Genomic DNA, 55,202 nt, shown 5'->3' with positions numbered 1-55,202 from the left:
GGCGTCAAATCCAGCCGAAGCCATTAAAACAAACGGACGGTCGTTGGCCAGACCATAGTGCAGCGGTTTGGTGCGCTTGTTCAGGATCATCCGGGCAATCGCTTTGGCGCCTTTCGGCAGGCCAAGCTCGAGTGCCAGAACGTTCGCGGTCCCGAAGGGGATGATCGCCAGGTTGGGGACGCGTTTTTTGTGCTGCAATCCCGTGAGGGCTTCGTTGACCGATCCGTCGCCACCGGCAATGATCAGGGTCTCCGCAGCCAATCCCGGGGCTGCACACACCTCGCCGATCTCACCGGCATGGGTTGTCAAACGCAGATCAACCCGGCAGCCGGCAGCTTCGAGATGGACTTTGACATCCTGCAATTTTTGGCTGTTGTAGCCGCCCGATGTCGGGTTGGCCATGATAAGCACGAGGCCAGCCGTCTCCGGGGCCTCAACTCCGGATAAAACCGGAGTGGTCTGCAGCGAATCGATCACCCGAAATCCTTGCTCTTTGGCGGCGACGCTGTGTGCTTAACTGTTTTTCTTAAACGGTTCCATACCGCCGCGCGCCAATTCGTCCGCGCGCTCGTTGTCCGGGTGGCCCGCATGGCCTTTGACCCAGTGCCAGGTGACATCATGGCGTTCGCGGGCTGCGTCCAAAGCCTGCCATAAATCCGCGTTCTTGACGGGCTTGTTCGCGGCAGTCTTCCAGTTCTTCCGCTTCCAGCCGTACATCCATTCGCTGATACCGCTGCGCACATATGTGCTGTCGGTATAGAGATCGACGACGCACGGGCGCTTCAGGGCGTTCAGCGCTTCGATCGCAGCCGTCAGCTCCATGCGGTTGTTGGTGGTCTCCACCTCGCCGCCCTTGAGTTCGCGCTCATGTTCGCCGAAGCGCATGATGACACCCCAACCGCCCGGGCCTGGATTTCCCGAACAGGCGCCGTCTGTATAGATCGTAACGCGGTTTTCCTGGCTCATCCTTCAAGCCCGTAAGCGTTGGCGCTGTCGACTGTTTGGTGGAACCGCAGTTTTTTGAGGTATTCCATCGGGTCCTTCGGGGTGACAAGCGCGCCTTCAGGAACACTCAGCCAATCATAAAGGCGTGTCAGCAGGAAGCGAAGCGCAGCCCCGCGGCAGAGAACCGGCAAGGCGTCGAATTCGGCCGCGGTCAGCGGACGCACGGATGTGTATCCTTTGAGCATGGCCTTGGCTTTGGTGACATTGAATGCCAGATCCTGCTCAAAACACCAAGCGTTGAGGCAGATGGCGATGTCATAGGCGAGGGCGTCATTGCAGGCGAAATAAAAGTCGATAAGGCCGGACAGGCGGTCGTTCAAGAAGAACACATTGTCCGTGAAGAGATCAGCATGGATAACGCCGCTTGGGAGATCCTTCGGCCAGTTTTTCTCAAGGTAGTCCAGCTCAGCGGTAATCTCTGCGCCCAGTCCCGGGTGGACGGTGTCACATCGGTCTTGGCTTTGTTCAAACAGCGGCCGCCAGCCATTTAGGTCCAGTGCGTTCTTGCGGGTCAGTTCATAATCGGCCCCTGCCAGGTGCATGGCGGCCATGGCCTTGCCGAGTTCCTCGCAATGTTCAGGACGTGGCCGTTTCACCGACATGCCTTGAAGAAACGTGACGAGGGCTGCAGGCCGCCCGGCGAGCGTGCCAAGCAACTCTCCATCTCGTGAGGCGACTGGAGTGGGGCAGGAGAGGCCCTTGCCGGCCAGGTGTTCCTTGAGCTTCAGGAAGAAGGGCAGGTCGTCGGGGTTCACCCGCTTCTCGTAAAGGGTGAGGATAAAATAGGCCGTGTCTGTCTGAACGAGATAGTTGCTGTTCTCAACGCCTTCAGCGATGCCCTTGTAGGACAGAAGCTGCCCGACATCGTACTGTGCGATGAAGGCGTTCAGCTCTTCATCGCTGACTTCCGTATAAACGGCCATTCTTGTTATCCGGTGGCTTTTTCTGTTTGGGCGGGCATGTCCCGCAGTTCGCGCGGCAGATTGAAGGCGATGGTTTCTTCGGCCGTCCGCACGATCTCGACAGTGACGTCGAACCGCTCGTCAAACGCGCTGATAATCTCTTCAACGAGTGTTTCGGGCGCAGAGGCCCCGGCTGTCAGCCCAAGGCTGGTAACGCCTTCAAAATCTGCCCAGTTGATCTCATCAGCCCGTTGCAGGAGGACTGCAACCCGGCAGCCTTCCCGTTCGGCGACTTCCCGCAGTCTTTGCGAATTTGATGAATTGGGCGCGCCAACCACAATCATGGCCTCAACGCCCGGGGCTACATGCTTGACCGCCTCCTGGCGGTTGGTGGTCGCGTAGCAGATGTCTTCCTTATGCGGGGCGACGATATCTGGAAACCGGTCCTGAAGGACGGAGACGATCCCGGCGGTATCATCAACGGACAAGGTGGTCTGCGTGATGTAGGCAAGGGGACGGTCGCTGCGCTCGCGTTCAAACCGGCGTGCGTCGTCTTCGGTCTCGATCAGGGTGACCGTGCCTTGCGGGAGCTGCCCCATCGTGCCGATCACCTCCGGGTGTCCCGCGTGGCCGATCAGAAGAATGTCGCGCTCGCGCCGGAAATGGATCTCGGCTTCCTTGTGTACCTTGGAGACCAGAGGGCAGGTCGCATCGAGGTAAAACATGTTGCGCTGCTGGGCGTCCGCGGGCACGGATTTCGGCACGCCATGAGCAGAAAAGATCACTGGTCGCTCGGCGTGCTCAGCCGGGATTTCGTCCAGTTCTTCAACGAAGATCGCGCCTTTGGCTTTCAGTCCGTCTACGACATATTTGTTGTGCACGATCTCATGGCGGACATAAACGGGCTGGCCGTACTTCTGAAGGGCCAGTTCAACAATCTGAATTGCCCGGTCAACACCTGCGCAAAATCCCCGTGGGGCGCACAGCTTGATCTCCAGAGATGGTTTGTTTGTCGCGGTCTGTGTCATGGTGCTCATTGAAAAGCCTGCTTTGGCGCAATAAGGGCTTGTGATGCTATTCTGTCAACCCGGTTAAAGTGCTTTCTGATATAGGTGCAGAGCCAACAAATACCCACCGCCATCTCGCCAAGCGGGCGGTCAACTGCTATGAAGCTGCGCCAAATACATAGTTTTCAACAGGTCCACGATGTTCAAGGCGTTCCAAGCACTGTCTCATGTCAACAGCAAGACCCCGGTTTCGGTCGCATTATGCGCCGCTTTTCTGACAGGATGCGGCGCAACCGGAGATATCGCGGAGAACGTGATTTCGGGCGGTGCGGAACCGGTTCAGGTGTCCCGCGAGACATTTGCGCCGCCAGTGCCGTGCCCGCCGCTGCAGATGAAAACGAATTCACACCTTATCCGTGAGTTTGTAAGAGGCAAGGACGGCGAGCGCGACGGCCTGATCTACCAGGCGCTGGTGGAGGATTCAGCCGTCAGCTGTTCCCAAGAAGCGGACGGCCAGCGCCGTTTGAAGCTCGGGTTTACGGGTGACGTGACACCCGGACCGGCGTGGAGAGGCGGCGATGTTGTACTGCCGCTGCGTGTCACGATCCCGGCGTCTTCCGATGCGGATCAAAAGCCGCTGGTTTCTGAAGTAATCCAGATCCCGGTATCCATTGAAACCGGCGGCGGCGGGCAACAATGGACCTACGTGGATGAGAAGTTCGTCATTCCGATGAACCAGGGCAGCAAAATCCAGTTTGGTTTTGAAGAAGGGCGTCGGCGCTAAGGCTGGGGTCTGAAAGCCAACCCTTTTCGCATCCGGCTTTCGCAATCGAACAGTTTCATTGCCGCATATTGACAAGGTGGTGTCGGCCACTCACAATCGCGGCGAAATTGGGGTCGTTCCCCGATGCTCGTGCCTTTGGCACGAAATGCCACTGCGGGAGAGGCCAGGTGAAAAGATCCTGGCGCCGAAGGAGCAACCGCCCCGGAAACTCTCAGGCAAAAGGACCGCAGGGGCTTCAACGCTCTGGAAAGCAGTGATCTGCGCCAACACATGCGCGGACTGCTCACCGAAGGAGTAACCACCAAGCCGGTTTGGTTTGGCTGGGAAATCTCTCAGGTACTCGGACAGAGGGGGTGCAGACGAATCGAAACCGTTCGCGGCGAGGTTCGGGATTGCGCAACCCCTAACGCGAGGACCGTTCATGGCGGAAACCGTTGCAGACGAAGATCTGAAACAAACGCCTCTTCACGACCTTCATATCGAGCTGGGCGGCAAGATGGTGCCGTTCGCGGGCTACTCCATGCCCGTTCAATACAAGCTCGGTATCATGGGCGAACACCAGCACACACGCGCGAAAGCGGGTTTGTTTGATGTGTCCCACATGGGCCAGGCTGTTCTGATCGGCCCGGATCACGAAACCACTGCCAAAGCACTGGAAGCTCTGACACCGTCCAATTTCGTGGAACTTGGTCATGGCCGGCAGCGCTACACCGTCCTGTTGAACGAAGATGGCGGCATCATCGACGATCTGATGGTCACCCGTCCGCTGGATAAGAATGACGACGGCCGTCTCTTGCTGGTGGTGAACGCAGCACGCAAAGACATTGACTACGCGCATCTGCGCGCCAATCTGCCGGACACCGTTAAATTGGAAGTGGCCGATGACCGCGCTTTGATCGCGGTGCAGGGCCCGGAAGCCGTTGCGGCGGTCGCAGCCCATGCACCGGCTGCTGCCGAACTCGGCTTCATGGCTGCAGCTCCCATGGAATTCGATGGCATTGCGTGCCACATCGCGCGCGCCGGATACACCGGTGAAGACGGTGTTGAAATGTCCGTGCCTGCAGGGGCTGCCGAGGCGATTGCCCGCGCGCTTTTGGCAGATGACCGGGTGGAAGCGATCGGCCTTGGCGCCCGCGACAGCCTGCGGCTGGAAGCAGGGCTTTGTCTTTATGGGCACGATATCGACGAAACCACGTCGCCGGTTGAAGGCAACATCACCTTTTGCATGCAAAAACGCCGCCGCGATGAAGGCGGTTTCCTGGGCGCGGAGCGAATCCAGAAGGAATTGGCCGATGGAACAGACCGCATTCGCGTCGGTCTGCGCCTGGACGGCAAAGCCCCGGCACGCGAAGGCGCGGAAATCGCTCTGCCCGATGGGGATGTCATCGGCAGTCTGACTTCCGGCGGGTTTGCCCCGACGGTCGGTGCGCCGATTGCCATGGGCTACGTCCCCGCCGAACACGCAAGCGAGGGGACGCAGCTGGAGCTGATCGTCCGCAACCGCCGTTTGCCGGCCACGGTCTCAGCCATGCCCTTCGTACCCAACCGCTATTTCCGAAAACCAAAAGCCTGACTTTTCCAGAGAATGGACGCAAAACATGACGACTTATTACTCAAAAGATCACGAGTGGATCTCCGTCGAGGGCGGCACCGCCACCATCGGCATCACGGCCTATGCGCAGGAACAGCTCGGCGATGTGGTTTTCGTGGAATTGCCTGAAACCGGTAAAGCCTTGTCCCAAGGCGATGAAGCTGCGGTTGTGGAATCTGTGAAGGCGGCCAGTGAAGTTTACGCGCCAATCGACGGCGAGGTCACTGCAGCCAATGACGTGCTGGCGGACGAGCCTGCCAAGGTCAACGAAGATCCGGAAGGCGCAGCCTGGTTCATCAAGATGACCGTCGGCAATGAAGGTCAGCTCGCCGACCTGATGGATGAAGCGGCCTACAAGGCCTACATCGAGACCCTTTGATCCATGGCGGGGCACTACTACACGGCGGTGGTCGAATGGGCGTGTGATGGGGATTACGCGGCCAACAAGTATTCGCGCGGCCACATCTGGCAGTTTGACGGCGGTCTGAAGATCCCGGCTAGCGCCTCGCCGACGGTTGTGCCTCAGCCTTATTCGATTGAAGCAGCCGTTGACCCGGAAGAGGCGCTCGTTGCAGCGATCTCGTCGTGTCACATGATGTCGTTTCTGGATCTTGCCCGGCGCGCCGGTTACGTCGTTGCCAGCTACCGCGACAGCGCAAAAGGCGAGATGAGCCGGATTGCCCGCGGCAAGATGGCCATCACAAAGGTGGTCCTCAAGCCCGAAATCGTGTTGGTCGCCGACAGCGATCCCGATCCCAGCTGGATCACGGATCTGCACGAAAAGGCCCATGACGTCTGCTTCATCGCAAACTCGGTCAAATGTGAGATCGTGGTGGACCCGGAACCGGTCCGCACGGTCGCACCGTAAATCTGGAGCCGCAGACAATGCGCTATTTACCACTTACCGACACCGATCGCGGCGATATGCTCGCGCGCATCGGCGTCAATTCGATTGACGACCTGTTTACTGACATTCCAGAGGATGTCCGTTTCAATGGTCTTCTGGATCTGCCGAAACGCGCCAGCGAAATGGAAGTCGAGCGCAAGCTCTCATCCATGGCCACGAAAAACACCTCGGCTGGATCCGTGCCGTTTTTTGTCGGCGCAGGCGCCTACAAGCACCACGTCCCGGCGACTGTCGATCATCTGATCCAGCGCTCGGAATTCCTGACGTCCTACACGCCGTATCAGCCGGAAATCACGCAAGGCACGCTGCAGTATCTGTTTGAGTTCCAAACCCAGGTGGCCAAGCTGACTGCCATGGATGTTGCCAATGCCTCCATGTATGACGGTTCCACGGGCACCGGCGAGGCTGTCCTGATGGCCCACCGGGTCACCAAGAAGAACAAGGCAGTTCTGTCCGGCGGTCTGCATCCGCAATACCGGGAAGTGGTCGAAGGCTTGTCGAACATGGCGGGCGATCAGGTCGTCAGCCTGCCAGCCGACCCAATGGGAACTGAAGACATTCTGTCCCAGATTGACGACGAGACCTCCTGTGTGGTGGTTCAGTCACCGTCTTTCTATGGCCAGCTGATCGACCTGAAGCCGATTGCCGAAAAGGCGCACCAGCACAAGGCACTGTTGATCGCCGTCTTTACTGAAGTGGTGTCGCTCGGCCTCATTGAGCCTCCTGGAACGCAGGGCGCGGACATCGTGGTTGGCGAAGGCCAGTCCATCGGCAACGGCCTGAACTACGGCGGTCCATATGTCGGTCTTTTTGCCACCCGCCAGAAATACGTCCGGCAAATGCCGGGACGCCTCTGTGGTGAAACCGTTGACGCGGAAGGCAAGCGAGGCTTCGTGCTGACGCTCTCCACCCGCGAGCAGCATATCCGCCGTGACAAGGCCACGTCGAACATCTGCACCAACTCCGGTCTGTGCTGTCTCGCCTTTACGATCCACATGTCGCTGCTCGGCCAAAAGGGCCTGACCCAATTGGCGCGGATCAACCACGGCAACGCGGTGAAGCTGAAGCAACAGCTTGGTGCCGTATCTGGCGTGGACGTGCTGAATTCGGCTTACTTCAATGAATTCACCCTCCGCCTGCCAAAGGCCGCAGACGGTGTTGTAGAAGCGCTTGCTGAAAAAGGCATTCTCGCCGGCCTGCCGGTCTCCCGCCTGGAGCCGGGCAAGAAAGATCTTGAAAACCTCTTGGTGGTGGCCTCCACCGAAGTCAACACGGATGAAGACCGCGCGGCGTTTGCCGATGCGCTGAAGGAGGTGCTGGCATGAGCATGAACACGCAAGGACGCCCGACGGCGGCAGGAGATGCGGGCGAGACGTTCCGTCCGAAAACCTTCACCGGAAACCGCGGCCTCGACATGGAAGAGCCGTTGATCTTTGAAGTCGGCTCTTTGGAAAACTGCGGTGTTGATCTCGACGAAGGCGATCTGCCTGAGTTTGAGCTTGGCGGGCACGCCCGCCGGGCCGAGATCGGTCTGCCGGGTCTCGCAGAACCTGAGGCCATGCGCCACTACGTGCGCCTGTCGCGCAACAACTATGCGATCGATGCCGGGCTGTATCCGCTTGGCTCGTGCACTATGAAGCACAACCCGCGCCTCAACGAGAAGATGGCCCGCCTGCCGGGCTTTGCCGATGTGCACCCGCTGCAGCCGGTGTCATCCGTCCCGGGCGCGATTGAGCTGATTGACGAGCTGGCCCACTGGCTGATGGTATCCACCGGCACGCATGCGGTCGCCATGAGCCCGAAAGCCGGTGCCCATGGTGAGCTTTGCGGCATGATGGCGATTAAGGCGGCGCACACCGCTGCCGGCCGGACCCCGGAAATTGTTCTGGTTCCTGAAAGTGCTCACGGCACCAACCCGGCAACCGCCGCGCTGCTCGGCTACAAGGTTGTCTCCATTGATGCCAAGGACGACGGTACGGTCGACCTTGAAGCGCTCAAGACCACGATCGCGGAGCACACCGGCAACATTGCCGGCATCATGCTGACCAACCCGAACACCTGCGGGCTGTTCGAGCGGGACATCAAGGAAATCGCCGACCGCATCCACGAGGCCGGCGGGTTCTTCTATTGTGACGGTGCGAACTTCAACGCCATCGTCGGCAAGGCCCGTCCGGGGGACCTCGGCGTTGATGCCATGCACATCAACCTGCACAAGACCTTCTCAACGCCCCACGGCGGCGGTGGTCCGGGCTCCGGCCCGGTGGTCCTGTCGGACAAGCTGGCTCCGTATGCCCCGCTGCCGTTCATCCGCAAGACGGACGATGGCTTGGAGCTGGTTGAAACGGAAGCTGCCACGAAAGACGGCGAACAGCCTTTCGGCCGTATGACTGCGTTCCAGGGCCAGATGGGCATGTATGTGCGCGCGCTCAGCTACATGATGAGCCACGGCTCGGACGGCCTGCGTCAGGCCTCTGAAGATGCGGTCCTCAACGCGAACTATGTCCGTGTCGGTCTGCAGGATCTGATGAGCCTGCCGTTTGGCGAGCGTCCTTGCATGCACGAGGTTCTGTTCGACGACAGCTTTCTGAAGGACACCGGCGTCACCACGCTCGATTTCGCCAAGGCGATGATCGACGAGGGGTACCACCCGATGACCATGTACTTCCCGCTTGTGGTGCATGGCGCGATGTTGATCGAGCCGACGGAATCGGAAAGCCGCGCCTCGCTTGACCTGTTCGTTGCCACCATGCGGGACCTGGTCATGAGCGCCAAACGCGGAGAGACACAGCGCTTCTCCGGAGCGCCCTATCTCGCCCCGCGCCGCCGCCTGGACGAAACGGGCGCAGCCCGCAAGCCGGTCCTGAAATGGACCGAGCCGGAACCAGCACAGGTGACACCGGAAGCTGCGGAATAAAATGCAAAATGACAAAAGGCCCGGTTCTGCCGGGCCTTTTCATTTCGCGGAACTACGGGCCAGGCCTTCAATTTGACTGAGGTTCTGCCGCAGCTGGAGTGCTGTTCTCGGGTGTGTCTTCGGGGGCAAACCACATGCTGTCGTTTTCAAAAGGGGTCGCTGCGCTCAGTTCGGGATTTGCAATCCTGAAGATCTTCCGTTGGTGAAGATTGGCCCGCTGGATGTCGTCCTCGAAGAACTCCCAGAAAAGTGTGTCAAAGGAGCCATCGGCGATCATAGCTTTCAGCCCGGTCTCGAACCGCGCTGCCAGATCCGGTCGTTTGGGGGTCACAAATATGTACGTCGGGTGCGGGATGTACAGGGCAATTGAATTCTCAATGGCCAAGTCCGGATAATCGGCCTTCGCATTGTGGTATTCATGATAGATTTCATCGATCCCCCGGCCGAAGGTCTTGAACCGGTCTGCGGCGAGCATCTTCATAAGCCCGGCTTTGTTGTCACCTTCAACCACATTGAAACCGGCTGCTTGCAGTTGAGGTGTTGTCGACCATTGTGCCCCGGATCCGGTTGAGAACTTTTTGAAGTCCTCCAAAGTCTCGGCTTCATCCAGTTCAGCCTGGCTGCTTTCATTGATGAAAAAAAGCCGGTATCCCTGCAAGCCCTTGCGAAGTGGTATCCGGATAGTCAGCAGGTTTTCTTCCCAAGAAGGCTTCGTGCCAATGGCGTCGTATTCAATGATTTCCCCAGAGATGAGCTCCAGAAGACGGCGGTCTCTGGATAAGGCTGGTCTTTTGGAGATTTTCAGTTTCGCCGCATCAGGAGCATCTGTGCGGTGCAGGATTTCGGCGAGGAGCTTATCAACATAACCATTGTTGTTTTTGGGTGCCGCTTCAGATGCAGCTTCTGCCGGGAAAGAATGGATTATCGTTAGGCCGCTCAAGGCGAGGCCAATTATCCCCCATTTTGACAAGTTCCGAAGCATTGTGTTTCCAGCGTCATCCATTCAGATATCGGGGCGAGATCGTAGGTCTAAGAACCTGTAGTTTCTGTTAATTTTCCATCTTTCCAGATGAGGTGTAAGAAACTCCCAAAGTCCTCCACGCAAGCTGTCTGCAACGGGTCCACGTTTGCAGTCCAAAAGTGGTACGGTCAATCTCCTACAAATCGCGCCAGCTACTAAACGGCAACGCGTGGCCGGCCGCTGGCTTCTACGACAATCTCCGCCTCGATGAACATCGGCCGCGATTCGATTTCGACCGAGCGCACGTCCCGTTTTGCTGAGACCTGGATGCCGACGGCGCCGGCGTCCTTGGCAGCCTTTTCGGCCTCTTCGCGAAGAACGGTTTCAAGCCGGTCCAGAGCGGCTCCGGTTTCCGAAAAATCTTCCGGTCCTGTCTCCAGATGCACCCGGTAGCGCCCATCGGCCGGTGATGTGACTGTGCCGCTGCGGCGCAGGGTTATGCGTCCAACGACAGCGCCGATGGCATTGGCCACCCCGGCATGCTCGGACAAAAGCATCGGGCACCGCAAGCGCCTGCCAACTTCCGGATAGTAAGTCGGAGCCGAAGCGCCGAGGCCGACCACCTCCGCGTTCAGCCGTGCTTGCAGATCGATAAAACCGGCATGGCCGGAAAGTCCAGCCTGCAACAATTCATGGCGCGCAAGGGTGCGCGGGTTGTCCTGAAACCGGCCGCCTTCCTCTCTAAAGGCCACCTCCAACAGCGCATCCACGGTTTGCTGCGTCAGCTGATCAATGATCATTTGCGCCATTGCGTCCGCGCTGGGCGCAAGCACCCTGCCATCGCCGCGCCTCCGCCGCGCAAGCTTCTTAAGCGCAAGTCGCGCGGCCCCCTCATCCCAGGCATCGAGCCGTCCGAGGACATGGGCAGCGTCAGAGGGGGTTACCCCTGACACTTGCACCATGCTGCGATCGATCAGGCGTCCAAGCGTGGCATTTTCCATGCGGTTTCGAATGATGGTAGAGACAGGATGAATGTCATCCCCGATCCGTTCCATCAACTCGCTCTCACGGTCGTTCAGGTCCTGTCCGGCCATTACAACGCCGACACACCGGACAAACCGGCCGTCATCTTCGCCCGGGAAGTCAGAACGTTCCTGTTGTTCCAGAACCGGCACCACCTTCTCTGGAGCAACGTGGGCTATCAGGGAGACTGGCAGCACCCGCTTCGGGCCAAGGTGGAGGCCGCCGGTCAGACCAGTGTCCAGAAAATGGACCCGGCTGTCGCCGCCAAGGCCGATCGTGCGCATGGCGACGGCTTCGACCATTGTGCGGAAGGATCCCACCTGCGCGCCATCTGGATCAATCGCCGGGCGCCCATTGCGGATAAGGGCAATGTCCGTCGTGGTCCCGCCGATATCGGACACCAATGCTGTATCAACTCTTGTCAGCCAGTGTGCTCCAACCACGGAGGCCGCGGGTCCGCTGAGGATTGTTTCGATCGGCCTGGCCAGGGCATCGGCTGCCGACATCAGAGCGCCGTCACCGCGCACCACCATCAGTGGGGCATGGATGCCAATCTGAACAAGAGCATCCTGGGCCCGGCCGATCAGGCGGTCGATCATGCCGACCAGACGGGCATTGAGGAGCGCGGTGAGCGCCCGTTTGGGTCCATTGAGCTTGGCGGACAGCGTGTGTGACATCGTCACCGGCCGGCCCGCGATTTCTGCTATTTTTTGGGCAGCCGCGTTTTCATGCACGGGGTTTCGGGTGGCAAATCGCGCAGCAACGGCAAGCGCCGTCACGCCTGGATCAAGATCTTGCAGAAATGTCGTGAGAGCCTCTTCATCGAGAGGGGCCGCCTCGGAGCCTGCATGGTTGTGGCCGCCGCGCAAAAGCAGCACCGGATCGTCCTTCAAGGCCGCGCTCAAACCGGCCTGCTCAAGATCCTTGGCGTCAAACCCGATGGCGATGAGCGCCACCCGCGCGCCCTGGTCCTCGACCAGCGCGTTGGTGGCCAGTGTGGTGGACAGGGACGCGAGCTCAATCTCTGCAGGGTCAATTTCCGCCTGTACCAGAACTGACCGGACGGCCTCTCCGATGCCAACAGCAAGATCATGCCGGGTGGTGAGGGCCTTGGCGGAGGCAATGACCTTTTCTTCGCCGCGCAGGATGACCGCATCGGTATAGGTTCCGCCCGTATCGACCCCAAGGCTGTATGTCACACCACGTTCCTCTGCCAACATTCAATTAACTGGGGAACCAGCATCCGCTGTCCCGTATGGAGCGCTCCGATGGATACCGTTTCCTTATTTGTGTCAAACAAAAACCGCGAGAACTCACGCGGCACTGTCTGGATGAGGCCGCAGCAGCTTGTATGAAGTTCTGGAAATCTGAGTGATGAAACAGTTTTGCTCCGCCGTGACTGCGGGCAAGCGGATTTTTTGATTGCCCGGAGAACTCATTGCCCGATATGGGTAGGGTCATTCATGTCTTTCAAATTGCTTTGAGATTTCAAGAGGGGGCTTTCCATGAACGGTGCAGAAGCGCTGGTGAAAACGATGCTGGCGTCCGATGTGTCGGTATGCTTTGCCAATCCGGGCACATCCGAGATGCATTTTGTCGCTGCCCTCGACACCCATCCCGACATGCGCTGTATTCTCTGCCTGTTTGAAGGCGGTGTGACAGGAGCCGCCGATGGCTATGCCCGGATGAGCGGCAACGTTGCCGGGACCCTGCTTCATCTCGGGCCTGGCTTTGGCAATGGCTGGGCCAATCTGCACAACGCTCGCAAAGGCCACTCCGGCATCGTCAACATTGTTGGAGATCATGCTGGTTATCACCTCAAGCATGATGCGCCGCTGCAGGCCGATCTCGACGGAGTGGCGGGATCCATTTCCCATTGGGTGCGCCGGGCAACCGACAGCACCATGGTGGCAAGCGCTGGAGCTGAGGCCATCCGGGTTGCGCGCGGCGGCGAGATCGCGACCGTAATCCTGCAGGCGGATTGTGCGTGGGGAGACAGTCAAACTGGCCCGGCCAAAGCCCAACCTCCGGCTCAAAAACATCGGCCGGACAAGGATCGCGTTATGGCAGCGGCCAAAGCCTTGAGCGAACCCGGCGCGGCTCTTTTGGTGAGTGGCCCCGGACTTTACGGAGAGGGGGCGGAACTGGCCGGCAAGATTGCAGCCAGAACAGGCTGCCGGTTGCTGGCGCCGTTTTTTGCGCCGCGCATTGCACTCGGTGAAGGCGCTGTTGCCTTTGAGAGCTTGCCCTACAATGCTGATCTCACCGCCGAGTTCCTTGCCGGGCAGACACGGATTGTTTTGGTTGGTGAAGATCCTCCGGTGAACTTTTTCGCCTATCCCGGCAAGCCGTCCACGCCGGAGCCAGCTGGTTGCGCGCTGGACCGGCTCTGTTATGGCGACTGGGATGTGCTCTGGACCCTTGAAATGCTGGCGGACGCTGCGGGTGTGGATAGCAGCGAGACCATCGCGCGGATTGGCCGCCACGTTCCGGACATTGAGACGGGGGCGCTGACTGCCGAAGGGATTGGCCGCGGTCTTGCCAACGCCATCCCGGAAGGGGCCATTATAGTCAATGAGGCCGTGACGGCCGGCGCCGGGATTTGGCCGTTTGTCAACGTCGCTGCCGCCCATGACAGGATCAACAACACGGGCGGCTCCATTGGCCAGTGCCTGCCAAATGCGCTGGGCGCGGCGGTTGCGTGCCCCGATCGTCCCGTGTTTGCGGTCTCCGGTGACGGGTCCGCCATGTATCAGGTCCAAAGCCTGTGGACCGCGGCCCGGGAAGAATTGGACATCACGGTCGTGATTGTCGCCAACCGGGGCTATCAGATCCTGCATTTCGAACTGGAAGCCCAAGGCGCGCCGAAGCCCGGACGCAACGCCAGTGCGATGTTCGATATTGAGAACCCGTTGCTCGACTGGGTGGCACTGGCCGCCGGCCATGGGGTGCAAGGCGTGCAGGTCGACAGTGAGGAAGGCTTGGCTGAGGCGCTGAAAACCGCATCAAACACCAAGGGTCCGTTCCTGATCGAGGCTGTTATCTGAAGAGCCACTGACAGGTCCCCGGTTCAGTCCATTTGACCTGTCAGCAACTCCCGCAGGATTGGATGCGGAAACGACCGTGTTACGGTGACCGCGTAAAACGCTTCAAAGATCTGCAGATCAAAAGGGGCGCTCTCCAGGAGGCCGGCAGCAATCTCGTCGGCCATGACGACCGGCGGGGCAATGGCGATGCCGACATCAGCCCGGGCGAGCAGCCGGACCATGGCCATGTCGTCAACATCCGCTACGATGCGCGGGGTGATGCCAAGCCGGGCCACCAGGCTGTCGAAACCTGTCCGGATCGAACTCTCATCGGGAACAATCAACGGCTCGTCGCTCAAGAGCTGATGCAGCGTTTTTCCGGCAATCCGCTCCGGCGTTCCGTGAATGGTGACTTTCTGTTCAGCCAGCCGGTGCGCTGTGAAATCTCCGGACAAGGAGCTGTCCGGCGGATCTGTGGTCAGGACAATGTCCAGCGCGAGCGATTCTAGAGCTTCCAGCAGGACTGAGGCGCTGCCGGACCGCAGGGTGAAGTCGACTTCTCCGCTGGACAGCAGCGGCTTTAAAAAGCGGATCTGAAAGTTCCGCGAAAGGGTCGATTGCGCTCCGACCCGCAAGGGCGGGGTGGATTGACTGGACCGCTGCAGCGTTGCGATCAGCTCTTCTCCAGTCCCGAAGATCCGGTCGGCATGATCGAGCACAATCCGTCCAACTTCGGTCAAAACAAGCTGACGCCCGGACCGCTCGAAAAGATCATGGCCGAGCCGGGCCTCAAGTTGACGGATTTGAGTGGAAAGCGCGGATTGTGACAGGTTCACCCGTTCAGCAGTCCGAGTGAGGTTGCCCTCATGCGCCACTTCGCGGAAGTAGCGCAAGTGGTGGTAGTTGAGGTTGTCCATCGGTTTCCAGCTCGCTCAAACCATCAATAGTTCTATTAAATAGAACGATAAATAATAAAACATATATTTTTTATTCTCTTCGAACTGCGTCATAAGCCCCCGGACCACGCTTTTTGACGACAACCGAGGCCGGAATGGACATTTTCTTTGAAATCATCACGACGCTTGCAGCGCAATTTCAAAAGCCGACGCTGGCGTTTTTGATGGGCGGCATGCTGATTGCCGCAATGGGCAGCAAGCTGGAAGTGCCGGAGCCGGTCTACAAGTTCGTTGTTTTGCTGCTGTTGTTGAAGGTCGGTCTGGGTGCCGGGATTTCTGTCCGCTCCGCGGATGCCATGTCGCTCGCGGTTCCGGCGATCTGTGCCGCGCTCTTAGGCGTCGTGATTGTTATCTTTGGCGGCAAGATCCTCGCAATGTGGCGGGGCGTTTCTAATGCCGACGCTATGGCAACGGCTGGTTTGTTCGGCGCGGTCTCGGCCTCAACGCTTGCCGCTGGCATGGCGATGCTCGACAGCGAAGGCATTTACTATGAAGGCTTCATCGGCGCCCTTTACCCGTTCATGGATGTCGCGGCGCTGGTGACTGCAATTTTCCTGGCGCGGATGAGCGCCGAGCGGCGGGCAGCCGGCACTGTCCAGTCTGACGGCACGGCAACCATGTCTTCCGGCGGTGGCGGCTTCGGGTTTGGCGGTGGTTTTGACGGCCAGCTCGCCAAGGGAATCATTGTTGATACGATCAAGAGCCCGGCCATCTCTGCCCTGCTGCTTGGCATTGGCATTGGCCTGCTGGCCCGGCCGGAGGCGGTCTATGAAAGCTTTTACGAGCCGCTTTTCCGGGGGCTTCTGTCCATCCTGATGCTTGTCATGGGTATGGAAGCCTGGGCCCGGTTGTCGGAGCTTAAGAAAGTTGCCCACGCCTATCTGATCTACGGCCTGACAGCGCCGCTGCTGCACGGTTTGCTTGGGTTCGGCATGGGTCTTGTTGCGCACCATTTCACAGGGTTCTCTGCCGGCGGCGTCGTTCTGCTCTCGATCATGGCGGCCTCCAGCTCTGACATCTCCGGTCCGCCGACCATGCGGGCGGCTCTGCCGGAAGCCAATCCGTCAGCTTACATAGGGTCTTCGACCGGGCTTGGGACACCGGTGGCGATCCTTAGCATCCCGCTCTTCATCACCCTCGCGGAGCTGGTCATCGGGTTCTAAGGGAAAAACACTGGAAGAAACTTGGCGGGCGCCCGGAGAAAATCCGGGCGCCAGTTTTTATTCAAGTGAAGAAAATATTGACAATAGGTATGTCGATATGACAAATATATTGTCATGATAAAAGCACGGCATCAGAACTCTGATGAACTCTATGAGGTGATCCGGTTGATCCGGCCGGTGCACCGGCGATTGGCGCGGGCTGTTGAGGCAAAGCTGGACGGCACCGGCGTATCGGTCGGCATGCGGGCTGTCATGGAGGTGCTGGAAGAGGCCGGGGCCTTGTCCGTTCCGGATATTGGCCGGTCATTGTTTCTAGCCCGACAGCAAATTCAGCTGATGGTCAACGAGCTGGAGCAGCTCGGGCTTTTGGAACGGCGCCCCAACCCTGCGCACAAGCGTTCGCCGCTTTTTGCTCTGACAGGGCGCGGCCAAGATGTTTTCGGCGTGATCCGTTCAAAGGAAAACGATGAGATCGATGCTGTCAGCGCGCATTTTTCCAAAGAAGAGGTTCAGGCAGCCCAACGGGTTCTGTGCGCCATGCTCGATCACTTTGCAGAATTTGAGGACGACCCTAACCGCCCGCGCGGTCTGGAATGAGTTTGTTTAGGAGTTCGATATGTCTTTTTTGACTTTAGCCGTGAGTAGTCTGGGTGCCTTGGTGCTATGGGCCACCGGCTATTTTTTCTGGGTTGTCTGGATTTCAAGCAAGGCGACCATGGGAAAACCGATCGACCGGGCGGCGCGCCCGAACACAGCCTTGCTGGTGATTGATGTTCAGGAAGACTTCACGCGCAATAGTCCGAAACCTTATTCGGAAGACGAGCGGGCCCGCGGCATTGCGCGCATCAATGACGAAATCGAGGCAGCGCATGCTGCCGATCATGAGGTCATCCTGATCAAACAGGTGTTTCGCCACTGGCCGGCCATTCTGGCCATGAAGCTTTTGATGGGTGGCATTGGCACGCCGGGACGCAAGGGGCTGGCGTTCGACGAGGATCTGAAGGCAGGCAACGCGCCCGTTTTCGAAAAGGCGATCGGGGATGCCTTCTCTAATCCGGAGCTGGATGCCTATCTCGCCGGGAAAAATGTCGGTTACCTCCGCCTGACCGGCCTCGATGCCTGCCAGTGTGTCCAGTTTACTGCCAAAGGGGCGCTCAACCGCGGCTATTCCGTTGAGATCATTGAACCTGCCACCATGACCGTCACGCCGGAAAAGTGGGGGACTTTCAAGAAGGAACTCGAAGCACTTGGCGCGCAGGTTGTCAGAGACGCCGAACAAGCCGCTTGACATTGCCTCACAGCTCGCGCATCTAAATTGCCATGATCAAGCTGAGCGCATCCTTCGTGTATTTTTATTACGTCACCGACATACCGGCGGCTGCGTAGGATCTTGCTCTGACAAATCAAACCTAAAAAAGCCGCCGCGTCAGGCGGCTTTTTGGTTTTCAAGATACCGGCCCCTGGCGGGAACTCCCCAAAAGACCCAGGAAGCCGAAAATGACCAAACACATGATCGAAGCCGGAAAACCGGCGACAAAGCTCAAATCGGAAGCTCTTGCCGTGCTTCTGGAGCGCGGGCTCGTGCACCAGTCCACTGATCTGGAAGCTCTCGACAAGCGCCTCAACGACGGTCCGATCACCGCTTACGCCGGATTTGATGCAACAGCGGCAAGCCTTCATGTCGGTCACTTGATGCCCCTGATGACCTTGCGCTGGCTGCAGAGACTGGGGCACAGGCCGATTGTGGTTCTGGGCGGGGGCACCAGCCAGGTTGGCGATCCGAGTTTCCGTAATGACGCCCGCCCGCTTCTGGAGGAGCGCCAGATTGCGGCCAACATGGCGACCATCCGCCGCTCGGTGGAACGTCTCGTGGATATGGATGGAACGGAAGGGGCGCTGCTGGTTGACAACGCAGAGTGGCTGAACGAGTTCCGCTTCCTGGAGTTCCTGCGCGATTACGGCTCTCAGTTCACCGTCAACCGGATGATGACCTTCGACAGCGTCAAGTCGCGGCTCGATGCCCAGATGCCGCTGACGATCCTTGAGTTCTGCTACATGATGCTGCAGGCCGTGGATTTCCTGGAGCTCGCCAAACGCCACGACTGCGTTCTGCAGGTCGGCGGCTCCGATCAGTGGGGCAACATCGTCAACGGTGTCGAGCTTGGCCGCCGCGACGGGCGCAAGCTGCACGGGCTGACCGTCCCGCTTCTGACAACGGCCAACGGGTCCAAGATGGGCAAGACCGCGTCGGGCGCTGTCTGGCTGCATCCGGAGCATCTGTCGCCTTTCGGCTTCTGGCAATTCTGGCGCAACACGGCGGACGCCGATGTCGGCAAGTTCCTGCGTCTCTTCACCGAACTGCCGATGCGCGAGGTGGAGCGTTTGTCGGAGTTGCAAGGTGCGGAGTTGAACGAGGCCAAGAAGATCCTTGCAACGCAAGTTACCGCCATCGTGCATGGCCCGGAAGAAGCGCGGGTGGCGCTGGAACAGGGCGATGCCTTGTTCTCAGGCGATGCCGAGTTGACCGAACCAACCCACACAATGGCCCTGTCCGTCTTGGCTGAAGGGGTCGGTCTTCTGGAGCTTGTGGTGGCAAGCGGTTTTGCCGCCTCCAATGGCGAAGCCCGGCGGTTGGTTGAGGGCGGTGGTGTGCGCCTCAACAACAGGGTGGTCGACGATGCGCGCCGCCGGATTTCCTCCGGCGATCTTGGTGCCAATGACCGCCTATCCCTGTCTGTCGGCAAACGGTGCAAGGCGCTGATCGGCTTCGAGTGATCTTGCGCAACGGTGCCCCGAAAAGACCGGGGCACCGTCTGTCATTCTCATCAGGTCCCGGTTTTTCTCCGGGCCCTGAATTCGGTTACCGGCACACCAGCGATGCCCCAGTTCTCGAGGGGGACCTCCTCGATGACGACAAACGTCGTGGCGGGCTCCTTGTTCAGAACATCGACAAGCAGATCGGTTGCGCCTTTGATCAACTCGGCTTTTTGTTCTTTGCTGACACCTTCATCGGTCACCTGAATATGAACATAAGGCATCTTCAAATACTCCCGGTTTGGCGTGGGATGATCTGAAAGATCTTCGCCATGATCTGCCAGCGCCCACCGTCACGCACGAAGGTCAGGAAATCGACGAAGTCGTTGTCCCCGATTGAGCAGCGGACACGGGCAAAGGCTGTGTTGGCCCCAGCCAGCTGGATCTCGTCAATCGCGTCTGTGCGCACTTCTCCGCGCGAGGCCGGGGATTGGCGTGCGGCGACCACCGGAACATACTCATCCATGGTCCGGTGAAGCAGCGGCGTTTCATCTGCGGTCGCATAGACCGCCTTTGGATGAAACACCTTCTCCAAGAGTTCCGCGTCGCAGCGGTACAGCGCTTCGAAGTAATCCGCGATCACCGCCTGAAGTTCATTGAGGGCGGTACTCATGCGGCCAGCCCTTCTTCCTGCAGCGTCCGCTGCGTGGCGGGCCGGGCCTTGATCCGGTTCACGTAGTCTGTCGTGCGTGGCCATTCGGTCAGCGCAACTCCGATAAAGTTCGACCAGTTCAAGATGACGAAGGCATAGGCATCGGCAACGGAGAAGGTCTCACCGAGAAGATACCCGTTTTGGTCCGAGAGCATGGCTTCGAACTGGGAAATCTTCTTCTTCAAAACGGCGAGATTGCGGGCACTTTCCTCTGCCGTGAAAGTTTTGCCTGAGAAGTACGGGCTGAAGGCCTTGTGCAACTCAGATGTCAAAAAACTGAGGGCCTCCAGCATCCGGTATTTCTGAAGTGCAGAGGTTTCACCCTGGGGCCCAAGCTGGGGAAACTGTTCGGACAGCCAAGTGAGAATGGCGACATTTTCGGTCAAGACCGCGCCATCTTCAAACTTCAAAGCCGGAACGTAGCCCCGAGGATTGATCTGCGCATAGGCCGCGCCGCTTTCTGTTGTGCCCGCATCCGTATCCACCTTTTCAAGCGTGTAGGGAACGTCAGCCTCGTTGAGGAGAATATGCGCTGCCATGGAGCAGGCGCCTGATTTGTAAAAGAGTTTCATCGGGTGGCTCCTTCTGGTTCCGATGACCGGAAGATGCTCATGAAGGTTTCTATTGACAATATGGTAACTGATGGTAACTGCTATTATGGAGTTACCGCGAAGAAACCTGTTAGCCGCGGTCGGTGGGTTGGAGGTCCCGCTATGGCACTGAAAATGCGAAAGAATAAAAGTCCGCAGCCACCCGCGCCGTGCCTTCTGACGGAGTGCATGCAAGTGATTGCCGGGGCGTGGGCCCCGAACATCATTTGGTGTTTGAGAGCGGGACCCAGGCGGTTCAGCGAGCTTCGGGCTGACATACCGCCGGTTTCGGCGAAGGTCCTGTCAGCACGGCTCAAGGAGCTGGAGGAGCGGGACGTAATCGTCCGCCATGTCCGCCCGACATCGCCGCCGTCCGTTGAATACGAGTTGACCGAGATTGGCCAGGAGCTGATCCCGGCGCTCGAGGGCATTGTCCGTGTCGGGCACAAACTGAAGATCCGCAGCGGATACTATCCCTCAGAAGCGGAGGCCGATGCGAATCTGGCGCAAGCGCTGGAGCCTGCTTGAGTCATCGGCCTATTGGGTGATTGTCATCTCTGCGAACTTGTAAGTCCCGATGCCGAAAGCGGTCAGCCCGACCCAATGCGGGTCTGATCTGCGGGCGTTGGTCGGCAAGCGGATAACTTCCTGCTCGTTGACGAAGAAAACAAATTCCTCTCCTTGCCGCTCAAAGACAATCACATTTGGCGTGTTTGGCTTAATTGCTGGGTGTTCGCCTTTATAAACACGGGCGAAACCCCTGCCGGATTGCATCAACACATGATAGCCGCCGTCATTGTCGATGTTGAACCGCCAATTCTGGCGCTGACGATAGGTGCCGGCAACGATGCCTGCTCCGCCACTGTTGAAGCGACGTGGCAGAACCGTGACCGACAGGGAGGCCTCATTCAAACGCGTAATTTCCTTGTTGTCCTCGAAACGGACCCAATCGATGCTCTGGTGTTGGGAGTTGGTTTTCTTGGATGTGTTCCGCCAAACAAGGTTTGCGCCATCGACTGAAATGGACCATGGACTGTGCCGGCCGGGGCTCATGATTTGCCACTCCAGAACGGTCTCAAGTTCGGTTGTATCGAACGTTTCAAGGTAACTCTGCCTGTCAGGCTCCAACAGGGTCAAACCCCAAGCTGCAAAGCCAAAAAGAGAAATAGAAACAAAAACTAACAGTCTTGTGAGGCCGGCCCACGTTTGCATGAAAAAACTCCACATCTGCAATCAAAGCGGGTATAGCGGAAGAGAAGGTTTACAGATAGTTAAAATTTGCAATGAGGTTAACGGGCTGCAGGTGGTCTGTACTGTCCGCGGGTGGCAGGCTGCCAATCGTGTTCGAAATTATGGGAAAACGCTACGTCGAGCGTATATGAAAAACTTATCCACGCTCTGCAAACCAGCCGTATACTTCCTCCCGTTCCTGTCCCACGGGGCCAAGACCGGACCGTCCGTTAGCGGTGGCAGGAACCGGAGGTTGGGCGCTTTTTTGAGGTAACGGATCAAGAAACGCGCCGTCAGCAGTCAGCCGGTTATTGCACTGCCGCCGGGTTCCAGACGGGGGCAGGTCAGGCCGGAAGAGTTTCTTAAGGATCATCGGGCGCTGCCAGAGCCTGGTGTTTGTCCGGGAAAAACAAGACCGCTGGCTGGGAACAGCCTTCGGGCAGGCGTGCTGCCTTGCCAATCCAACCCACTCCTTACTTCTCGCCCCGGCAAGTCCGGCGCGCCTGCCGTCCCGTTCGATTCGAACGGAAATTTAGTGCCGAAACGTCGGAGGGAGACCTCGCGGCGGGTTTTGTGCTGGTGGCGGCCATAGTCTATCTCTGCTGTCCCGGCCTCCGAGCCGGGACCGACCGGTTGAGGCTTGATCCCGGATCAGGTCCGGGACGGCAAAAAACTCAAATCCGCAAACTATCTCCCCGGGGCGAACGCACGTGACGACCCGGGGTCTACTCGCCGCTCTACGCCCCGCTGAGGCTGCGACGGCTAAACCGAAGCTCTGCAATTGAGTGTGTCCGGCTCTCCGCTGCGCTCTGGCTAGGGTAAGCGATGATGGGTATTTCCTGTGTCTTGCGGACCTGAGAAAAACCCCGCCGTCCCATTCGGAAGGCGGGAGCAAGGGAGGACCTCATATCGCCCTTTGCCGGGTATCATTGTTTAGGGTGGTATGTTGACTGTGGAACCGACATTGATTGCGAGAACACTCCACTTCCAGCAATAACGTGGCCTTGCTCGACAGTAAGATTTTGCGCTGTCCCAAATCCCTTCAAAAGCCCAGCACGAAGGGCTGGCTCCGGAGTTCTTTGTGACCCGCCTGCTTTGAGGAGGCAGGACACCACGGTGATGTTTCCAAGGAGCTGAGAGCCATCTTCCAAACGTGACTGTCCAAACACAGATGGATTGTTCAAAAAACGGCAAGCGCTTCCAATGTGTATATCAGCGCCGGGCTGATTGGCTTTCGCTATAAAACCGCCCTCGCCGAATTGATTGTCCGAACCGATTTCAATCCGCCCATGAGACGCATCGATCATTGTGCCGGAGTGAAAGATGTTTCCGTTTTCAATCACAACCGTCCCCTCACATGAAGCGCGAAGGGTCACGCCGGGATAAATGAGGTTGTTCTGCCCGAGGCGAACGCCTTTAGAGACAAGGATTGATAACGGATCCAGAAGCAGGTTCCCGTTGTCCATCAAAGCCATTGTCTCTTCGACCGTAAGAAAACCGGCTGCGACCCGTGCTTTGTTGATGGGCTCCAAATTGAACATATGAATAAATTTCCAGTTTTTGAAAGCTTAAGGTCATTGAGAGAAATAATATCTGCGGTGCCAAGAAACACCATCTGCTAGATCCTGGGAAGCAGCGCGCAACGGCTTCACCAAAGAAAAACCCCGCCATCCCTTTCGGGAGGCGGGGCCAAGGGAAGATCTCGCGGGGAACGCGAAGGTCTTTTCTTCCTGCTTGTTAGCTCGTGCCGGCTGCAGCTCTAATTGGCCTGCAGCCGGGATCTTATTTCCTTGCGAAGCTCGTCGATCGGCGATTTCTTCGAACCTTCTTTGGTATGCCAGAAGGTCCAGCCGTTGCAGGCTTCCTGGCCTTGCACCAGCGCGCCCACCTTGTGGATCGAACCGGTGTGGTCGCCGGATTTCAAGGAGCCGTCTGCCCGAACGATCGCCAGATGCTTGCCCTTGGAACACGTCAGTTCGGTTCCGGGCTCCAGCACGCCGTTTTCCAAAAGCGTGCCGAACGGGATGCGCTTTTGGGCTCGCTTGCCCTGCTGCATCTCAAGCGCTTTTTCGTCGCCCGGCTGGATTGCGGCGATCCGGGCTGTTGCCGCATCGATATAGTCTTGCTCGCGCTCCACACCGACATAGTTGCGGCCAAGTTTGCGCGCGACCGCGCCGGTGGTGCCGGTGCCGAAGAACGGGTCAAGCACGACGTCGCCTGGTTTGGACGAAGCGGTCAGCACCCGGTAGAGCAGGGCTTCCGGTTTCTGGGTCGGATGCACCTTCTGGCCATCCTTGCCCTTCAGCCGTTCAGCACCGGTGCACAGCGGCAAATGCCAGTCGGAGCGCATCTGCAGATCTTCGTTGAAGGTCTTCAGCGCGTCGTAATTGAAGGTCGGCTTGGCGTCCTTGGATTTCGTCGCCCAGATCATGGTCTCGTGGGCATTGGTGAACCGCTTGCCGCGAAAGTTCGGCATCGGGTTCGACTTCAGCCAGACGATGTCGTTCATGATCCAGAAGCCGAGATCTTGCAAGATCGCGCCAACCCGGAAGATGTTGTGATAAGAGCCGATCACATAGAGTGAGCCATCCGTCTTCATGACCCGGCGCGCGGCCAGCAGCCAGGCGCGGGTGAAGGCGTCGTAGGCCTCAAAGCTCTCGAACTGATCCCAGTGATCGTCGCAGGCATCGACCTTGGACTGATCCGGCCGGTGCAGGTCGCCGCCCAGCTGAAGGTTGTAGGGCGGATCCGCAAACACCAGGTCGACAGACCGGGACGGCAGTTTCTCAAGGGCAGCCACGCAGTCGCCCTTCAGAATTGTGTTCAGCCAGGAAGCGTCAGCTTCCTTTGAAGATGTTGATTGGGGTGCCTCAGGGGACACCCCGGTACGCAGTACTCTCATTGCGACGCAATACCTCACGCAATTTCGAGTGTCATGGTTACCGCTTTTGGTAAATCAGGCGTTAAGCCGCCAGAACAAAAATTACCGTTGAATCAATGCTTTGTTTACAATGGTAAAACCTAAATGAGAAGTTAATAGGCTCAGCCGACCGAAAACGCCAGAATTCTGCTGATTTCGTTCAAAGAACGACCGGAAGTTGATCGCCAATGGTTAAAGGCTTCCTGAATTGCAGTCAGATTTTTTTTCGACATGGACTCATTCCCAATGACATTTTCACGGATTAGAGCGTTAACCACGTCGCGGGAGAGGATGAATGTCTCCTTTCCCATGAAGCGAAGCGCATACTGACCGGAGTTGCCGCCAAGCCGGCTGCCGCGCTTCTTCAGGACGTCCATCAGGCCGATTTGATCCTCGACCGGATACTGGGCAAAGAACTTCGAAGCACTGCCGTGGGCTTCGGCTAGATCCCGGAGGAAAATCGCATTTGCCTGGACGGACTTGATCTTCATGGCATTGCGGACGATGGCCTTGTTGTTGAGAAGCGCCTCAAAAACTTCATCCGGCAGGAAGGCAAGGCGGGCCGTATCAAAACCTTCGAAGGCCTCTTCGAAACCCGGCCATTTCTTCTCAATCACTTTCCAGGAAAATCCGGCCTGAAAGATCGTTTTGGTGAACATGGACAGCCAGCGGTCATCGCCGATCGTCTCCAGTTCTTCCGGTGTCTTGGGGCCATTATGTTCGGCCATCAGGGCTGAGAGCTGGGCTGCACCGCCCTTTTTGTCGATTGCCAACGCTTCGATGTCTTCAAAGGATTTCATAAAACCGCCCCGGCAAGTTTCTAAATTCAACCAGATAAGGAGGATATCCCTATCACAGGGATGGATGCGCTCGTGTGTGCGAAAATAATTTCTTCGTGTGCAAAAATATTCAAAATCTAATGCAGCACCTATTGACCGCGCGGGCATCTGGCGAGACTGTTTAAGGATAACAAAAATAAGGATGATCACATGACCAACTCGATCCACAGAGCCTTTCAACAACCGCCCCGGCCAACCCGCCTTGCACCATCGCACCCTTTGCAGGTTTTCAGCGATCCCAAGGAAGCTGTCGCGCGGTTGATAGAGATTTTTGAGGCGAACACGGCCTTCTTGAGGAAGCACTTCCAGGCGCTTCTGGACGGGGAAGAGCCAGAACATCGGGTGCGGGCCTTTTATCCGCAGGTTCAGATCGTCACCGACAGCCATATTCGTCATGACAGCCGCTTGTCCTACGGTTTTGTCTCCGGGCCGGGGCGCCATGTTGCGACCATCACCCGTCCTGACCTGTTCCGCCATTATCTCGAGACACAGCTATCGCTTCTTATGAAGAACCACGAGGTACCGGTTCTGGTTGGCGACAGTGACATGCCGATTCCGCTGCATTTTGCATTTTACGATGGCACACATGTGGAAGGCGGTGCCGCCGCGGCGAGCCTCGACCGGCCGTTGGCTGACGTCTTTGATCTGCCGGACCTGACAGTGATGGACGATTCCATCGCAAACGGAACGTATGAACCAGCCGATGGCGAAATGCCACTAGCCTCGTTTACTGCACCCAGGGTCGATTATTCCCTCCACCGCTTGCAGCACTACACCGCCACCGCGGCAGAGCATTTTCAGAACTACGTGCTCTTCACGAACTATCAGTTCTACATCGATGAATTCTGCCGGATGTCCCAGGACTATCTGGCGGACCCGGACAGCGGTTACGAGGCGTTCGTTGGGCCAGGCAATCTGCTGACCAAGGCAGGTGAGACAACGCCCTGCAGCGGTACAGAACCGGCAAAGCTTCCGCAAATGCCGGCCTATCACCTGAAACGGGCCGACGGCAGCGGCATTACAATGGTCAATATCGGCGTCGGGCCATCCAACGCGAAGACGATCACTGACCATGTGGCTGTCCTGCGTCCGCATGTCTGGCTGATGCTGGGGCATTGCGCGGGGCTGCGCAATAGCCAGACCCTTGGAGACTACGTCCTTGCACATGGTTATGTGCGTGACGACAATGTTCTCAATCAGGATCTGCCAATTTGGGTGCCGATCCCGCCGCTTGCAGAAGTTCAGGTTGCCCTTGAAGATGCGGTTGCCGAAATTACTGGATATGACGGGTATGACCTGAAGCGGGTGATGCGCACCGGCACGGTCGTGTCGCTCGACAACCGGAACTGGGAACTTTGGGATCAGCCGGAGCTGGTCAAACGGTTCTCGCAGTCGCGGGCCATCGCGCTTGATATGGAATCGGCGACGATCGCAGCCAACGGCTTCCGCTTCCGTGTGCCCTATGGAACGCTTTTATGCATCTCCGACAAACCGCTTCATGGTGAGTTGAAGCTGCCCGGTATGGCGACGGACTTCTACAAGCGTCAGGTCGCTCAGCATCTGGAAATAGGCATTCGCTCCCTGGAGAAGATGCGCCAGATGCCTGCTGACCGCCTGCATTCGCGGAAACTGAGAAGCTTTGCGGAAACCGCGTTTCAGTAGTCACCTCGCTGATTTCGGTCTAACGAAAGCCGGAAGATCACAAAGCTAAGGCCCTGGTTTCAGACCAGGGCCTTTTTGTTGCCGGAATTCTGCCGACCGGGGCCTTCGAAATTAGTTCCGCATGTAGCGCTTTAACGCCGGTCCGGACTGGACCATTGTTGTTGCTTCTTCTTCCTGAACGGACTGAGGAAGAGGCGATGCCTGGATGCAGGTATTGCAACCGCAGGCCGAATATCCTGGCCAGGCAGGTGGTGACTGGTTGGTCCAGGAGCCGATCCAGCCGCCTGCCGATTGGCACAACGGGGTGCAGATGGACGGCGCCTGCGAATTGTTGCCCGGAAAATCGGTGCTCTCCAGATCGCAATGGCCGCTGAAGTCGCCAAGGACAGCCGTTTGAACGGATCCGCCGAAACTGTGAAAAGCTGTCCGGTCGGTCGTCGGCATGCTGACCAGTTCCGTTGTCTTCGCATTCAGGATGTCGGACATTTGCTGGTAAAGCGGATCAACCGAGCTCAAGGCATTGAGCACACTGGTCCGCGCGGGGAAAAGATAGGACAGCTGTCCATTGGGAGGCGCAATGGCGTTCTGCATTGTCGCTTGTTCGGTCATGATGTTCGCAAGCACAAACGGCAGCGTTCCGTTGTTCGCGAGGAACGGTGAGTTGCTGTTCACGCCAGCAACATCTGCGTAAAACATGTTCGGGGAGTTGGTGTTGTCGGTCCAGGGAAACGCACGGAGTTTCAGGTTCTGCCGGGTGGCATTCGACATCTGTGACATGCTTTCAGAAAAACCGATGGACGTCCGCCCATAGCCTTCACTGAAATATCCGGCCCGGACATACTGGTCCTCCACGCCCTGCAGCGGTGGTACGGCTCCGGTCAAGGCGTTGTAATAGCTCGCGGTTTCCGCGATGCCTGCAAGAGATTGGACAATCGAGGGATCCAGCTGGGTCATGGATGGCCAGTTGCCGGTGTCGAGATACCCCTTAACCATGTAATTGACGCCAATGGTCGTCTTGCCGGACATGTTCATCATGGCGCCCGACATGCCGAAGGGAACGGGGCTGATATAGATCCCGGCCGAATTGACGGTCTCGAAGTCCGACAAGGTGGTCACACCCACCATACCTGAATCGCCGTTCCGGTAGAACATGATGTTCGTACAGCCCAGCATAGGCAGGGCATACATGTCGTTGTTGGGAAGCTTCAAGGCTGTGTCGGCGTAAGGCACAAAGTCTGTCGGGTTGCTAATTTGCGCCGCCGGGATTTGGGCTGTTTGTGTCTTCCAGTACTCCAGATACATTGCGTCATAGACAAAAACGTCGATCGGCGTCTGTTTGCCGCTGCCATTGGTATAGACCGGATTGGAATCGTACCCGCCGTCCCAGACATTTTCATCTGCGATCAGATAGAGCTTCTCCGTCTGCCCCGCCGTCTGCCACGCCGAACAGATGGCGGATGTGAACGCGCCCATGTCCGGGACATATGGATAGACCGCCGCGGAGATACAGGTTTCACCATCTGTGCAGATCGCATCGCAGTTTTGCGCCGAAGCTGCGGTCGAAAACAATGCGCCGATAACCAGTGCACTTTTCAAGATGACGATATTGCGGAATTGCTGATGCATGACTTCACCTCCAGGCAGTCTCGGTGGAGGGAGTGTCTCACGATGCCGTAACGTTATGCAGCTTATAATTTAGTAAAGAAGAGTCACTCGTTAAAGCCGTGTGGAGCCAACAAAAAACGCGGCTCCGGTCAGAGCCGCGTTCCAAAATTTGGGCTGACGGTATCCTTACTCGGCTTCGTCCGCAGAGGCTGCGTTCAGCATGCCGTAGCGCTCGACGCCGATTTTCTCCAGAAGCTCAAGCTGGGTCTCCAGGAAGTCGATGTGACCTTCCTCGTCCTTCAGGAGCTCTTCGAAAATCGCCATGGAGACGTAATCGCCTTCTTCCCGGCAGACTTCGCGTGATTTGGAGTAGGCGGTCCGTGCATCGTATTCACCGGCAAGATCTGCTTCCAGAACTTCCTTGATGTCCTGGCCGATGCGCAGCGGCGCGACCTTTTGCATGTTCGGCAGGCCTTCCAGGAAGATGATCCGGTCAACCAGCTTGTCTGCATGTTCCATCTCTTCGATGGATTCCTCGCGTTCCTTTTTCGCCAGTTTCGCGTAACCCCAATCGGCCAGCATGCGATAGTGCAGCCAGTACTGGTTGATCGCGCCAAGCTCCAGGAACAGAGCCTCGTTCAAACAGGCAATAACCTTTTCATTCCCTTTCATGGCCGTCACTCCTTGTAGCCGAAATTTTTCGTACTTTAGAATTATTCTACACTGGGTGTCCAGTGTCTAAATCATGTTTTTTTTCAGAAATTTGCGAGCTTTTGAATGTAGGGAGAAGTATCTGACGGACTGCCCAAAATTGGTTGATCGCATGGCGCTGGAACAGCCTGCCGCAAAAAAGCAAAAGGCGCAGCCGGTAAAGCTGCGCCTGTTGACTTACCAGAGGAGGGGTAAGACACCGGTGGTATTAGGAGGCCGGCAGGATCACGCTGTCGATGACATGGATGACGCCGTTGCTGGTTTCGATGTCGGCGGTGATAACGTTTGCTTCGTCGACTTTTACGCCGTCTGTTGCGTCAACTGCAATTGTGTCGCCCTGGACAGAAGCAACATCAGCTTTCTTGCCTGCGATATCGGAAGACATCACTTTGCCCGGGACCACGTGGTAGGTCAGAACAGCGACGAGCTTGTCCTTGTTTTCCGGCTTCAGCAGGTCTTCAACAGTGCCCGCCGGCAGTTTCGCGAAGGCTTCGTCGGTCGGAGCAAAAACAGTGAAGGGACCATCGCCTTTCAAGGTGTCGACCAGGTCCGCAGCTTGAACAGCGGCAACCAGAGTGTTGAAGGTGCCTGCGCCGACGGCAGTGTCAACAATGTCTTTCTCGGCAGCTTTCGCAGCGGAAAACGGCAGAACGAGAAGTAGAGCGACTGCGAGTTTCTGGATCAGTTTCATGTAGATGACTCCCTTGCTTAGATTAAAGTCAAAGACCAGCGTCCTCGAAAATGATGTTCCGAGGTGTTAAACTTGGATGCAGTCTTTGCTTGCAACATGAAGACTTACGGGGTTTGGCGGGAAACGGATGAGGAAAAAGTCTTAACTGATTTTTCCAAGAATTTATGTGATCCGATTCATGCTTGCAACATCCGGAAAGCTTCAGCGGAACCGGGGCCCATGGCTCCAGCAGGTGAGAGAAAACCGTGTGCCTTTTGAGACGGGAACAACCCGGTGCAACATGAAGCTGGCGAATAAAGTGGAATTTCCCTGAGCGCGATTGGCGGTCAAAATATTGCTGCCCAGGCTGATTTCGAGCGCACCGCCCTCATAGTCCTCACTGCAAGACAATTGTGTGACTATGGTCGATTTGCGAAACTGAGCAATTGCCCCATTGCCAACATCGGAATGCCAATCGTAGTGCCCTTCGTCGCTCTGGTCATAGACAGCGACTTGCAGTTTCTCCTTGAACTCCGTGATGTCGAAATCGAAAGCCTCGCGATTGGCCTTTGCGACAGCGCTCATGATCCGGTTCAGGACCCAGGCACCTGTTCTGTCATCATCAAGCCAGCTTATTTTTGCGCGCCGGATTTTGCTTTGCTGTTTGCCGCCAACGAGACCAGCACGGTCCTGATCATTAGACTTGCTGAGACGGATGATTTCCGAGCATTCGCCTGGCGAGAAAAGGTCGCTTATTTCGTATGTGAACATTGAGCAGATGAATATTGTTTTGTGCCCGTGTGCAAGCGTTTTTCTGAAACGGCACAAAAGACGGCCTAGTCGAGTGCGGCTGTCAAAACCTTGCGCATGACTGTCGGCAGAGCTTCCTCGGAAAGCGTGTCTGCAGCGGACCACCAGCCGGTGTCTGTGCCAAGCTGATCGTTGCCGGACATCTCTGCCCTGAAGACGGTCAGCTTCAAATGAAAATGGGTGAACGTGTGTTTCACTTCACCGGTGCGCTTTTGCCAGTCGGCGGCAAAGGGGGCGTGTGCGAGGCTGGTGCCGGTATCAAAGTCCTCCGACCAAACGGATCCCGGCACTTCGGTCATCCCGCCAAGCAGGCCCTCCGGCGGGCGGCGGCGCAAGAAAACCGCACCGCTTGCCGCGTCGACAGCCACAAAAGCGGCTCCATGGCGGGTCGGTTTTTTCGTCTTGGGCGCTTTTCGCGGCAGGGTTTCGGCAAGGCCGGCGCGATGACCTTCACAGGTCTCCCGCCAAGGGCAGAGTACACAGGCCGGTTTTTTCGGCGTGCAGATGGTGGCGCCAAGATCCATGACGGCTTGCGCAAAATCGCCGGGCCTTGCCTCCGGGGTCAGGTCCGCCATCACGGCTTTGATTTCCGGCTTGGCCACGGGCAAGGGCGTTTCGATCAGTTTCAGGCGCGACAGCACACGTTCCACATTGCCATCAACGACGGCGGCATGGCGGTCGAAGGCAATCGTGGCAATGGCCGCGGCCGTATAAGGGCCGATGCCGGGCAGCTTTAGGAGCGCGTTTTCGGTGTCCGGGAACTCGCCGCCATAGGCGCTGGCGACAAGGTCGGCGCATTTTTTCAGGTTGCGCGCTCTGGAATAATAGCCCAGCCCCGCCCAGGCCTTCATCACGTCTTCTTCGTCCGCTGCGGCGAGGTCCTTGACCGTCGGCCAGGTGCGCGTAAAGACTTCGAAGTAGCTCTTCACAGCCGCAACTGTGGTTTGCTGCAACATGACTTCCGACAGCCAGATACGGTAGGGATCCGGCACTTCGCCAAGACGCCGGTTTTCCGGGCCCACGCGCCAGGGCAGGGTGCGCGCATGGCGGTCGTACCACTCCAGTAGACTTGATGATAGAAGACTTGGTGACTGGTGGGGGTCAGCCATGGTTTGCTGCACGCCGGTATTCCCCAAGATGCTGCGGATCAACAGTGATTTGCGTCTGGATAGCTTGGGGAAAATTGCGGTGAAAAGCCGACGCTGAAACGTGTGTTAAAGTAATCGTCTTCATTTTGTCTTATTCTACTGGAACACAACAGGCTGCGGAAAGCCGATCAGCGTGCCGCGTAACAAGGTCCGGGCAGAAGTCAGGAGGTAGGCCATAACCGCGTCGAAGGCAAATCGAAAGGGTGCAAAACTGCTGGCCGATTTGGTCGGCAAGGCGATGACCCCTGCCTGCAAGAAACGCGGCTTTGCCTCCATAGATATCATCGCGTCCTGGGCCGATATTGTGGGAGAGCGCTATGGCACCCGCGTCCAGCCGGACCGGCTCATCTGGCCGCGGCAACCGGAGTTGAGTGACCCGGAGCGTCCGCCTCAACCCGCAACGCTGGTGGTCCATACAGATGGCCCAACTGCACTGATGCTGTCTCACGACAGTCCGCAGGTGATTGAACGGATCAACACGTTTTATGGCTGGGCCGCGATTGGCCGCATCAAGATCCAGCAAAAGCCGGTTGCCGTGAAACGCGCCAGCACGCGCAAGGCGCTGAGGCCATTGACCCGGTCGGAAGAGCAGCAGCTCGACGCGAAACTTGAGACGGTCGAAAACGATCGCCTTCGCGAAGCCTTGAAAAAGCTCGGCGCACAAGTCATCGCCCGGAACGCCGGCACGGCCGCCTGATCGTCGCCCGGGCCTCACGCAGCAATAACAACACTGTGACTTTGCCTGCCAATCTGTCCACGCTGGTGCCACAATTGCCAAGCTGTGTTGACCTTGAGGGCCTGAAAGGGCACATGGAACAGCAACGGCGCCAGAAGGTGCAAGACATCAAATTGTGACAGGACGATCTTCGTGACACAGACCCGCAGACAGTTTCTCAAAACCACCGCTTTGACCACGGCCGCGCTTGGGCTCGCATCTGCTGCGCCCGCATGGGCCCAGTCGGTCGACGAAGACGAGCTCCTGAAACCGGGTCCGCTAGGGGACAAAATCCTGGGCGATGAAAACGCACCGGTCACGATTGTCGAATATGCGTCCATGACCTGTGGACACTGCGCCAATTTCCACGAGCGCACCTGGCCCGATCTGAAGAAAGATTACATCGAGACTGGCAAGGTCCGCTTTATTTTCCGGGAATTTCCGCTCGACCCGGTCGCCTCGGCGGCCTTCATGCTGGCGCGCTGTGCGCCGCAGGAAAAATATTTCGACATTGTGGACATCATGTTCGAAGAACAGCGCGCCTGGGCGTTCACCGACAACCCGTACCAATCCCTGCTCGACTTTTCCAAACAGATCGGCTTTACACAGGAGTCCTTTGAGGAATGCTTGACAAACCAGGGTTTGCTTGACGCAGTAAACGCTGTGCGTGAGCGCGGGGCGAACGAGTTTGGGGTGAACTCGACGCCGACATTCTTCATCAATGGCGAAAAGCACTCGGGGGCGCTTTCGATTGACGAGATGGGCAAGATCATCGAGGAAAACCTCTGATCCTGCAGCAGGGCTGCGGGCAGCTGCCCTGCATCCGCAATCTGATATGACTTTGTCGGCGTCCGGACCGGAGAGGTGCGGGCGCCGATGAGGTTTTCAAAGCTCCGCATTGCCGGTTTCAAATCATTTGTCGAACCGATGGAGTTCATCATCGACGACGGGCTAACCGGCGTTGTCGGCCCGAACGGCTGCGGCAAGTCCAATCTCGTGGAAGCCCTTCGGTGGGTGATGGGCGAGAACTCTTATAAGAACATGCGCGCATCCGGCATGGATGACGTGATCTTTTCCGGCAGCCTCAACCGCCCGGCCCGAAACACGGCCGAAGTCACGCTGTTTCTGGAAAACAACGATCACACGGCTCCGTCCGCCTTCAATGACGCCGATCTTCTGGAGGTCAGCCGCCGGATTGAGCGGGAGCAGGGCTCCAATTACAAGATCAATGCCAAGGATGTCCGGGCCCGCGACGTCCAGCTCCTGTTTGCAGACGCCTCCACGGGCGCGCGCTCACCCGCGATGGTCCGGCAAGGGCAGATTGGCGAGCTGATCGCCGCAAAACCAACGTCCCGCCGCAAGATCCTGGAAGAAGCGGCCGGGATCTCCGGCCTGCATTCGCGCCGGCATGAAGCGGAAATTCGCCTGCGCGGCGCGGAACAGAACCTTGAGCGTCTGGAAGACGTTCTTGTGCAGATCGACAGCCAGCTCGACAATCTGAAACGCCAGTCGCGTCAGGCCTCGCGCTACCGCAATCTGTCGTCGGAGATCCGCGGCGCGGAAGCCGCCATTCTTTATATCCGGTGGACAGAAGCGCGGGATGCCCTGAGCTCGGCTGAAAAACAGTTCACTGAGGCGCAAAGCCAAGTCAATGAGGCGACCGGTCTGCAGGCGGAAAGTGCGCGCATACAGGCAATCGCCGCTCACAAGCTGCCCGAGCTTCGGGAGGACGCAGCCAAAGCCGGAGCCGCGCTTCAGCGGCTCGTGATCGCGCGCAATGATCTTGATGCCGAGGAACGGCGCATCAAGGAACGCTTGCAGGATCTGGAACGGCGGCTTGTGCAGTTGGCCGAGGATATCCGCCGCGAACAGTCCATGGTCTCGGAAAACGATGAAGTTCTTGAGCGTCTTGCAGAAGAGCGCGCCGAGCTTCTGGAAGAAAACGAGATGGTGCAGGACCGCACCGAAGCGGCCCGCGAAAAAGTTGCCGAGGCCGAAGACATCGTGCGCGGCAAGGAGGCGATGCTCTCCGAGCTGACGGCCGCCGAAGCGCGGGCAACGGCGGAACGCCAACAGCTGGAACGCGCCGTTGCCGAAAGCCGCCAGCGGGCGGACCGGCTGATGTCGCAGGCACAGGAAGCTCAAACCGCACTCGGCGCTCTCATTGCGCGCATGGACGAACAGGACGGCGTTGCTGAACACCGGGAAACGCTGGAGCTTGCGAGCGAAGAACTCGCCGAGGCCGAGGCAGCGGTCGAAGAAGCGGAAGCTGCCACCGCATTGGCTCGGGACCAGGAGCAGGCCGCGCGGTCCCCCTTGAGCGATGCCAAGGCGCTTTTGCAGGGTTTGCAGACAGAAGCCCGGACCCTTGAACAGGTTTTGAATGTACACAGCGAGGCGGATCACACGCCGGTCGTTGAGCAGATCACCGTTGAGACCGGGTACGAGACGGCGCTGGGCGCAGCGCTCGGCGAAGACCTGGATGCCTCCCTTGATGAAGCAGCCGCAGTCCGCTGGGGCAGTGCCTTGGCAGTTGACGGCGATCCGGCGTTGCCGGGCGGCGCCAAACCGCTGCTGGATGTGGTCACCGCACCCAAAGAACTCCATCGCCGTTTATCCCTGATTGGACTGGTTTCCCAGGAGGACGGTCCGCGCTTGCGGGCAGACTTGAAGCCCGGTCAACGGCTGGTGAGCCGGGAAGGGGACCTCTGGCGCTGGGACGGGTTTGTTGTCGCGGCCAACGCACCAACACCGGCGGCCCAACGTCTGGCGCAAAAGAATCGCCTGGCCGAATTGGATGACGAAATTGAAACCGCGCGTCAGGCGGTGGAACGTCACCAGCAAGATTTGGAAGACGCCGCAAGCCGGGTCCGGCAGTCCGTGGAACTGGAACAAACCGCCCGGGGCAAGGTTCGCGACGGACAGCGGACGGTCACCGCGGCGCGCGAAGCTTTGGCCGCTGCAGAGCGGTCCATTGCGCAGCTGGCGTCCCAGAAGGCGGCCGCGGACGACCGGGCGCAGCGCATGAGTGAAGAAGCAGAAGAAGCGCGGGCCTATCTGGAAGAAGCGCAGGAGCAGTTGGAAGCAGCTGCCGAGGCAACCGGCTACGCCGACCAGATCCGGGACCTGCAAACGGAGGTTTCCTCTGCACGGACAGCCCTTGCAGAAGCGCGGGCGGTCTCGGAAGGTCTCTCCCGGGAACAGCAAATGCGAGACCGGCGCCTGGAGGCGATTGCCCGGGAATATGACAGCTGGAAGTCCCGCGCGGCCAATGCGACTCAACAAATCGCAGTTTTGAGCGAACGGCGCGATGAGGCGGAAGAGGAACGGGCCGAGCTGATCGAGGCGCCCGAAGATATCGAGATCAAACGGCGGGAGCTGTTTTCCGCGATTGCAAAGGCGGAAGACGCCAAGAAGGAAAAGGACGATCAGCTTAGCCAGGCCGAGCTGGATCTGGCTGATGTCGATCGGGCCGCAAAGCTGGCCATGGAAGGCCTGGCCGGGGCGCGTGAACAAAAGATTCGCGCAGAAGAGCGCCTCGATGCTGCTCGGGAGCGGAAAGACACCCTGGAGCGGCGGATTGACGAGGACCTGGAAGTCCCGGTCGTGGCTCTGCCGGAAATTGCCGGTCTGAAGGACGGGGCGCCTTTGCCGGATCCGGAGGCGATGGAGAAAAAGCTGGACCGTCTCAAGGCCGAACGCGAGCGTTTGGGCGGGGTCAACCTGCGCGCAGAAGAAGAACTGCGCGAAATGGATGAGCAAAAGACGACACTCACCTCCGAACGGGACGATTTGATTGAGGCAATTCGTCGCTTGCGGACCGGGATCTCAAATCTGAACCGCGAGGCGCGGGAACGCTTGCTGGCCTCCTTCGAGGTGGTCAATGGTCACTTTCAGAGGTTGTTCACGCACCTCTTTGGCGGCGGTACGGCGGAACTGCAGCTGGTCGATTCGGACGATCCGCTGGATGCCGGGCTTGAGATCATCGCACGGCCGCCCGGCAAGAAGCCGCAAACAATGACCTTGCTGTCCGGCGGCGAACAAGCGCTTACCGCCATGTCATTGATTTTTGCGGTTTTTCTGACAAATCCCGCGCCGATTTGCGTGCTTGATGAGGTCGACGCACCGCTCGATGACGCCAATGTGGAGCGCTATTGCGACCTCCTGGATGAGATGGCGCGCAACACAGATACCCGCTTTGTGGTGATTACCCACAACCCGATCACCATGGCCCGCATGAACCGTTTGTTCGGTGTCACAATGGCGGAACGGGGTGTCTCGCAGCTTGTTTCGGTGGATTTGGAGACCGCGGAACGATTCCGTGAAAGTGCCTAATTGTCAGCCGAACCGCACTCCTTCGTAAGTTTCCCGTAAGACTTAGGTCATGGAAAATGTGAAGAGGGGCGATTTTTTGTTATAAATCAGATAAATAGCGGAAATCTTAGTGTTCTTGACAGGGCAAGGGCCCCCGACTATGGTGCGCGCGGCTTGAGGGGTGTCCAAAGGCTGGGTCTCACGGCTTGACGGGGGCGGGGAACAACATGAGTGGCTCTTCGCAAAACGGCAATTCTGATGATCCGGACAAGGGTGCCTCTGAGGTGGATCTGTCGGAACGGCGGAACCGTCTGAACCGGAAGCTGGACGGCCAGCGCAAAGCTGAAGAAGCAGAGCGCGCGGCCAAGAAAAGCGATAACTCCGGCTACGCACAGGCAATGAAGCTCTCTTCGGAGTTCATTTCCGCTGTGGTCGTTGGAGGCGGTTTGGGTTGGTTTGTTGACCAATGGTTTGGGACAAAGCCCTTTGGGTTGATCGTGTTCCTGCTAATTGGCTTCGCGGCGGGCGTTTTGAACGTGATGAGGGCTGCAGGGCGTATCGCCGAGCCAGGTCAACGGTACAAACGCGAGAGTTCTGACGACGACGGGTCCAACTGAAGTTGTGCATCTGGGCGCAATCCGCACCCACGAATTGAAATGATTTGAGCGAAGAAGGCTGACCGGTGGCGAACGATCCGATCTCGCAGTTCAAAATCCAGACCCTGTTTCCGATTGAAGTCGGCGGAATGGATTTCTCTTTCACCAACTCTTCGCTGTTTATGGTTGCGACCGTAGCAGCAGCTTCTGCCTTCCTGATCTTCTCCACGTCTGGCCGTGGCCTTGTGCCGAGCCGCGTGCAGTCGGTCTCGGAAATGGCTTATGAGTTTGTTGCGGGCATGCTGCGAAGCTCGGCGGGCACGGAAGGCATGCGGTTCTTCCCGCTTGTGTTCTCGCTCTTCATGTTCGTCCTTGTGGCAAACCTTTTCGGCATGTTCCCGTACTTCTTCACGGTCACCAGCCACATCATCGTGACCTTTGCGCTTGCGATGCTCGTGTTTCTGACTGTCACGATCTACGGCATCATGAAGCACGGAACCAAGTTCTTCCACCTGTTCGCACCATCAGGCGTCCCGCCGGTGTTGCTTTTGATCGTTGCGCCGATCGAGGTTGTTTCCTTCCTCTCGCGTCCGATCAGCCTGTCCGTCCGTCTGTTCGCAAACATGCTGGCCGGTCACATCACCCTTAAAGTTTTCGCTGGGTTTATCGTGTCCATGAGCGCCGCTGGCAGCGTGGGCATCGTCGGCGCAATCCTTCCGCTGAGTATGACAGTCGCGATCACCGCGCTGGAGTTCCTCGTCTCGTTCCTGCAGGCCTACGTCTTCACGGTCCTGACCTGCATGTACCTCAACGACGCCCTTCATCCGTCACACTAAGCGAAACGTCTCATGCGGTGGCTGAAGTCCAGCCGCTGCCTGAAGAAATCTGAAATCTGCAAACACTACTTAGGAGCACGTGTCATGGAAGCAGAAGCAGCAAAATACATCGGCGCTGGTATCGCATGCCTCGGCATGGGCGGTGCAGCGATCGCACTCGGCACCATCTTCGGTAACTATCTGAACGGCGCTCTGCGCAACCCGACTGCAGCTGATGGCCAGTTCGGCCGTCTGGTTTTCGGCTTCGCCGTTACCGAAGCTCTGGGCATCTTCTCCCTGCTCATCGCTCTTCTCCTGCTCTTCGCTGTCTAATTCTCTTTCGTTTCAGAGAGTTTTGACGCGACTCCGGGGGCGGCGTCTGCGCCGCCCAACCGGATTTTGGAGATAGGACATGGCAGGCAACGCCGAACATAATACGGAAATCGGAATTCCGGCTGAAGAGCACGGTGCCGGCTTCCCGCCGTTCGATGCAACGACCTATTCTTCACAGCTCCTGTGGCTGGCCATCACTTTTGGCTTTTTCTACTGGATCATGAAGAACGTCGCTGTGCCTCGGATTGCAGGCATCCTGGAAGACCGCAAGGACCGCATTGCTGGGGATCTCGGCGAGGCCAACCGCCTCAAAGACGAAACAGACGCGGCGATCGCGGCCTATGAACAGGCACTTGCTGAAGCGCGCAACAAGGCACACGGGATCGCAAGCGATACCCGCGCCAAGTTGAAGGCAGATCAGGAAGCCCGCCGGGAAAAAGCCGAAGCGGATATTGCCGAGAAGCTGAAAGCAGCTGAAGCTCATATCGCCGGTATCAAGACCGAGGCGCTGTCCCAGATTGGTGACATTGCCGGAGACACCACCTCTGCGCTAGTTGAGCAGCTGATGGGCAAGGCTCCGACAAAAACTGATCTGACCAAAGCGCTCAAGTCGGCGATGAACTGAGGAGACCGTCATGGATGCATCATTTTGGGCCCTGGTCGGTCTCGTTCTCTTCTTCGTCCTGATTGCCTACCTCAAGGTACCGGGCATGATCGGCGGAGCGCTGGACAAGCGCGCTGACGATATCAAGAAGGAACTGGAAGAAGCACGCAAGATGCGTGAAGAAGCCCAGGAACTTCTGTCTGAGTATCAGCGCAAGCGCCACGAAGCTGAAAGCGAAGCCGAAGCGATCGTTGCGGAAGCCAACGCAGAAGCCGAGCGCCTGACCGTTGAGACGAACCAGGCACTTGAAGAGATGATCGCACGCCGCTCCAAGGCTGCGGAAGAGAAAATCGCTCAGGCCGAGACCCAGGCAATCGCCGAAGTCCGGGCCAAGGCTGCCGACATCGCTGTCGCGGCAGCCGAGGAAATCCTCTCCGCCAAAGTCAAGGACAAGGTGGCAGACGACATTCTCGCCAAGAGCATCACTCAGGTGAAGGATCAGCTGAACTGAGCTTCAGCATGATCCGGAAACAGTTCTGAAAAGCGGCCTTAGCGGGCCGCTTTTTTTGTCTGTATCCGGCCGGAATACAGAAAGTCGGCGTTTTCCGCCGCACCCCTGGGCAGGCAGGGATCCAGTAATCGGAGCCGGTGCGGTTTGTTTCCCTTGTGGGCAGATATGGCTACCGGGCCCCTGCTTTCGCAGGGGCGGCTGAGTGTGTGGGGTGGGTGTCTGAACCATCTGAGGGCGCTAAGCCCGGTCCTTCTCCATGACCACCAACGGTGTCCGGCCGTTCTCCATCATCTCGCCGGTCACCTGATAGCCGAGGCTTTCATATAGCCGGATGTTGCCGGAGCTCAGCTTGCCGGTAATCAGCCGGTAGGAACCGGCGGAGGGAAACTTCTCTTCCGCTGCGATGAAGAGCTGCCGGCCGATGCCCCGTCCTTGATGTTCGGGAGCTACAAAAAGCCGGCCTATATGGCAGGTGTCGTCCTCAGCGCGGACCCGAACCGATCCGATGATGTCAGCCCCTTTCCGGGCGATAAGAAAAACATGCGTGGTGAATGCCGACTCTGTATCGGCAAGGGCCTCAACCATTGGGGCGATCTGCATATCGCCATTTAGCGCTGCTTCTTTGTGAAAGGCGATTTTCTGAAGTTCAAGGATTTGTTTCGCATCGCTTTTGTCTGCGACTGTGATTTCGACGTCCATTTTCCTCTCGCCGGATTGTGATCTCAAAAATTTCTGATGCGTCGTGATTCGAAAGGAGCGGCTACTCAAGCCATCCTCAGCGGATCACGTCGCCTGGGGCAATTCACTAAAGGTGATACCAAGCAAGGCGCCGTTCATGCAATGCCACCGCGGTCCAGTTGGCCGGGTGTTAGGTGTTTTCAGGAAAGGCGCCGCCATGAAGTCGTCTCATCGAGCTGTTGTACATATCCTTATCGCTGCGCTCATACCGCTGTTGGCTCTTGTCGGCGGTGGACTTGCCCAAGCTCAAGAGCGCTCGGCCCTTCCAGACTACGTGATTGAAAAATTCGGTACTCCTCCCGCGATACCAGACGGCCCGCTGTCCGATGATCTTAAACGCACCGTGAAAATGGCGCTTGTCGACCCGGTGACCCATGCGGGTTGGGGACGGGACCAAAGCCTGGCGCTTGCCGAAGTCGCTGCATCCAAAGACCCGCGCCTTGTCTGGATCATCAGTGATTTGATGCGGTTTGCGACTGGCCCGCAACTGAACCAGGCTTTGAGCGAAGCCGCGTCCGAACTGCTGGGCAAAGAGATACCGCTGCGCAACAGTTGGGGCGAGGTGACTGATCATCTCATGGCCTGGGGTATTCCCGCACCGCCCGACTATCTCGCTTCCAAGCGCGAGATCTTCACAACGATAGTACCCGGCTGGGACAGGATCTTTGTCGAGGGCGAAATTGATTGGCGGTTGGTATCCTGGGGTGGGGTCTTGATCGATGACCGCCCGTATGACCAGACCGACAATCAGTGCAACTGCATTCCCGCTGTGGACAATCCGGAGGTTAGCAGCGCTGAAGACGCAACCTGGCTCAAGGACAGCGATATTGTTTTCGGGATAGGGGTAAATGGGGACTATCGGGCCTATCCACGGCGTATCATGGAAGTGCGGGAGATGGTGAATGACACCCTCGGCGGCCGAACCCTGGGAATTCCATACTGCACCTTATGTGGCGCTGCGCAGGCCTACCTGACGGATGAACTGCCGGAGGGAATTGAGCGGCCGATTTTGAGAACCTCCGGGCTGCTCATTCGGTCCAATAAGGTGATGTATGACGTCAACACCTACTCGGTCTTCGACACGTTCCTCGGCACTGCGGTGACTGGTCCGCTCGCGGAGAAGAACCTGAAGCTAAAACAGGTCAGCGTCGTGACGACCGATTGGGGCACCTGGAAGAGGGCGCATCCGGAAACAACCGTTTTGGTGGAAGCGCTCGCGCTTGGCCGTGACTTCGACTTCCGCAATGGCCGGGACGCCAACGGACCGATTTTCCCAATTGGCGATGTCGATCCCCGGCTGCCCGTGCATGAGGACATCATCGGGATTGTCACGGCGTCCGGACAGCCAGTTGCTTTTCAGCGCAGCAAGGCCTTTGCCACACTCAAACAGGGGACTGAGATCCGCGTTGAGAACGTTCGTCTGGAACTGGATGCTGGTGGTATCCGGGCCGTTGGCGAGGACGGAGCGGATCTCGGCAGCCATGAGGCGTTCTGGTTCGCCTGGTCGCAGTTTTACCCCAAAACAGATCTTTGGGACGGGTGAAGCGCTAGAGTGTAGTGTCGGCGGCAAGCCGGACTGGTTTAAAGCTCATCCGGTGATGCGCTGTCGGCCCCAGGGTATCCAAGGCCGCTTGGTGTGCTGGTACCCCGTATCCCTTGTGCTGGGCAAAGCCGTAGCCGGGAAATTCGGGCTCCAAGGCGACCATCATTCGGTCCCGCAGCACCTTGGCAACGATAGAGGCTGCGGCGACACACAGGCAGCGGCCATCGCCCTTGATCAGCGCCTGCCCGGGTTGGGCGAGACCGGGTGGTACATCGCGGCCATCGATGAGAACGTATTGCGGAACTCTGGGCAGGCCGTTCACTGCCCGCACCATGGCGCTCAGCGTCGCCGTCCGGATGTTCAGCTTGTCAACGGTAGCAGGTGAAGCGCTTGCCGCGCACACCCAGCTGGTTTTGAGGATCTCGCCGAACAGGGATTCCCGTTTGGCCTCAGTCAGCTTTTTTGAGTCGTTCAGTCCGGCCGGCACATTCGCATAGTCCAGGATAACCGCCGCCGTCACCACAGGACCCGCCCATGGCCCGCGGCCGGCTTCATCGACCCCGCACAAAAGGCCGTCATAGGATTTGGCGTGTTTTTTCTCGATTTTCAGGTCGGGGTTGTCCGGAAACGCGAGGTCGAAGAGGGACGGTGTTTTGGTCATTGGGCCAAAATGCCGTCTGGCAAAACAAGGCGCAAGACATGTTGGTGCCGTCCCGGCCTTGAGCCGGGACCACAGCGCACGCCAGCAGGTCCCGAATCTCCGCCTTGCTGCGTTCGGGACGGCGTTTGGAGGGCAAATGCGGTCTCTTTACTGCGCTCAGAACAAATCCAGTTGCACGCCGCCTTTTTGCGGCTGGATAAAATGCTCGGTGGACAGCTTTCTCTTGCGCAAATTCAGACTCAGCCGTTTGGCCGCCAACGAGAAGCGTTTGGCGATCTGGTCGGCATAGGGGCCGCGCCCGCGCATGCGCTCGCCCCATTTGGCATCGTAATCCTTGCCGCCGCGCATGGAGCGGATCAGGTTCATCACGTGGCGGTAGCGGTCCGGGCGTTCCCGCAAAAGCCAATCGCGAAAGAGCTCAGACACCTCCAGAGGCAGACGCAGCAGAATAAAGGCTGCTTCGCTGGCCCCGTGCTCAGCGGCTGCTTCCAAAAGGTTCTCAATTTCACTGTCCGTTAGCGCAGGTATGATGGGGGCCATCATGACGGAGGTAGGAATGCCTGCATCGCTCAGTGTTCTGACCGCTGCAAGACGCTTGTGTGGCGCGGATGCGCGGGGTTCCATGGCGCGGCACAACTTTTTGTCGAGCGTCGTAATCGACAAAGCTACCTTGACCAGATTGCGCTCGGCCATCCGCGACAAAATGTCGATGTCCCGGGTCACGAGCGCCGATTTGGTAACGATTGCGACCGGGTGGCCGCAGTTCTCCAGAACCTCGAGGATCTCCGGCATAAGCTTGTAGCTGCGCTCCATCGGCTGGTAGGGGTCGGTGTTGGTACCGATGGCGATGACCTTGGGCTGGTACCCCGGCTTCGAGAGCTCCCGCTCAAGGAGCGCTGCGGCGTTGGGTTTGGCAAAAAGCCGGGTTTCAAAATCGAGGCCCGGCGACAGGCCCATGAAGGCGTGGCTTGGCCGGGCAAAACAATAGATACAGCCATGCTCGCAACCACGATACGGGTTTATCGAGCGGTCGAAGGAAATGTCCGGAGACTCATTGCGCGTAATGATCGTCCGCGCGCGTTCTTCCTGCACTTCCGTCTTGAGCGGTGGCAATTCGTCGAGACTGTCCCAGCCGTCGTCGAAGGCCTCTTTAGAAAGGGGCTCGAACCGTCCCGAGAGGTTTGTCGCGGCCGCACGTCCCCGGCGCCGGTCGGCCGCCATATGGCTCAGATCCGCCGCATCGGGCGCCGGTTGAGCAGAAACAGGAGGGATTGGGGGTGCAAGTGTCATAGACTGCCGACTCTTTATGAGAACAATACAAGAACATTATCCAAAATCCGGCGCCGGACAAGCCCCTTCTCTCGCACTTTCGATAATTTCATGTCATAGAAAGGGTCATGATTAGTGTCATAATTCCGACAGAAAACGCAGAACTCGACCTTGTGCACGCGTTGGCTGCCTTGGTTCCGGCAGCCGCCGAAGGTGTTGTTCGGGAAGTTGTCGTTGTGGACGGTGGGTCGACCGATAACACGGCGATGGTTGCTGATGCGGCTGGCTGCACGTTCGTGACGCGCAAAGGGCCGCGCAGCGAGCGCCTCGCGCATGGCGCAAGCGTTGCCAAACGCGGCGACTGGCTTTTGTTCCTGCAGCCTGAAACCCTTCTGGAAAGCGGCTGGCATCATGAAGCCCAAGCCTTCATAGAACGGGCGGGACGAACCCCAAAAGGTCCGAAGACGGCGGCAGCCTTCCGGTTGCGCTACGAGGCTTTTGGGCTTGGTCCGCGTTTGTCTGAAAAGGCCGCTTCAGTGCGCAGCCAGCTGCTCGGTATGCCTTATGGCAACCAGGGCCTTCTGATCTCCCGCCAGTTTTATGAAAAGCTTGGTGGCCACCGGCCATTGCCGGAAATGGAAGATCTGGACCTTGCAAAACGCATCGGCCGCAACCGTATGGTGTTTTTACGCGCGGCAGCCGTATGCGCGGGTGAACCGGGAGCAGCTGGCTATGCCACCGGCCTGCGTCAGGCCCTGGCACGTTTTGCCGTTGGCGCCCTTCGTGTTCCGGCAAGTCTCGCGGTCAAGCTGCACGGGTAAGCAAACGAAGAAGGCATCCCTGCGAAGGCAAGGATCCAGTACACCGAGGATTTCGTTGTTCCGGAGATGGCCCCGCATGTTACTGGGCCCCTGCCTGCGCAGGGGCGGCCAAGTGGACGAAGGGCTTTTCTCTTCGGGAAAAGACTTACGCTGCGTAGAGCGAACCGGTCCGGGTTTTCAAAAACCCGTCCAGCGGAATGTCTTCCTGTTTTAGGAAGCCGGTTGCCGGCAACGCGCCGTCCCGCACCATCTCGATGACAGCGACAACGGAAGCCGAAGTGGTCCAGGCAATTGCCGTGCGCATCTGGCCGCCGATCTCGATCGGCTTGTAAGCCCGGACAAATTCCTCCCGGCGCGGGCGGCCGTCAATGGTGCCTTCGGACGCCACATGTACATAGACTACATCATTGTCGGTTGGCGGCTTGGCGTGAACCAGGATTTCCCCGGCTTCCTGACGGCGCTCGCGCATGAGGAGCTCGTGGAAGAAGAAGTTCATCAGTTCGGCATGACCGGGATAGCGCATGGTCTTGTAGTCGATATTGGCGACCTTGCCCAAATAGGTCTCGCACATGGTGCCAAGCCCGCCTGAGGTGGTGAAGGCTTCCAGTTTCATGCCGTCAATATAGACGGTTTCAAGCCACTCCATTGGCGAGACCCATTTGCGCACGCCATCCTCGATCACCTCGCAGTCGTTGAGGTATTCGTTGACGACCCCGTCCGGTGACCAGTTGAAGGCATAACCCATCAGCCCGGTCGGGTTTTGCGGCAGCGCGCCGACACGCATCCGGCAGGACCGGCAGTCATCGAAATCGCCGATCTGTTTTGCGCCAACAATGCCAACAAACCCGGGCGCCAGACCGCATTGCGGCGCCATGAGACCCTTGGCGGTTTCGCTCATCTCGATGATCGCCTTGGTGGTCGGCACATCTTCCGTCAGATCAAAATAGTGGATCCCGGTCGCGTGGGCTGCCGTGGCAACACCGACATTGAGTTGATAGGGCAAGCAGGAGAGGACGGCATCGACGCCCTTGAACATCTGCAGCAGGCCATCGTAGGCCTTCAAGTCTGCAGACTGCACTGAAAACGGCAGTTCTTCCCGGGGCGAATGCTGGTCGTAGGCATAAACCTCGAAGCCGCTGTCATGTAACAAGCGGGCTGCCAAAGCTCCGACTTTCCCCAATCCGAGCACTGCTATTTTCTTCATGAATTCCCTCCCAGGCTGATGACTAGGTTGTCTCCGGCCTGTGCCGGTTCAGTCACCACAGCAATCGACATTCCGCTTCCCGCCGGGAAGCCGGTTGCCCGCATTAAGCCGTGAGTCCGCGTCAATCAAAATGTCAATAATTCTTACAAAACGGGAGTTTTATAGCAAAATGATACATAATGCCGAGGCGCCGCCCCGGCCCCCGAGCCGGGGTCGGTTTCGTTTCGGCCCTGGTCCCGGATCTCCGTTGCACGGCGTCCGGGACAGCATATGGATGGGCTGTGGATGTTGGCCAAAGACAATAAATGAGAAGAAACCATGGATGACCTGGATCACCGGCTGTTACACCTTCTAACCCGCGACGCGCGGGCCTCGGTTACAGATCTGGCGGCAGCACTTCAGGTGTCGCGGGGGACGGTGCAGAACCGCATCGACCGGCTCGTGCATCAGAAGGTCATACACCGGTTCACCGTTGAGCTCGGACAGTCGGAAGAAGATCACCAGATCAGCGCCTTCACATTGATCCGGCTCAAGGCGGACGATGGCCGCGCAACGCAAGCAGCCCTTCGGCGGATCGATGCGATCACCGACATTCACACGCTCAGCGGTGCGTTCGATCTGGTCGCCGAGCTACGTGTCCGCTCACTCAAGCTCCTGGATCAGACACTGGACCAAATCCGGGCCTTGCCGGAGGTGGCGGAAACCCAAAGCCATATCCGTTTGGCCTCGGCCGGCAAGCGCTAAAAAGTCTTACAGCCCCAAGGTAACTCAGCTCAGCCATCCCTGCGCAGGCAGGGATCCAGTATTCTGGGGCTTTGCGGTTTTGTTTCGAGTGCCGGAACAAGTGGTTACTGGGCCCCTACCTGCGCAGGGGCGGCGTGTCGTGGAGATGGGCAAGTGTTGAACGCACAACCACGGTTGCCGTCCCGGCCTTGAGCCGGGAACTCTGGGCGGTCACGTCCTCTGATCATGGACCTTCCCGGCTTCGCCTTGAGAACGGCACTTCATTGGCAGGCCTCAGGCTTCCTGAAGTTTGCCGCGCTTCAGGTGCTCGTCCAGCCGTGGCATGATTTCCACGAAATTGCAGGGCATGTGGCGGTAGTCGAGCTGCCACTTCAAGATGCCGTCCCAGGCGTCCTTGCAGGCGCCAGGGGAGCCTGGCAGGACAAAGATGTAGGTAGCGCCTGCAACGCCGCCGGTTGCCCGGGACTGGATGGTGGACGTGCCGATCTTGTCATAGGAAATCCGGTGAAAGACCTCCGAGAACCCGTCCATTTTCTTCTCAAAGAGCGGTTCCATCGCTTCCGGCGTGACGTCCCGGCCTGTAAAGCCCGTACCGCCGGTGGAGATGATCACGTCGATGCCGTCCGTTGAAATCCAGTCCTTGGCAATCGCCTGGATCGCGGGCACGTCGTCTGCAACGATCTTGCGGTCTGCCAGTGTGTGCCCTGCCTTTTCCAGCCGGTCCACCAATGTGTTTCCGGACCTGTCGTCCTCCGGTTTCCGCGTGTCGGAGACGGTCAGGACAGCAATATTCAGCGGAATGAACGGGCGGCTTTCATCAAGACGGGACATTTTGGGCTCCTGTTTGATCCAGACATAGGTGATTGCCCTGTGCGAAACCAGAGGAGATGCCAACGGTTAGACCGTCTCAGACCGGTGGCGTTGAAATAAAATTACAAAAAATAACAAGAATAAGACACTTGCATTCAAATTAGGTCAGTATTATTGACTTATTTAATCGAACTTACAAGAAACCGAATGAGCCAAGCATGATGACCTGGGACGCCGTATTGGCGACGCGCGCAAAGCGCATGAGTGCATCTGAAATCCGCGAACTCCTGAAACTCCTGGACCAGCCCGACATCATTTCCTTTGCCGGCGGCATACCCGACCCGGCGCTGTTTCCGGCGGACGCTTTCCGAACGGCCTATGCGGATGCCCTCAGCGGCGGTGGGGCCGCTGCCGGTCTGCAATATTCGGTCAGCGAGGGCAGTTTGCGGCTGCGCCGGTGGCTCACCGGTGAAATGGCAAAACTTGGCGTTTCATGCGGCCCGGAAAATATCCTGATCACCTCAGGCTCGCAGCAGGCACTCGACTTCCTCGGAAAACTGTTCTTGTCTGCGAACGACACCGCCCTGGTTGGCTGGCCGACCTACCTTGGGGCCCTTCAGGCTTTCAATGCCTATGAGCCGAATTTCGACCGGCTGGACCCGATGACCAACCGGTCCGCAGTAGATTACCGAAAAACCGCTGAGGAGAGGGGCGGCAAGGTAAAGTTTGCGTATCTGTCGCCGGACTTTGCCAACCCGACGGGGGAAACACTCGATGAAGCGGGCCGCCAGCGGTTGCTTGGGCTTGCTGACGAGTTGGACTGCGCCGTTATCGAGGATGGCGCGTATCAGAGCCTGCGTTATGACGGAACACCAGTCGCCCCCGTTCTGGCGCTCGATTGTGCCCGGTCTGGCGGTATTGAAAACACCCGGACGCTCTATTGCGGAAGCTTTTCAAAAACGCTGTCTCCGGGGCTTCGGCTTGGCTGGGTCTGTGCAGCAAAAGATGTCATCTCCCGTCTGGTGCTCTTGAAGCAGGCAGGCGATCTGCACTCCTCAAGCCTCAATCAGGAAGCCATGGCGCGCGTTGCCGAAACTGTCTTTGACGCGCAAGTCGACAAGGTGCGCTCTGCCTATCGTGAGCGCCGGGATGCCATGCTGGCCGCACTTGAAAACCATATGCCGGAGGGGACCCGATGGACCCGGCCTGAGGGCGGCATGTTCGTTTGGGTCGAGCTGCCGGAAGGCACCGATGCGGCAGGGCTCCTGAAAGAGGCTGTCGAAACGGCCAAGATTGCCTTTGTTCCGGGCAAGGCGTTTTTCGCAGACGGAAGCGGTGGCAACACTTTGCGCCTAAGCTTTTCAGCAACAACGCCGGAGAAAATCACCGAGGGCATTTCCCGCCTCGGCGCCTTGGTTGCGAAGGTGTTCGTTCCGGCTGTTTGAGGATGTGTTTCGGGCGAAGCGGAGCTGGTATAGCCAACACCTCCGATAAGATCCCAGCCCTTACTCAGTCGATAAAACCGAAGGCCTTTGAAACTCGCCGTATTTGCACGCAATGTGCATTCTTCTGGGTTTCTGGCATCTCTTCGAGTTCATAGCGCATGAGGTCTGTATTTGAGTTAAGGTCTGAAGTGAACTCAATGTCGTCAGCAGGGACGGCTTCTTCGATATAAGCGGATATTGCCGCTTGCTTAATCGTGATCCCGCAAGCAGCCTCAGAGCCGAGTACGGAGCCGAGATGGGACGCAACCTTGTAGCGTTCGCTGTCGCTCCAAGCCAAAGTTTGGCTACTCCAGCCGACAACCAAGGTGGTTCCGGCGATAATCAGCCATTTCATTGAATAGCCTCCTCCACAATAACTTTGGAGCCGCGCGTCAGCAGAACCAAAAGGCCGAGGATGATGTCGCCTGCAACCCATAGGCCAAACAATAAACCTGTTCCAATCGTACCGCCGATCGCCCGCCCAGCCTCAGCGCCAGCTGCACTGACATCCATCTCTCCCAACAGCATCCAATAGCCGACCAGCCAAAAGGCCATAGCTAGGTTGAACAGGATGAAAGCCAGTTTGAAAAGCTTACCGAAGAATCCTCGTTTGCGGGTTTCTGTGCGAACAGTTCTGGTCATGAAATAGCTCCCCTAAAAATTGAACGATAACTAAATACAATCTCCGGTCAAGGTTTCATAGCGAGACATGAGGCAGTACTGATTGCGGTTCCTAGCGATAGGGCCGGTAGTCATTCTCAAGCTGTGGTCTACGCACTAAGCCGATGCACGATGTTTAAACGAATCACGGCACCTTGATTGCGAAGACTGTCACACCCGCGCTGTAATAAGGTTCAGAATCAAAACAGCAAAGGTACAGCGCAGGATGGATTTGACGGATCAGCTCAACAACTATTGTGAACGCGTCGGTCCAGAATTCTGGTCAGAACCGGTCAACGCCATCACCAACGCCGCCTTTGTTGTCGCAGCCCTGGCCGCTTATCTCTTGTGGCGGCGCAAGACGCCCGACGACTGGGTCGCGCTGTTTCTGATTTGTGTCGTGCTTGCGACCGGGATCGGGTCTTTTCTGTTCCACACCTTTGCGACCCGGTGGGCGCTTCTCGCTGATGTGATTCCGATCGTTGTCTTCATCCATGGGTTCTTGCTGTTCGCGCTCCGGCGCTTCCTCAACCTCCATTGGGTGATCAGCGTGTCGATCGTGATCGGCTTTTTCGTGCTCTCACCGATGGTGGGCGAGGTTTGGGCACCACTGATCGGATCGTCTGCCGGATACTTGCCCGCGCTTCTGGCAATTTTCGTTGTTGGCGGGTTCTTTTACCAGCACGACAAAGCGCTTGCCAAACAAGTGCTTCTCATCGGGATACTGTTTACCGTTTCGCTGACTTTCCGGACGCTGGACGGTCCGGTATGCAGTCAACTGGCGCTCGGCACGCATTTCTTGTGGCATATTTTGAACGCTGCCGTGCTGTTTGGGCTGTTACGGGTTCTCATTTTACATCGCGCCGGGTAAAGGTCGAAGACAATTCATGAAATTTCGAAGGTCAGGATCGGTCCTCCGGCTTCAACAGACGCGCCAGATCGACGACCTAGGGGAACGTGGTAGGGAGACAAGAACGTCATGAGCGATAAGAACAAAACCGAAAGTGACTTGACCGAAGCCGCCCTGTTCTTCCACGAGCATCCCAGGCCCGGAAAACTGGAAATCCAGGCGACCAAACCGCTCGGCAACCAGCGCGACCTGGCGTTGGCCTATTCACCGGGCGTTGCCGCGCCTTGTCTGGAGATTGCCGACGATCCGTCCAAGGCCGCCAATTACACCGCGCGCGGCAACCTGGTGGCCGTGATCTCCAACGGTACGGCTGTCCTCGGTCTCGGCAATATTGGCCCGCTTGCCTCCAAACCGGTCATGGAAGGAAAGGCCGTTCTTTTCAAGAAATTCGCCGGGATCGATGTTTTCGATATCGAGGTCGATCAGCTGAACGTTGACAAATTCGTCGATGCGGTGGCCGCTCTCGAGCCGACCTTTGGCGGCATCAATCTGGAAGATATCAAGGCGCCGGAATGCTTCATGATCGAAGCCGCCCTGCGCGACCGCATGAAAATCCCGGTTTTCCATGACGACCAACATGGCACGGCCATCATAGTTGGCGCTGCAGTCCGCAATGGCCTGCATTTGGCGGGCAAGAAGATCGAAGAGGCCAAGATTGTCGCCTCAGGTGCCGGCGCGGCGTCTCTGGCTTGCCTGAACATGCTGGTATCGCTCGGTGCCAAGCGCGAGAACATCTGGGTCACGGATATTGAAGGCGTTGTCTATAACGGCCGCCAGTCTCTGATGGACCAGTGGAAAGCGGTCTTTGCTCAAGAGACGGACAAGCGCACGCTTGGTGAAGTCATCGACGGTGCGGACGTGTTCCTCGGGCTGTCGGCCTCCGGTGTTTTGAAGCCCGACATGGTCGAAAGGATGGGCAAAGGGCCATTGATCCTGGCGTTGGCCAACCCGAACCCGGAGATCATGCCGGAAGATGCCAAGGCTGTCCGTGATGACGTTGTCATGTGCACAGGCCGCTCAGATTATCCGAATCAGGTCAACAACGTCCTGTGTTTCCCCTATATCTTCCGCGGTGCGTTGGATGTCGGTGCAACGTCCATCAACGAGGAAATGAAACGCGCGGCTGTTGAAGCGATCGCCGGTTTGGCCCAGGAAGAGCCGTCCGATGTCGCCGCGCGGGCCTATGGCGGCAAGACCGAGACCTTTGGTCCGAACTACCTGATCCCGTCGCCGTTCGATCAGCGTCTCATCCTGCGGATCGCGCCAGCCGTGGCGCAGGCAGCCATGGACACCGGGGTCGCAACCCGTCCGATTGAAGATTTCGATGCATACAAGGACCGTCTGAACCGGTTTGTCTTCCGCTCCGGCCTCATCATGAAGCCGATTATCCAGAACGCTGCTAAGGATCCGCAAAAGATCATCTACGCGGAAGGTGAGGACGAGCGCGTGTTGCGCGCCGCGCAAGTTCTTCTGGAAGATGGTATTGCCAAGCCGGTGCTGGTGGGGCGGCCTGACGTTCTGACTGCCCGCTGCGAGCGCTTCGGGCTGAAGATCCGTCCGGACGTCGATTTCGAATTCGTCAACCCGCAGGATGATCCACGGTACCGTGACTATGTCGACGAGTATCTGGAGTGTGTCGGCCGAAAGGGACTGCCGCCCACAGCAGCGCGGACCGTTGTGCGGACCAATGCCACCGTCATCTCGGCCCTCGCGGTGCGCCGGGGCGAAGCGGATGCGCTGATCTGCGGTTTGGAAGGCCGTTTCACCAAACATATGCGTGACATCCGACAGGTGATCGGGGTGTGCGATACGGCCCGCGATCTCTCGGCCATGTCACTCCTCATCAACAGCCGCGGGGCGATGTTCCTGTCCGACACGTTCGTGACGGAAGATCCGACGGCCGAGGAAATCTCCGAGATGGCGAACCTCGCTGCGCAAGAGATCCGCCGCTTTGGCATCGAGCCGAAGGTCGCGCTGCTCTCCATGTCGAACTTCGGCTCGCGAGATACCGCCTCGTCCCGCAAGATGCGCGAAGCGCTGGACCTGATCTGGGAGCGGCATCCCGAACTGGAGGCAGATGGTGAAATGCACGGGGACTCGGCCTTGAGCGTCGCCTTGCGCGAGCGCGTCATGCCGAACGGCAAGTTGAAAGGCGAAGCAAACCTTCTGCTGTTCCCGAACCTTGATTCAGCGAACATTGCGCACAATCTCTTGAAGGTCGCAACCGATGCACTGCATGTTGGCCCGATCCTGCTGGGGACGGCAAAACCGGCTCACATCCTGACACCGTCGGTGACGTCCCGTGGCGTCGTCAACATGTCCGCGCTTGCGAGCGTTGAAGCGCAAACAAGGGCACCAGAACAGTCCGCATAACGAAACTGCCTGGAACACCTCAGCATTTCCGGCCGGTGCGTCCTTGTGACCGCTGGCAGGTTTTTCGTGTTTGCGAAACAAGAGCGCATGACCGACATCAAACGCCCCGCAGACTGCCATACCAAGGCAGACATCCGAACAGCCATCGATGCGCTGGATCAGGATCTCTTGAAGCTCTTTGCGCAGCGCCAAGGCTATGTCCGGCGCATGGCGGAGTTGAAACAGCGTCCTGACGAGGCCTTTGACCACGACCGGATCGAAACGATGGTGGCAGCTCTTAAAAACCGTGCCGAAGATCTGGGGCTGGAAGCCGATCAGGCCGAGCAGGTCTGGCGGGTGCTGATCGACTGGAACGTGGCCTATGAAAAACGCACGATCGCAGCGCGGTTGGAGAAGGGGCAGGCCCCAAACACTTCGTGGGTTTCAAAAGAGACCAGGTGAGGCATCAATCCGCACCAGCACATTTATCATCGCATCGGGTCTGTTTCTGCCAAAATCATTCCCTATCTGTAAATCTGGAAATCGCGCCGGCACCAAAGGCAGCGAGATCGGATGGATGGTTTTTGGGAGGGTGATGTGCAACACGCATATTGGCGTCAGGGATCACGGCACGGATTGTTGAGATACGCTTGGACGGTGTTGGTCGCAGGGATCACCTTTCTCGGCCTTGCTGGCAGCCCTAATCAAAGTGCGCATGCGCAGTCTGCTGTCACTGCTGAAACCGTCGCCTCTGGATTGTCTTATCCGTGGAGCGTCGCCTTTCTACCGGACGGTGGGTATTTGGTCACCGAGCGTGACGGTGTATTGAAGGTCGTTCACGAAGATGGCCGTCAGGATGTAGTTGCTGGTACTCCGGATGTATTTGCGCAAGGGCAGGGCGGTCTTTTGGACGTTGTGCTGAGCCCGTCCTTTGAGGCAGATCAGACGGTCTATCTCACCTTTTCCCAAGGGTCGCCGGAAGGTGCCGGAACATCACTCTTCAAGGCAACGCTCGACGGGTCGAATGGCGCAGGTTACGCGCTCGTCGAAGGGGACACGATCTTTGCTGGCAACAACAAGGCCTTTGGCGGACGCCACTTCGGCTCCCGCCTGGCATTTGACGGCGATGGCAACATCTACATGACGCTTGGTGATCGCGGGGATGGACCGCGGTCTCAAGACACATCCGATCACACGGGTTCTGTGCTGCGTCTGACCCCCGATGGCGATCCTGCTCCGGGCAATCCTTTCCTGGACAATCCTGCCTACCAACCCGAGATCTGGTCAATCGGCCACAGGAACCCGCAAAGCGCGGCCGTTCACCCTGAAACTGGGGCTTTGTGGACCGTGGAGCATGGCGCGAGAGGCGGGGATGAGATCAACATCCCGGAGGCTGGCAAGAACTATGGCTGGCCGGTTATCTCCTATGGCCGTCACTATGCCGGTGGCAAGATCGGTGAGGGAACCGAAAAGGCCGGTATGGAGCAGCCGATCTTCTATTGGGATCCGTCGATTGCCCCCTCTGGAATGGCCTTTGTGACCAGCGATAAATACCCAGACTGGTCGGGTGATCTGCTGGTTGGCGCCCTGCGCGGACAGCATTTGGCCAAGCTCACCCTCGATGGCGAAGATGTGGTGTCTGAAGAACAACTTCTGACAGACCTGAGAGAGCGTATCCGGGACGTGCGTCAGGGGCCGGACGGGTTCATCTATGTGCTGACCGATAGCGATGACGGCAAATTGATCCGGCTGCGCCCGTAGCCGTGACTACCGATCCATCGCTTTGATCGTTGATTGGAACAAACAGAAGTTCTTGATTTTTCGTGGCATGAAGGAGCCTCTGCTTGACAAAACCATCAGAAAGGCAGATACACCGCTCGTCATTGCCGCTGCCGCGTGAGCAGCAAGCACAGGCCTGAGCGGCCGGGAGCAGATGCTCCGCTTAAATGTGCCAGGCATGACAGGCTCATGTCCAAATTAGCCGGACATATTCCCAGTACCCAGTTCACGCGGGGGCTGACGGCTTGTGCAGATGGCGAGATGGCCTCTGCAGCCGCAACCGCAACAGGACCGCGATCAACAGGCGGTCACGCAGGCGCGACCTCGTCCGCCTGACAAAGGATATTTGATTTGACCAACTTTGAAAGCCTGGGGCTTTCCAGCTCGCTGCTAAGCGCCATCAAAGACAATGGCTATGAGGCTCCGACCCCCATTCAGCAGAAAGCAAT

General features: G+C 58.0%; 57 protein-coding genes and 1 riboswitch (2 of these 58 only partly in view). Of the genes, 30 read left to right on the top strand and 27 right to left on the bottom strand.

What is annotated here, in order from left to right:
- The 4 genes in view from SADFL11_RS13235 to ispH are tightly spaced (at most 36 nt apart) and all read right to left on the bottom strand, a layout consistent with a single transcriptional unit that may run on beyond the window.
- Positions 1-477, bottom strand: the 5' portion of a protein-coding gene (locus SADFL11_RS13235) for a diacylglycerol/lipid kinase family protein (RefSeq protein ID WP_008191469.1). The gene continues 450 nt to the left of window position 1, outside the view; the window shows 477 of its 927 coding nt (coding positions 1-477); it begins with the start codon at positions 475-477; its stop codon lies beyond the left edge, outside the window.
- 36 nt (positions 478-513) lie between these two features.
- Positions 514-966: a ribonuclease HI gene (gene rnhA, locus SADFL11_RS13230; protein ID WP_008193997.1), complete on the bottom strand. Its 453-nt coding sequence runs from the start codon at positions 964-966 to the stop codon at positions 514-516.
- On the bottom strand, positions 963-1,928 hold the full coding sequence (thrB, locus tag SADFL11_RS13225) for a homoserine kinase (protein ID WP_008191983.1): 966 nt from the start codon (positions 1,926-1,928) through the stop codon (positions 963-965). Before thrB ends, rnhA begins: the two co-directional genes overlap by 4 nt.
- 5 nt (positions 1,929-1,933) lie before the next feature.
- On the bottom strand, positions 1,934-2,935 hold the full coding sequence (gene ispH, locus SADFL11_RS13220; protein ID WP_008193310.1) for a 4-hydroxy-3-methylbut-2-enyl diphosphate reductase: 1,002 nt from the start codon (positions 2,933-2,935) through the stop codon (positions 1,934-1,936).
- Positions 2,936-3,113: 178 nt separating this feature from the next.
- On the opposite strand from ispH, the gene SADFL11_RS13215 reads away from it, so the two are divergent.
- The 6 genes from SADFL11_RS13215 to gcvPB all read left to right on the top strand — a co-directional run bounded on the left by SADFL11_RS13215 (position 3,114) and on the right by gcvPB (position 9,110).
- Entirely contained in the window at positions 3,114-3,698 is a 585-nt protein-coding gene (locus SADFL11_RS13215; protein WP_008194731.1) for a hypothetical protein, read from the top strand.
- A 144-nt stretch (positions 3,699-3,842) separates the two neighbouring features.
- Positions 3,843-3,935, top strand: a riboswitch (glycine riboswitch).
- 184 nt (positions 3,936-4,119) lie between these two features.
- Positions 4,120-5,271 carry a glycine cleavage system aminomethyltransferase GcvT gene (gene gcvT, locus SADFL11_RS13210; RefSeq protein ID WP_008189991.1) on the top strand — a complete coding sequence of 384 codons (1,152 nt, stop codon included), beginning with the start codon at positions 4,120-4,122 and terminating at the stop codon, positions 5,269-5,271.
- Positions 5,272-5,296: 25 nt separating this feature from the next.
- Positions 5,297-5,668, top strand: coding sequence for a glycine cleavage system protein GcvH (gcvH, locus tag SADFL11_RS13205; protein WP_008195890.1), 372 nt, complete (start codon positions 5,297-5,299; stop codon positions 5,666-5,668).
- Between the two features lie 3 nt (positions 5,669-5,671).
- The gene (locus tag SADFL11_RS13200; RefSeq protein ID WP_008196197.1) at positions 5,672-6,157 is read left to right on the top strand and encodes an OsmC family protein; all 486 of its coding nucleotides are present in this window, start codon (positions 5,672-5,674) and stop codon (positions 6,155-6,157) included.
- Between the two features lie 17 nt (positions 6,158-6,174).
- Positions 6,175-7,521, top strand: coding sequence for an aminomethyl-transferring glycine dehydrogenase subunit GcvPA (gene gcvPA / locus SADFL11_RS13195; RefSeq protein WP_008189229.1), 1,347 nt, complete (start codon positions 6,175-6,177; stop codon positions 7,519-7,521).
- Positions 7,518-9,110, top strand: a complete 1,593-nt coding sequence (gcvPB, locus tag SADFL11_RS13190) for an aminomethyl-transferring glycine dehydrogenase subunit GcvPB (protein ID WP_040451558.1) — start codon at positions 7,518-7,520, stop codon at positions 9,108-9,110. The genes gcvPA and gcvPB overlap by 4 nt, the downstream gene beginning before the upstream one ends.
- 67 nt (positions 9,111-9,177) lie before the next feature.
- On the opposite strand, the gene SADFL11_RS13185 is transcribed toward gcvPB, so the two are convergent.
- Positions 9,178-10,092, bottom strand: a complete 915-nt coding sequence (locus SADFL11_RS13185; RefSeq protein ID WP_134853027.1) for a type 2 periplasmic-binding domain-containing protein — start codon at positions 10,090-10,092, stop codon at positions 9,178-9,180.
- A 194-nt stretch (positions 10,093-10,286) separates the two neighbouring features.
- A complete protein-coding gene (locus SADFL11_RS13180; RefSeq protein WP_085955902.1) occupies positions 10,287-12,293 on the bottom strand; it encodes a hydantoinase/oxoprolinase N-terminal domain-containing protein in 2,007 nt (668 codons plus the stop codon).
- Positions 12,294-12,599: 306 nt separating this feature from the next.
- Between SADFL11_RS13180 and SADFL11_RS13175 the strand changes: the two genes are divergently transcribed.
- On the top strand, positions 12,600-14,141 hold the full coding sequence (locus SADFL11_RS13175) for an acetolactate synthase large subunit (protein WP_008190946.1): 1,542 nt from the start codon (positions 12,600-12,602) through the stop codon (positions 14,139-14,141).
- A 23-nt stretch (positions 14,142-14,164) separates the two neighbouring features.
- Here the strand turns inward: SADFL11_RS13175 and SADFL11_RS13170 are convergent, their stop codons facing one another.
- Complete coding sequence (locus SADFL11_RS13170; RefSeq protein ID WP_008192679.1) at positions 14,165-15,037, bottom strand: LysR family transcriptional regulator; 873 nt, start codon at positions 15,035-15,037, stop codon at positions 14,165-14,167.
- A gap of 134 nt (positions 15,038-15,171) precedes the next feature.
- Between SADFL11_RS13170 and SADFL11_RS13165 the strand changes: the two genes are divergently transcribed.
- From SADFL11_RS13165 to tyrS, 4 genes are all read left to right on the top strand, one after another.
- Positions 15,172-16,239 carry a sodium-dependent bicarbonate transport family permease gene (locus SADFL11_RS13165; protein ID WP_008194787.1) on the top strand — a complete coding sequence of 356 codons (1,068 nt, stop codon included), beginning with the start codon at positions 15,172-15,174 and terminating at the stop codon, positions 16,237-16,239.
- A gap of 114 nt (positions 16,240-16,353) precedes the next feature.
- Entirely contained in the window at positions 16,354-16,836 is a 483-nt protein-coding gene (locus SADFL11_RS13160) for a MarR family winged helix-turn-helix transcriptional regulator (protein WP_008193682.1), read from the top strand.
- A gap of 19 nt (positions 16,837-16,855) precedes the next feature.
- The gene (locus SADFL11_RS13155; RefSeq protein ID WP_134853026.1) at positions 16,856-17,527 is read left to right on the top strand and encodes a cysteine hydrolase family protein; all 672 of its coding nucleotides are present in this window, start codon (positions 16,856-16,858) and stop codon (positions 17,525-17,527) included.
- Between the two features lie 209 nt (positions 17,528-17,736).
- Positions 17,737-19,014 carry a tyrosine--tRNA ligase gene (tyrS, locus tag SADFL11_RS13150; RefSeq protein WP_008194001.1) on the top strand — a complete coding sequence of 426 codons (1,278 nt, stop codon included), beginning with the start codon at positions 17,737-17,739 and terminating at the stop codon, positions 19,012-19,014.
- 50 nt (positions 19,015-19,064) lie between these two features.
- On the opposite strand, the gene SADFL11_RS13145 is transcribed toward tyrS, so the two are convergent.
- From SADFL11_RS13145 to SADFL11_RS13135, 3 genes are read right to left on the bottom strand one after another with little or no spacing between them, the layout of a single operon-like run.
- Positions 19,065-19,277, bottom strand: a complete 213-nt coding sequence (locus SADFL11_RS13145) for a tautomerase family protein (protein ID WP_008193577.1) — start codon at positions 19,275-19,277, stop codon at positions 19,065-19,067.
- A gap of 2 nt (positions 19,278-19,279) precedes the next feature.
- Positions 19,280-19,666 carry a nuclear transport factor 2 family protein gene (locus SADFL11_RS13140; protein ID WP_040451561.1) on the bottom strand — a complete coding sequence of 129 codons (387 nt, stop codon included), beginning with the start codon at positions 19,664-19,666 and terminating at the stop codon, positions 19,280-19,282.
- Positions 19,663-20,277 carry a glutathione binding-like protein gene (locus SADFL11_RS13135; RefSeq protein ID WP_008194857.1) on the bottom strand — a complete coding sequence of 205 codons (615 nt, stop codon included), beginning with the start codon at positions 20,275-20,277 and terminating at the stop codon, positions 19,663-19,665. The genes SADFL11_RS13140 and SADFL11_RS13135 overlap by 4 nt, the downstream gene beginning before the upstream one ends.
- A gap of 207 nt (positions 20,278-20,484) precedes the next feature.
- On the opposite strand from SADFL11_RS13135, the gene SADFL11_RS13130 reads away from it, so the two are divergent.
- Positions 20,485-20,823 (top strand): winged helix-turn-helix transcriptional regulator, encoded by a 339-nt coding sequence (locus SADFL11_RS13130; protein ID WP_008194661.1) that lies wholly within the window; start codon positions 20,485-20,487, stop codon positions 20,821-20,823.
- Between the two features lie 9 nt (positions 20,824-20,832).
- Here the strand turns inward: SADFL11_RS13130 and SADFL11_RS13125 are convergent, their stop codons facing one another.
- The 4 genes from SADFL11_RS13125 to SADFL11_RS13110 all read right to left on the bottom strand — a co-directional run bounded on the left by SADFL11_RS13125 (position 20,833) and on the right by SADFL11_RS13110 (position 25,245).
- Positions 20,833-21,507 (bottom strand): hypothetical protein, encoded by a 675-nt coding sequence (locus SADFL11_RS13125; protein ID WP_040451563.1) that lies wholly within the window; start codon positions 21,505-21,507, stop codon positions 20,833-20,835.
- Between the two features lie 944 nt (positions 21,508-22,451).
- Positions 22,452-22,868: a hypothetical protein gene (locus SADFL11_RS13120; protein ID WP_209002590.1), complete on the bottom strand. Its 417-nt coding sequence runs from the start codon at positions 22,866-22,868 to the stop codon at positions 22,452-22,454.
- Positions 22,869-23,284: 416 nt separating this feature from the next.
- The gene (locus SADFL11_RS13115; protein WP_040451565.1) at positions 23,285-24,427 is read right to left on the bottom strand and encodes a site-specific DNA-methyltransferase; all 1,143 of its coding nucleotides are present in this window, start codon (positions 24,425-24,427) and stop codon (positions 23,285-23,287) included.
- Positions 24,428-24,567: 140 nt separating this feature from the next.
- Positions 24,568-25,245: a DNA-3-methyladenine glycosylase I gene (locus tag SADFL11_RS13110; RefSeq protein ID WP_008196812.1), complete on the bottom strand. Its 678-nt coding sequence runs from the start codon at positions 25,243-25,245 to the stop codon at positions 24,568-24,570.
- Positions 25,246-25,434: 189 nt separating this feature from the next.
- Between SADFL11_RS13110 and SADFL11_RS13105 the strand changes: the two genes are divergently transcribed.
- The gene (locus tag SADFL11_RS13105; RefSeq protein ID WP_050776046.1) at positions 25,435-26,946 is read left to right on the top strand and encodes an AMP nucleosidase; all 1,512 of its coding nucleotides are present in this window, start codon (positions 25,435-25,437) and stop codon (positions 26,944-26,946) included.
- A gap of 111 nt (positions 26,947-27,057) precedes the next feature.
- Here SADFL11_RS13105 and bcmE read toward each other — a convergent pair whose 3' ends face one another.
- The 6 genes from bcmE to SADFL11_RS25300 all read right to left on the bottom strand — a co-directional run bounded on the left by bcmE (position 27,058) and on the right by SADFL11_RS25300 (position 32,124).
- On the bottom strand, positions 27,058-28,572 hold the full coding sequence (bcmE, locus tag SADFL11_RS13100) for a thiamine pyridinylase (protein ID WP_008196090.1): 1,515 nt from the start codon (positions 28,570-28,572) through the stop codon (positions 27,058-27,060).
- Positions 28,573-28,737: 165 nt separating this feature from the next.
- A complete protein-coding gene (gene bfr / locus SADFL11_RS13095) occupies positions 28,738-29,223 on the bottom strand; it encodes a bacterioferritin (protein WP_040451567.1) in 486 nt (161 codons plus the stop codon).
- A 247-nt stretch (positions 29,224-29,470) separates the two neighbouring features.
- The gene (locus SADFL11_RS13090; RefSeq protein ID WP_008189015.1) at positions 29,471-29,953 is read right to left on the bottom strand and encodes a fasciclin domain-containing protein; all 483 of its coding nucleotides are present in this window, start codon (positions 29,951-29,953) and stop codon (positions 29,471-29,473) included.
- 201 nt (positions 29,954-30,154) lie between these two features.
- Positions 30,155-30,703: a 2OG-Fe(II) oxygenase gene (locus tag SADFL11_RS13085; protein WP_008197137.1), complete on the bottom strand. Its 549-nt coding sequence runs from the start codon at positions 30,701-30,703 to the stop codon at positions 30,155-30,157.
- 65 nt (positions 30,704-30,768) lie between these two features.
- Positions 30,769-31,851, bottom strand: a complete 1,083-nt coding sequence (gene mutY, locus SADFL11_RS13080; RefSeq protein WP_040452902.1) for an A/G-specific adenine glycosylase — start codon at positions 31,849-31,851, stop codon at positions 30,769-30,771.
- A 135-nt stretch (positions 31,852-31,986) separates the two neighbouring features.
- Positions 31,987-32,124: a hypothetical protein gene (locus SADFL11_RS25300; RefSeq protein WP_167578985.1), complete on the bottom strand. Its 138-nt coding sequence runs from the start codon at positions 32,122-32,124 to the stop codon at positions 31,987-31,989.
- Between the two features lie 4 nt (positions 32,125-32,128).
- Between SADFL11_RS25300 and SADFL11_RS13075 the strand changes: the two genes are divergently transcribed.
- The 8 genes from SADFL11_RS13075 (at position 32,129) to SADFL11_RS13040 (ending at position 39,778) form a co-directional block, all read left to right on the top strand.
- Entirely contained in the window at positions 32,129-32,587 is a 459-nt protein-coding gene (locus SADFL11_RS13075; protein WP_008194344.1) for a DUF721 domain-containing protein, read from the top strand.
- Between the two features lie 171 nt (positions 32,588-32,758).
- Entirely contained in the window at positions 32,759-33,394 is a 636-nt protein-coding gene (locus SADFL11_RS13070; protein WP_040451571.1) for a thioredoxin domain-containing protein, read from the top strand.
- A gap of 87 nt (positions 33,395-33,481) precedes the next feature.
- Entirely contained in the window at positions 33,482-36,940 is a 3,459-nt protein-coding gene (gene smc / locus SADFL11_RS13065) for a chromosome segregation protein SMC (RefSeq protein ID WP_040451573.1), read from the top strand.
- A 206-nt stretch (positions 36,941-37,146) separates the two neighbouring features.
- Positions 37,147-37,536, top strand: a complete 390-nt coding sequence (locus SADFL11_RS13060) for an AtpZ/AtpI family protein (RefSeq protein WP_008191238.1) — start codon at positions 37,147-37,149, stop codon at positions 37,534-37,536.
- A gap of 65 nt (positions 37,537-37,601) precedes the next feature.
- Entirely contained in the window at positions 37,602-38,351 is a 750-nt protein-coding gene (locus SADFL11_RS13055) for a F0F1 ATP synthase subunit A (RefSeq protein ID WP_008192677.1), read from the top strand.
- An 84-nt stretch (positions 38,352-38,435) separates the two neighbouring features.
- The gene (locus SADFL11_RS13050) at positions 38,436-38,663 is read left to right on the top strand and encodes a F0F1 ATP synthase subunit C (protein ID WP_008191441.1); all 228 of its coding nucleotides are present in this window, start codon (positions 38,436-38,438) and stop codon (positions 38,661-38,663) included.
- A 79-nt stretch (positions 38,664-38,742) separates the two neighbouring features.
- On the top strand, positions 38,743-39,288 hold the full coding sequence (locus SADFL11_RS13045) for a F0F1 ATP synthase subunit B (protein ID WP_008190053.1): 546 nt from the start codon (positions 38,743-38,745) through the stop codon (positions 39,286-39,288).
- A gap of 10 nt (positions 39,289-39,298) precedes the next feature.
- On the top strand, positions 39,299-39,778 hold the full coding sequence (locus tag SADFL11_RS13040; protein WP_008194478.1) for a F0F1 ATP synthase subunit B: 480 nt from the start codon (positions 39,299-39,301) through the stop codon (positions 39,776-39,778).
- A gap of 237 nt (positions 39,779-40,015) precedes the next feature.
- Here SADFL11_RS13040 and SADFL11_RS13035 read toward each other — a convergent pair whose 3' ends face one another.
- Positions 40,016-40,477 (bottom strand): GNAT family N-acetyltransferase, encoded by a 462-nt coding sequence (locus SADFL11_RS13035; protein WP_008193967.1) that lies wholly within the window; start codon positions 40,475-40,477, stop codon positions 40,016-40,018.
- A gap of 196 nt (positions 40,478-40,673) precedes the next feature.
- Between SADFL11_RS13035 and SADFL11_RS13030 the strand changes: the two genes are divergently transcribed.
- Complete coding sequence (locus SADFL11_RS13030) at positions 40,674-42,059, top strand: DUF3179 domain-containing (seleno)protein (RefSeq protein ID WP_008191154.1); 1,386 nt, start codon at positions 40,674-40,676, stop codon at positions 42,057-42,059.
- Between the two features lie 4 nt (positions 42,060-42,063).
- Here the strand turns inward: SADFL11_RS13030 and SADFL11_RS13025 are convergent, their stop codons facing one another.
- On the bottom strand, positions 42,064-42,720 hold the full coding sequence (locus SADFL11_RS13025) for a ribonuclease HII (protein WP_008195122.1): 657 nt from the start codon (positions 42,718-42,720) through the stop codon (positions 42,064-42,066).
- 156 nt (positions 42,721-42,876) lie between these two features.
- Positions 42,877-43,941: a PA0069 family radical SAM protein gene (locus tag SADFL11_RS13020; RefSeq protein ID WP_008191165.1), complete on the bottom strand. Its 1,065-nt coding sequence runs from the start codon at positions 43,939-43,941 to the stop codon at positions 42,877-42,879.
- A 176-nt stretch (positions 43,942-44,117) separates the two neighbouring features.
- On the opposite strand from SADFL11_RS13020, the gene SADFL11_RS13015 reads away from it, so the two are divergent.
- On the top strand, positions 44,118-44,810 hold the full coding sequence (locus tag SADFL11_RS13015; RefSeq protein ID WP_008195986.1) for a glycosyltransferase: 693 nt from the start codon (positions 44,118-44,120) through the stop codon (positions 44,808-44,810).
- A 145-nt stretch (positions 44,811-44,955) separates the two neighbouring features.
- Here the strand turns inward: SADFL11_RS13015 and SADFL11_RS13010 are convergent, their stop codons facing one another.
- On the bottom strand, positions 44,956-46,014 hold the full coding sequence (locus SADFL11_RS13010) for a saccharopine dehydrogenase family protein (RefSeq protein ID WP_008192097.1): 1,059 nt from the start codon (positions 46,012-46,014) through the stop codon (positions 44,956-44,958).
- A gap of 318 nt (positions 46,015-46,332) precedes the next feature.
- Between SADFL11_RS13010 and SADFL11_RS13005 the strand changes: the two genes are divergently transcribed.
- The gene (locus tag SADFL11_RS13005) at positions 46,333-46,758 is read left to right on the top strand and encodes an Lrp/AsnC family transcriptional regulator (protein ID WP_008195768.1); all 426 of its coding nucleotides are present in this window, start codon (positions 46,333-46,335) and stop codon (positions 46,756-46,758) included.
- A 273-nt stretch (positions 46,759-47,031) separates the two neighbouring features.
- Here the strand turns inward: SADFL11_RS13005 and moaB are convergent, their stop codons facing one another.
- Complete coding sequence (gene moaB, locus SADFL11_RS13000) at positions 47,032-47,589, bottom strand: molybdenum cofactor biosynthesis protein B (RefSeq protein WP_040452904.1); 558 nt, start codon at positions 47,587-47,589, stop codon at positions 47,032-47,034.
- 197 nt (positions 47,590-47,786) lie between these two features.
- On the opposite strand from moaB, the gene SADFL11_RS12995 reads away from it, so the two are divergent.
- Positions 47,787-49,013, top strand: coding sequence for an aminotransferase-like domain-containing protein (locus tag SADFL11_RS12995; RefSeq protein ID WP_008192320.1), 1,227 nt, complete (start codon positions 47,787-47,789; stop codon positions 49,011-49,013).
- A 64-nt stretch (positions 49,014-49,077) separates the two neighbouring features.
- Here the strand turns inward: SADFL11_RS12995 and SADFL11_RS12990 are convergent, their stop codons facing one another.
- A complete protein-coding gene (locus tag SADFL11_RS12990; protein ID WP_008193998.1) occupies positions 49,078-49,407 on the bottom strand; it encodes a hypothetical protein in 330 nt (109 codons plus the stop codon).
- Positions 49,404-49,694, bottom strand: coding sequence for a hypothetical protein (locus SADFL11_RS12985; RefSeq protein WP_050776047.1), 291 nt, complete (start codon positions 49,692-49,694; stop codon positions 49,404-49,406). The genes SADFL11_RS12990 and SADFL11_RS12985 overlap by 4 nt, the downstream gene beginning before the upstream one ends.
- A 244-nt stretch (positions 49,695-49,938) precedes the next feature.
- On the opposite strand from SADFL11_RS12985, the gene SADFL11_RS12980 reads away from it, so the two are divergent.
- The 5 genes from SADFL11_RS12980 to SADFL11_RS12960 all read left to right on the top strand — a co-directional run.
- Positions 49,939-50,583 carry a ceramidase domain-containing protein gene (locus SADFL11_RS12980; RefSeq protein ID WP_008188627.1) on the top strand — a complete coding sequence of 215 codons (645 nt, stop codon included), beginning with the start codon at positions 49,939-49,941 and terminating at the stop codon, positions 50,581-50,583.
- A 108-nt stretch (positions 50,584-50,691) separates the two neighbouring features.
- Positions 50,692-52,995, top strand: coding sequence for an NADP-dependent malic enzyme (locus SADFL11_RS12975; RefSeq protein WP_008194480.1), 2,304 nt, complete (start codon positions 50,692-50,694; stop codon positions 52,993-52,995).
- 66 nt (positions 52,996-53,061) lie between these two features.
- On the top strand, positions 53,062-53,436 hold the full coding sequence (locus SADFL11_RS12970; protein WP_040452908.1) for a chorismate mutase: 375 nt from the start codon (positions 53,062-53,064) through the stop codon (positions 53,434-53,436).
- Between the two features lie 135 nt (positions 53,437-53,571).
- Complete coding sequence (locus SADFL11_RS12965) at positions 53,572-54,735, top strand: PQQ-dependent sugar dehydrogenase (protein ID WP_228198199.1); 1,164 nt, start codon at positions 53,572-53,574, stop codon at positions 54,733-54,735.
- Positions 54,736-55,104: 369 nt separating this feature from the next.
- Positions 55,105-55,202 carry the start of a DEAD/DEAH box helicase gene (locus SADFL11_RS12960; protein ID WP_008193119.1) on the top strand. The gene runs 1,195 nt beyond the window's last position, so the window shows 98 of its 1,293 coding nt (coding positions 1-98); it begins with the start codon at positions 55,105-55,107; the stop codon falls past the right edge of the window.

This window comes from Roseibium alexandrii DFL-11, from assembly GCF_000158095.2.
In the GTDB taxonomy this organism is placed as follows: Bacteria; Pseudomonadota; Alphaproteobacteria; order Rhizobiales; family Stappiaceae; genus Roseibium; species Roseibium alexandrii.
The sequence above is the reverse complement of the archived record's forward strand: the minus strand, read 5'-3'. Positions and strand labels throughout refer to the sequence as shown.

Excerpts from the sequence above, each read along its gene's own strand:
- rnhA (WP_008193997.1), bottom strand. The coding sequence starts at position 966 with ATGAGCCAGGAAAACCGCGTTACGATCTATACAGACGGCGCCTGTTCG.
- thrB (WP_008191983.1), bottom strand. The coding sequence starts at position 1,928 with ATGGCCGTTTATACGGAAGTCAGCGATGAAGAGCTGAACGCCTTCATC.
- ispH (WP_008193310.1), bottom strand. The coding sequence starts at position 2,935 with ATGACACAGACCGCGACAAACAAACCATCTCTGGAGATCAAGCTGTGC.
- SADFL11_RS13215 (WP_008194731.1), top strand. The coding sequence starts at position 3,114 with ATGTTCAAGGCGTTCCAAGCACTGTCTCATGTCAACAGCAAGACCCCG.
- gcvT (WP_008189991.1), top strand. The coding sequence starts at position 4,120 with ATGGCGGAAACCGTTGCAGACGAAGATCTGAAACAAACGCCTCTTCAC.
- gcvH (WP_008195890.1), top strand. The coding sequence starts at position 5,297 with ATGACGACTTATTACTCAAAAGATCACGAGTGGATCTCCGTCGAGGGC.
- SADFL11_RS13200 (WP_008196197.1), top strand. The coding sequence starts at position 5,672 with ATGGCGGGGCACTACTACACGGCGGTGGTCGAATGGGCGTGTGATGGG.
- gcvPA (WP_008189229.1), top strand. The coding sequence starts at position 6,175 with ATGCGCTATTTACCACTTACCGACACCGATCGCGGCGATATGCTCGCG.
- gcvPB (WP_040451558.1), top strand. The coding sequence starts at position 7,518 with ATGAGCATGAACACGCAAGGACGCCCGACGGCGGCAGGAGATGCGGGC.
- SADFL11_RS13185 (WP_134853027.1), bottom strand. The coding sequence starts at position 10,092 with ATGCTTCGGAACTTGTCAAAATGGGGGATAATTGGCCTCGCCTTGAGC.
- SADFL11_RS13175 (WP_008190946.1), top strand. The coding sequence starts at position 12,600 with ATGAACGGTGCAGAAGCGCTGGTGAAAACGATGCTGGCGTCCGATGTG.
- SADFL11_RS13170 (WP_008192679.1), bottom strand. The coding sequence starts at position 15,037 with ATGGACAACCTCAACTACCACCACTTGCGCTACTTCCGCGAAGTGGCG.
- SADFL11_RS13165 (WP_008194787.1), top strand. The coding sequence starts at position 15,172 with ATGGACATTTTCTTTGAAATCATCACGACGCTTGCAGCGCAATTTCAA.
- SADFL11_RS13160 (WP_008193682.1), top strand. The coding sequence starts at position 16,354 with ATGATAAAAGCACGGCATCAGAACTCTGATGAACTCTATGAGGTGATC.
- SADFL11_RS13155 (WP_134853026.1), top strand. The coding sequence starts at position 16,856 with ATGTCTTTTTTGACTTTAGCCGTGAGTAGTCTGGGTGCCTTGGTGCTA.
- tyrS (WP_008194001.1), top strand. The coding sequence starts at position 17,737 with ATGACCAAACACATGATCGAAGCCGGAAAACCGGCGACAAAGCTCAAA.
- SADFL11_RS13145 (WP_008193577.1), bottom strand. The coding sequence starts at position 19,277 with ATGCCTTATGTTCATATTCAGGTGACCGATGAAGGTGTCAGCAAAGAA.
- SADFL11_RS13140 (WP_040451561.1), bottom strand. The coding sequence starts at position 19,666 with ATGAGTACCGCCCTCAATGAACTTCAGGCGGTGATCGCGGATTACTTC.
- SADFL11_RS13135 (WP_008194857.1), bottom strand. The coding sequence starts at position 20,277 with ATGAAACTCTTTTACAAATCAGGCGCCTGCTCCATGGCAGCGCATATT.
- SADFL11_RS13130 (WP_008194661.1), top strand. The coding sequence starts at position 20,485 with ATGCAAGTGATTGCCGGGGCGTGGGCCCCGAACATCATTTGGTGTTTG.
- SADFL11_RS13125 (WP_040451563.1), bottom strand. The coding sequence starts at position 21,507 with ATGCAAACGTGGGCCGGCCTCACAAGACTGTTAGTTTTTGTTTCTATT.
- SADFL11_RS13115 (WP_040451565.1), bottom strand. The coding sequence starts at position 24,427 with ATGAGAGTACTGCGTACCGGGGTGTCCCCTGAGGCACCCCAATCAACA.
- SADFL11_RS13110 (WP_008196812.1), bottom strand. The coding sequence starts at position 25,245 with ATGAAATCCTTTGAAGACATCGAAGCGTTGGCAATCGACAAAAAGGGC.
- SADFL11_RS13105 (WP_050776046.1), top strand. The coding sequence starts at position 25,435 with ATGACCAACTCGATCCACAGAGCCTTTCAACAACCGCCCCGGCCAACC.
- bcmE (WP_008196090.1), bottom strand. The coding sequence starts at position 28,572 with ATGCATCAGCAATTCCGCAATATCGTCATCTTGAAAAGTGCACTGGTT.
- bfr (WP_040451567.1), bottom strand. The coding sequence starts at position 29,223 with ATGAAAGGGAATGAAAAGGTTATTGCCTGTTTGAACGAGGCTCTGTTC.
- SADFL11_RS13090 (WP_008189015.1), bottom strand. The coding sequence starts at position 29,953 with ATGAAACTGATCCAGAAACTCGCAGTCGCTCTACTTCTCGTTCTGCCG.
- SADFL11_RS13085 (WP_008197137.1), bottom strand. The coding sequence starts at position 30,703 with ATGTTCACATACGAAATAAGCGACCTTTTCTCGCCAGGCGAATGCTCG.
- mutY (WP_040452902.1), bottom strand. The coding sequence starts at position 31,851 with ATGGCTGACCCCCACCAGTCACCAAGTCTTCTATCATCAAGTCTACTG.
- SADFL11_RS13075 (WP_008194344.1), top strand. The coding sequence starts at position 32,129 with ATGACCCCTGCCTGCAAGAAACGCGGCTTTGCCTCCATAGATATCATC.
- smc (WP_040451573.1), top strand. The coding sequence starts at position 33,482 with ATGAGGTTTTCAAAGCTCCGCATTGCCGGTTTCAAATCATTTGTCGAA.
- SADFL11_RS13060 (WP_008191238.1), top strand. The coding sequence starts at position 37,147 with ATGAGTGGCTCTTCGCAAAACGGCAATTCTGATGATCCGGACAAGGGT.
- SADFL11_RS13050 (WP_008191441.1), top strand. The coding sequence starts at position 38,436 with ATGGAAGCAGAAGCAGCAAAATACATCGGCGCTGGTATCGCATGCCTC.
- SADFL11_RS13045 (WP_008190053.1), top strand. The coding sequence starts at position 38,743 with ATGGCAGGCAACGCCGAACATAATACGGAAATCGGAATTCCGGCTGAA.
- SADFL11_RS13040 (WP_008194478.1), top strand. The coding sequence starts at position 39,299 with ATGGATGCATCATTTTGGGCCCTGGTCGGTCTCGTTCTCTTCTTCGTC.
- SADFL11_RS13035 (WP_008193967.1), bottom strand. The coding sequence starts at position 40,477 with ATGGACGTCGAAATCACAGTCGCAGACAAAAGCGATGCGAAACAAATC.
- SADFL11_RS13030 (WP_008191154.1), top strand. The coding sequence starts at position 40,674 with ATGAAGTCGTCTCATCGAGCTGTTGTACATATCCTTATCGCTGCGCTC.
- SADFL11_RS13025 (WP_008195122.1), bottom strand. The coding sequence starts at position 42,720 with ATGACCAAAACACCGTCCCTCTTCGACCTCGCGTTTCCGGACAACCCC.
- SADFL11_RS13020 (WP_008191165.1), bottom strand. The coding sequence starts at position 43,941 with ATGGCGGCCGACCGGCGCCGGGGACGTGCGGCCGCGACAAACCTCTCG.
- SADFL11_RS13015 (WP_008195986.1), top strand. The coding sequence starts at position 44,118 with ATGATTAGTGTCATAATTCCGACAGAAAACGCAGAACTCGACCTTGTG.
- SADFL11_RS13010 (WP_008192097.1), bottom strand. The coding sequence starts at position 46,014 with ATGAAGAAAATAGCAGTGCTCGGATTGGGGAAAGTCGGAGCTTTGGCA.
- SADFL11_RS13005 (WP_008195768.1), top strand. The coding sequence starts at position 46,333 with ATGGATGACCTGGATCACCGGCTGTTACACCTTCTAACCCGCGACGCG.
- moaB (WP_040452904.1), bottom strand. The coding sequence starts at position 47,589 with ATGTCCCGTCTTGATGAAAGCCGCCCGTTCATTCCGCTGAATATTGCT.
- SADFL11_RS12995 (WP_008192320.1), top strand. The coding sequence starts at position 47,787 with ATGATGACCTGGGACGCCGTATTGGCGACGCGCGCAAAGCGCATGAGT.
- SADFL11_RS12990 (WP_008193998.1), bottom strand. The coding sequence starts at position 49,407 with ATGAAATGGCTGATTATCGCCGGAACCACCTTGGTTGTCGGCTGGAGT.
- SADFL11_RS12985 (WP_050776047.1), bottom strand. The coding sequence starts at position 49,694 with ATGACCAGAACTGTTCGCACAGAAACCCGCAAACGAGGATTCTTCGGT.
- SADFL11_RS12980 (WP_008188627.1), top strand. The coding sequence starts at position 49,939 with ATGGATTTGACGGATCAGCTCAACAACTATTGTGAACGCGTCGGTCCA.
- SADFL11_RS12975 (WP_008194480.1), top strand. The coding sequence starts at position 50,692 with ATGAGCGATAAGAACAAAACCGAAAGTGACTTGACCGAAGCCGCCCTG.